The sequence below is a fragment of the Brevibacillus fortis genome (genome assembly GCF_003013395.1).
In the GTDB taxonomy this organism is placed as follows: Bacteria; Bacillota; Bacilli; order Brevibacillales; family Brevibacillaceae; genus Brevibacillus; species Brevibacillus fortis.
This window is the reverse complement of the sequence record NZ_PXZM01000012.1, coordinates 230,687-288,357: the sequence shown is the minus strand read 5'-3', so window position 1 is coordinate 288,357 and position 57,671 is coordinate 230,687. Positions and strand designations below refer to the sequence as shown.

Annotated in this window: 56 protein-coding genes and 3 pseudogenes (1 of these 59 cut by a window edge); 50 read left to right on the top strand and 9 right to left on the bottom strand. The window is 45.0% G+C overall.

All coding sequences use genetic code 11. The annotated features are described in order from the left end of the window. The 4 genes from recF to dnaA form a co-directional block, all read right to left on the bottom strand. A protein-coding gene (gene recF / locus C7R93_RS09700) for a DNA replication/repair protein RecF (RefSeq protein ID WP_106838629.1) crosses the window boundary here: on the bottom strand, positions 1-205 show its start. 914 nt of this gene lie to the left of the window's left edge; the window shows 205 of its 1,119 coding nt (coding positions 1-205); its start codon is at positions 203-205; the stop codon falls past the left edge of the window. 16 nt (positions 206-221) lie between these two features. Continuing rightward, the gene (yaaA, locus tag C7R93_RS09695) at positions 222-437 is read right to left on the bottom strand and encodes a S4 domain-containing protein YaaA (RefSeq protein ID WP_007720120.1); all 216 of its coding nucleotides are present in this window, start codon (positions 435-437) and stop codon (positions 222-224) included. Between the two features lie 32 nt (positions 438-469). Next, complete coding sequence (dnaN, locus tag C7R93_RS09690) at positions 470-1,609, bottom strand: DNA polymerase III subunit beta (RefSeq protein ID WP_106838628.1); 1,140 nt, start codon at positions 1,607-1,609, stop codon at positions 470-472. 207 nt (positions 1,610-1,816) lie between these two features. Continuing rightward, entirely contained in the window at positions 1,817-3,202 is a 1,386-nt protein-coding gene (gene dnaA / locus C7R93_RS09685; RefSeq protein WP_146142415.1) for a chromosomal replication initiator protein DnaA, read from the bottom strand. A 560-nt stretch (positions 3,203-3,762) separates the two neighbouring features. On the opposite strand from dnaA, the gene rpmH reads away from it, so the two are divergent. The 16 genes and pseudogenes from rpmH to C7R93_RS09600 all read left to right on the top strand — a co-directional run bounded on the left by rpmH (position 3,763) and on the right by C7R93_RS09600 (position 18,895). Then, a complete protein-coding gene (gene rpmH, locus C7R93_RS09680) occupies positions 3,763-3,897 on the top strand; it encodes a 50S ribosomal protein L34 (RefSeq protein ID WP_007720125.1) in 135 nt (44 codons plus the stop codon). Positions 3,898-4,059: 162 nt separating this feature from the next. After that, entirely contained in the window at positions 4,060-5,034 is a 975-nt protein-coding gene (locus tag C7R93_RS09675) for a hypothetical protein (protein ID WP_106838627.1), read from the top strand. Between the two features lie 142 nt (positions 5,035-5,176). Then, positions 5,177-5,557: a ribonuclease P protein component gene (gene rnpA, locus C7R93_RS09670; RefSeq protein ID WP_106838626.1), complete on the top strand. Its 381-nt coding sequence runs from the start codon at positions 5,177-5,179 to the stop codon at positions 5,555-5,557. Between the two features lie 4 nt (positions 5,558-5,561). Beyond that, positions 5,562-5,786 carry a membrane protein insertion efficiency factor YidD gene (gene yidD, locus C7R93_RS09665; RefSeq protein ID WP_208637804.1) on the top strand — a complete coding sequence of 75 codons (225 nt, stop codon included), beginning with the start codon at positions 5,562-5,564 and terminating at the stop codon, positions 5,784-5,786. 38 nt (positions 5,787-5,824) lie between these two features. Beyond that, entirely contained in the window at positions 5,825-6,583 is a 759-nt protein-coding gene (gene yidC / locus C7R93_RS09660; protein WP_106838624.1) for a membrane protein insertase YidC, read from the top strand. Next, positions 6,580-7,209 carry an RNA-binding cell elongation regulator Jag/EloR gene (jag, locus tag C7R93_RS09655; protein WP_106838623.1) on the top strand — a complete coding sequence of 210 codons (630 nt, stop codon included), beginning with the start codon at positions 6,580-6,582 and terminating at the stop codon, positions 7,207-7,209. The genes yidC and jag overlap by 4 nt, the downstream gene beginning before the upstream one ends. Positions 7,210-7,498: 289 nt before the next feature. Then, positions 7,499-8,875, top strand: a complete 1,377-nt coding sequence (gene mnmE / locus C7R93_RS09650; RefSeq protein WP_056495729.1) for a tRNA uridine-5-carboxymethylaminomethyl(34) synthesis GTPase MnmE — start codon at positions 7,499-7,501, stop codon at positions 8,873-8,875. Between the two features lie 16 nt (positions 8,876-8,891). Then, on the top strand, positions 8,892-10,790 hold the full coding sequence (gene mnmG, locus C7R93_RS09645) for a tRNA uridine-5-carboxymethylaminomethyl(34) synthesis enzyme MnmG (protein WP_106838622.1): 1,899 nt from the start codon (positions 8,892-8,894) through the stop codon (positions 10,788-10,790). An 11-nt stretch (positions 10,791-10,801) separates the two neighbouring features. After that, positions 10,802-11,518, top strand: a complete 717-nt coding sequence (gene rsmG, locus C7R93_RS09640) for a 16S rRNA (guanine(527)-N(7))-methyltransferase RsmG (RefSeq protein WP_106838621.1) — start codon at positions 10,802-10,804, stop codon at positions 11,516-11,518. Between the two features lie 173 nt (positions 11,519-11,691). After that, positions 11,692-12,351, top strand: a pseudogene (locus C7R93_RS30605) (MgtC/SapB family protein). A 609-nt stretch (positions 12,352-12,960) separates the two neighbouring features. Beyond that, complete coding sequence (noc, locus tag C7R93_RS09625; RefSeq protein ID WP_106838619.1) at positions 12,961-13,815, top strand: nucleoid occlusion protein; 855 nt, start codon at positions 12,961-12,963, stop codon at positions 13,813-13,815. Positions 13,816-14,319: 504 nt separating this feature from the next. Next, positions 14,320-15,078, top strand: coding sequence for a ParA family protein (locus tag C7R93_RS09620; protein WP_015894094.1), 759 nt, complete (start codon positions 14,320-14,322; stop codon positions 15,076-15,078). Next, positions 15,075-15,920 (top strand): ParB/RepB/Spo0J family partition protein, encoded by an 846-nt coding sequence (locus C7R93_RS09615; protein WP_106838618.1) that lies wholly within the window; start codon positions 15,075-15,077, stop codon positions 15,918-15,920. Before C7R93_RS09620 ends, C7R93_RS09615 begins: the two co-directional genes overlap by 4 nt. A 15-nt stretch (positions 15,921-15,935) precedes the next feature. After that, on the top strand, positions 15,936-17,090 hold the full coding sequence (locus C7R93_RS09610; protein WP_106838617.1) for an aminotransferase class V-fold PLP-dependent enzyme: 1,155 nt from the start codon (positions 15,936-15,938) through the stop codon (positions 17,088-17,090). Between the two features lie 24 nt (positions 17,091-17,114). Further along, complete coding sequence (locus C7R93_RS09605; RefSeq protein ID WP_106838616.1) at positions 17,115-17,828, top strand: DUF554 domain-containing protein; 714 nt, start codon at positions 17,115-17,117, stop codon at positions 17,826-17,828. Positions 17,829-17,995: 167 nt separating this feature from the next. Further along, positions 17,996-18,895, top strand: a complete 900-nt coding sequence (locus tag C7R93_RS09600) for a diacylglycerol/lipid kinase family protein (protein WP_106838615.1) — start codon at positions 17,996-17,998, stop codon at positions 18,893-18,895. Between the two features lie 90 nt (positions 18,896-18,985). Here the strand turns inward: C7R93_RS09600 and yyaC are convergent, their stop codons facing one another. Further along, the gene (gene yyaC, locus C7R93_RS09595; RefSeq protein ID WP_106838614.1) at positions 18,986-19,591 is read right to left on the bottom strand and encodes a spore protease YyaC; all 606 of its coding nucleotides are present in this window, start codon (positions 19,589-19,591) and stop codon (positions 18,986-18,988) included. Positions 19,592-19,805: 214 nt separating this feature from the next. On the opposite strand from yyaC, the gene C7R93_RS09590 reads away from it, so the two are divergent. From C7R93_RS09590 to C7R93_RS09575, 4 genes are all read left to right on the top strand, one after another. Next, positions 19,806-20,087, top strand: a complete 282-nt coding sequence (locus tag C7R93_RS09590) for a putative Se/S carrier protein (protein ID WP_106838613.1) — start codon at positions 19,806-19,808, stop codon at positions 20,085-20,087. Further along, a complete protein-coding gene (locus tag C7R93_RS09585) occupies positions 20,084-20,959 on the top strand; it encodes a mechanosensitive ion channel family protein (protein WP_106838612.1) in 876 nt (291 codons plus the stop codon). Before C7R93_RS09590 ends, C7R93_RS09585 begins: the two co-directional genes overlap by 4 nt. A gap of 15 nt (positions 20,960-20,974) precedes the next feature. Further along, positions 20,975-21,184 carry a DUF951 domain-containing protein gene (locus C7R93_RS09580; RefSeq protein WP_007720174.1) on the top strand — a complete coding sequence of 70 codons (210 nt, stop codon included), beginning with the start codon at positions 20,975-20,977 and terminating at the stop codon, positions 21,182-21,184. A gap of 114 nt (positions 21,185-21,298) precedes the next feature. Continuing rightward, positions 21,299-22,078: an Ig-like domain-containing domain gene (locus C7R93_RS09575; RefSeq protein WP_106838611.1), complete on the top strand. Its 780-nt coding sequence runs from the start codon at positions 21,299-21,301 to the stop codon at positions 22,076-22,078. Positions 22,079-22,294: 216 nt separating this feature from the next. Here C7R93_RS09575 and C7R93_RS09570 read toward each other — a convergent pair whose 3' ends face one another. Next, a complete protein-coding gene (locus C7R93_RS09570; protein ID WP_017246824.1) occupies positions 22,295-22,381 on the bottom strand; it encodes a YjcZ family sporulation protein in 87 nt (28 codons plus the stop codon). Positions 22,382-22,737: 356 nt separating this feature from the next. On the opposite strand from C7R93_RS09570, the gene pepF reads away from it, so the two are divergent. Then, a complete protein-coding gene (gene pepF / locus C7R93_RS09565; RefSeq protein ID WP_106838610.1) occupies positions 22,738-24,648 on the top strand; it encodes an oligoendopeptidase F in 1,911 nt (636 codons plus the stop codon). A 70-nt stretch (positions 24,649-24,718) separates the two neighbouring features. Here the strand turns inward: pepF and C7R93_RS09560 are convergent, their stop codons facing one another. Then, positions 24,719-25,342: an NAD(P)-dependent oxidoreductase gene (locus C7R93_RS09560; RefSeq protein ID WP_106838609.1), complete on the bottom strand. Its 624-nt coding sequence runs from the start codon at positions 25,340-25,342 to the stop codon at positions 24,719-24,721. Positions 25,343-25,556: 214 nt separating this feature from the next. On the opposite strand from C7R93_RS09560, the gene ychF reads away from it, so the two are divergent. From ychF to C7R93_RS09510, 10 genes are all read left to right on the top strand, one after another. Beyond that, on the top strand, positions 25,557-26,657 hold the full coding sequence (ychF, locus tag C7R93_RS09555; RefSeq protein ID WP_106838608.1) for a redox-regulated ATPase YchF: 1,101 nt from the start codon (positions 25,557-25,559) through the stop codon (positions 26,655-26,657). A 143-nt stretch (positions 26,658-26,800) separates the two neighbouring features. Further along, the gene (gene rpsF, locus C7R93_RS09550) at positions 26,801-27,088 is read left to right on the top strand and encodes a 30S ribosomal protein S6 (RefSeq protein WP_007720183.1); all 288 of its coding nucleotides are present in this window, start codon (positions 26,801-26,803) and stop codon (positions 27,086-27,088) included. Between the two features lie 29 nt (positions 27,089-27,117). Further along, positions 27,118-27,597, top strand: coding sequence for a single-stranded DNA-binding protein (locus C7R93_RS09545; RefSeq protein ID WP_007720185.1), 480 nt, complete (start codon positions 27,118-27,120; stop codon positions 27,595-27,597). Positions 27,598-27,637: 40 nt separating this feature from the next. Continuing rightward, on the top strand, positions 27,638-27,868 hold the full coding sequence (gene rpsR / locus C7R93_RS09540; protein WP_007720187.1) for a 30S ribosomal protein S18: 231 nt from the start codon (positions 27,638-27,640) through the stop codon (positions 27,866-27,868). A 101-nt stretch (positions 27,869-27,969) separates the two neighbouring features. Further along, a complete protein-coding gene (locus C7R93_RS09535) occupies positions 27,970-28,878 on the top strand; it encodes a DUF2232 domain-containing protein (protein ID WP_106838607.1) in 909 nt (302 codons plus the stop codon). A 4-nt stretch (positions 28,879-28,882) separates the two neighbouring features. After that, a complete protein-coding gene (locus C7R93_RS09530) occupies positions 28,883-30,820 on the top strand; it encodes a DHH family phosphoesterase (RefSeq protein ID WP_106838606.1) in 1,938 nt (645 codons plus the stop codon). A 26-nt stretch (positions 30,821-30,846) separates the two neighbouring features. Further along, positions 30,847-31,290, top strand: coding sequence for a 50S ribosomal protein L9 (gene rplI, locus C7R93_RS09525; RefSeq protein ID WP_106838605.1), 444 nt, complete (start codon positions 30,847-30,849; stop codon positions 31,288-31,290). A gap of 24 nt (positions 31,291-31,314) precedes the next feature. Continuing rightward, a complete protein-coding gene (gene dnaB, locus C7R93_RS09520; protein WP_106835577.1) occupies positions 31,315-32,664 on the top strand; it encodes a replicative DNA helicase in 1,350 nt (449 codons plus the stop codon). 181 nt (positions 32,665-32,845) lie between these two features. Further along, entirely contained in the window at positions 32,846-34,132 is a 1,287-nt protein-coding gene (locus C7R93_RS09515) for an adenylosuccinate synthase (protein WP_106838604.1), read from the top strand. Positions 34,133-34,264: 132 nt separating this feature from the next. Next, entirely contained in the window at positions 34,265-34,480 is a 216-nt protein-coding gene (locus C7R93_RS09510; protein WP_106838603.1) for a hypothetical protein, read from the top strand. Between the two features lie 68 nt (positions 34,481-34,548). On the opposite strand, the gene C7R93_RS09505 is transcribed toward C7R93_RS09510, so the two are convergent. Then, complete coding sequence (locus C7R93_RS09505; protein ID WP_425266729.1) at positions 34,549-34,920, bottom strand: hypothetical protein; 372 nt, start codon at positions 34,918-34,920, stop codon at positions 34,549-34,551. A gap of 257 nt (positions 34,921-35,177) precedes the next feature. Here C7R93_RS09505 and C7R93_RS09500 point away from each other — a divergent pair, with 257 nt between their 5' ends. From C7R93_RS09500 to C7R93_RS09475, 6 genes are all read left to right on the top strand, one after another. Next, the gene (locus tag C7R93_RS09500) at positions 35,178-36,674 is read left to right on the top strand and encodes a LysM peptidoglycan-binding domain-containing M23 family metallopeptidase (RefSeq protein ID WP_106838601.1); all 1,497 of its coding nucleotides are present in this window, start codon (positions 35,178-35,180) and stop codon (positions 36,672-36,674) included. 207 nt (positions 36,675-36,881) lie between these two features. Then, positions 36,882-37,592: a response regulator YycF gene (gene yycF, locus C7R93_RS09495; RefSeq protein ID WP_106838600.1), complete on the top strand. Its 711-nt coding sequence runs from the start codon at positions 36,882-36,884 to the stop codon at positions 37,590-37,592. Continuing rightward, positions 37,589-39,412: a cell wall metabolism sensor histidine kinase WalK gene (gene walK / locus C7R93_RS09490; RefSeq protein ID WP_106838599.1), complete on the top strand. Its 1,824-nt coding sequence runs from the start codon at positions 37,589-37,591 to the stop codon at positions 39,410-39,412. The genes yycF and walK overlap by 4 nt, the downstream gene beginning before the upstream one ends. Beyond that, entirely contained in the window at positions 39,409-40,791 is a 1,383-nt protein-coding gene (locus tag C7R93_RS09485; RefSeq protein ID WP_106838598.1) for a YycH family regulatory protein, read from the top strand. The genes walK and C7R93_RS09485 overlap by 4 nt, the downstream gene beginning before the upstream one ends. Continuing rightward, positions 40,778-41,551 carry a two-component system regulatory protein YycI gene (locus tag C7R93_RS09480; RefSeq protein WP_106838597.1) on the top strand — a complete coding sequence of 258 codons (774 nt, stop codon included), beginning with the start codon at positions 40,778-40,780 and terminating at the stop codon, positions 41,549-41,551. Before C7R93_RS09485 ends, C7R93_RS09480 begins: the two co-directional genes overlap by 14 nt. A gap of 43 nt (positions 41,552-41,594) precedes the next feature. Further along, positions 41,595-42,383, top strand: a complete 789-nt coding sequence (locus tag C7R93_RS09475) for an MBL fold metallo-hydrolase (protein WP_106838596.1) — start codon at positions 41,595-41,597, stop codon at positions 42,381-42,383. On the opposite strand, the gene C7R93_RS09470 is transcribed toward C7R93_RS09475, so the two are convergent. Further along, positions 42,378-42,614 (bottom strand): hypothetical protein, encoded by a 237-nt coding sequence (locus tag C7R93_RS09470; RefSeq protein ID WP_106838595.1) that lies wholly within the window; start codon positions 42,612-42,614, stop codon positions 42,378-42,380. The genes C7R93_RS09475 and C7R93_RS09470 overlap by 6 nt on opposite strands. 281 nt (positions 42,615-42,895) lie before the next feature. Between C7R93_RS09470 and C7R93_RS09465 the strand changes: the two genes are divergently transcribed. The 13 genes and pseudogenes from C7R93_RS09465 (at position 42,896) to C7R93_RS09410 (ending at position 57,413) form a co-directional block, all read left to right on the top strand. Continuing rightward, a complete protein-coding gene (locus C7R93_RS09465; protein WP_106838594.1) occupies positions 42,896-44,128 on the top strand; it encodes a S1C family serine protease in 1,233 nt (410 codons plus the stop codon). A gap of 574 nt (positions 44,129-44,702) precedes the next feature. After that, complete coding sequence (locus C7R93_RS09455) at positions 44,703-44,945, top strand: CxxH/CxxC protein (RefSeq protein WP_106838592.1); 243 nt, start codon at positions 44,703-44,705, stop codon at positions 44,943-44,945. 4 nt (positions 44,946-44,949) lie between these two features. Then, a complete protein-coding gene (gene rlmH, locus C7R93_RS09450; RefSeq protein WP_106838591.1) occupies positions 44,950-45,429 on the top strand; it encodes a 23S rRNA (pseudouridine(1915)-N(3))-methyltransferase RlmH in 480 nt (159 codons plus the stop codon). A gap of 721 nt (positions 45,430-46,150) precedes the next feature. Further along, positions 46,151-47,746: a site-specific DNA-methyltransferase gene (locus tag C7R93_RS09445; protein ID WP_106838590.1), complete on the top strand. Its 1,596-nt coding sequence runs from the start codon at positions 46,151-46,153 to the stop codon at positions 47,744-47,746. Between the two features lie 15 nt (positions 47,747-47,761). Next, positions 47,762-50,422: a DEAD/DEAH box helicase gene (locus C7R93_RS09440; RefSeq protein ID WP_106838589.1), complete on the top strand. Its 2,661-nt coding sequence runs from the start codon at positions 47,762-47,764 to the stop codon at positions 50,420-50,422. A gap of 191 nt (positions 50,423-50,613) precedes the next feature. Beyond that, positions 50,614-50,793: pseudogene (locus C7R93_RS31015) on the top strand (cupin domain-containing protein); the annotation flags it as partial. A 485-nt stretch (positions 50,794-51,278) separates the two neighbouring features. After that, positions 51,279-51,542, top strand: a complete 264-nt coding sequence (locus tag C7R93_RS30600) for a hypothetical protein (protein ID WP_244191491.1) — start codon at positions 51,279-51,281, stop codon at positions 51,540-51,542. Positions 51,543-52,127: 585 nt separating this feature from the next. Next, entirely contained in the window at positions 52,128-52,457 is a 330-nt protein-coding gene (locus tag C7R93_RS30595; RefSeq protein ID WP_244191490.1) for a hypothetical protein, read from the top strand. A 513-nt stretch (positions 52,458-52,970) separates the two neighbouring features. Continuing rightward, entirely contained in the window at positions 52,971-53,459 is a 489-nt protein-coding gene (locus C7R93_RS30590) for a helix-turn-helix transcriptional regulator (protein ID WP_244191489.1), read from the top strand. Next, positions 53,435-53,890, top strand: coding sequence for a WYL domain-containing protein (locus C7R93_RS30585; protein ID WP_244191488.1), 456 nt, complete (start codon positions 53,435-53,437; stop codon positions 53,888-53,890). The genes C7R93_RS30590 and C7R93_RS30585 overlap by 25 nt, the downstream gene beginning before the upstream one ends. A 79-nt stretch (positions 53,891-53,969) precedes the next feature. Next, positions 53,970-54,821: pseudogene (locus C7R93_RS09420) on the top strand (DUF2785 domain-containing protein). Positions 54,822-55,157: 336 nt separating this feature from the next. Beyond that, complete coding sequence (locus C7R93_RS09415) at positions 55,158-56,828, top strand: DUF6138 family protein (protein WP_106838588.1); 1,671 nt, start codon at positions 55,158-55,160, stop codon at positions 56,826-56,828. Positions 56,829-56,915: 87 nt separating this feature from the next. Continuing rightward, on the top strand, positions 56,916-57,413 hold the full coding sequence (locus C7R93_RS09410) for an imm68 putative immunity domain-containing protein (RefSeq protein WP_106838587.1): 498 nt from the start codon (positions 56,916-56,918) through the stop codon (positions 57,411-57,413). Positions 57,414-57,671 lie beyond the last annotated feature (258 nt).

The following is a 57,671-nucleotide window of genomic DNA, read 5'->3' as shown; positions in this document are numbered from 1 at the left end:
TGGCATAATCGGCATCCCAGGAAATAAGCTCCTTGTCGCGGGGCGTTCGGTGGGATTTGGCGAGTGCCAAAACATAGATCGATTCGAGAGCATTCGTTTTCCCTTGAGCGTTGTTGCCAATAAACAACTGGATGGGACCGTCAAACGACAGGGACATCGTTTCGTAGTTGCGATAATTGGTTAGCGACAGGTTCTTGAGAAACAAGAATCACGCTCTCCTCTCAGGGGCGTACCACTTGATAGCGACCAAAGCCTTCAATCGCCACTTCATCGCCAGGATATAGCTTGCGTCCACGTCTGTTGTCCAGCTCTCCATTGATCTGGATCGGAACCTCAGCCAAAAAAGCTTTGGCCATTCCCCCCGTGTCAATGATTTCAGCCAGCTTCAAAAATTGGCCGAGAGCAATATAGTCTGTGCTAATGGAAACCTCACGCATGGCTTGGCTCCTTTCTTTTACGTAAAAATAAATTAGTACGTACGAACCGGCAAAATCAGATGGAGCATCCAGTCATGATCAGTTGGACGGATCACAAATGGACTCATCGGGCCGCTAAAGCTCGCTTTGATTTCTGCGCTATCAATTGCACGCAGCGCATCGATCATGTATTTGGCGTTGAAGGAAATTTTCAATTCTTCGCCATTCATTGCTTTTGGCATCAACATATCCGTTACTTTCCCGATCTCAGGTGCATTGGACGTAATTTCGACAGTTCCATCAGGCATCGTAACAAGCTTGACTACGTTCGACTTGCCTTCACGGCTCAGCAAGGAAGCACGCTCGATGGATTGCAAAAATTCCTTAGTGCTGACGGTAATCTCCGTTTTGCTTCCTTGTGGAATGATTCTGGTCGTGTCCGGATATGTTCCTTCCAGGAGACGGGAATAGAACAGGATGTGCTTGGACTTCACCAAAATTTGATTGTCAGCAACAACGATATCCGCGAGATTTTGGTCGTCATCTAATATTTTTACCAATTCATTGCAGCTTTTACCCGGAACAACCACGTTATGGAAAGAAAGATCCTCTGGGCATTCGACCATAGCGGTACGGCTAGCCAAACGATGGCTGTCGGTTGCCACAAAACGCAATTTGCCTTGATCAAGCGACCACATCAAACCGGTCAAGATCGGACGCATTTCGGAAGTGGATACACCAAAAACAGTTTGACGAATCATCGCCTTCAGTAAATCACAGGGAACACTGAAGACTTTATCTTCTTCCAGATGCGGCAGCTGTGGATATTCGTTCGCATTCATCCCGTTAATGGTGAACTCAGCTTGCCCAGAACGAATTTGGGTTACGAGGCGATCATCAACTCGAATATCGATTTCATTGCTTGGCAGCTTGCGCACGATTTCGCTGAAAATACGTGCAGTCAACACGATGCTACCAGGTTGATGTACCGTTACTCCCCATTCTCCGGCTTCTTCCATCGGAATCTGAACTTCAATAGACACATCAGAATCGCTTGCTGTCAGTGTCAAACCTTCATCATCCGTTTTGATTTTAATCCCGGTCAAAATTGGAATCGTAGTTCTGCTAGAAACTGCTTTGCTAACATGCGATACGGCGTTCGACAGCTTTTCACGCTGAACGGTAATATGCATCGACGTGAGCCTCCCTCTCCGGCGCCATTATTTTTGGTTGGAATCTGCATAATGGCTGCGCCTTTATCATAACTTATTAGGATAGATCTTTTTAACAGAAGTAGTAATAGGGCCTGTGGATTTGTGGATATGTGGGTTCAGTACGTAAAAGAGAGCCTATACACATGTGGGTAAGTTGTGTATAGGCTTTTTGCGTTATGCACAGGTTTAATGGTTTGCTTTTAACTTTTCAATGAGCGACTGAATGGTTGTTTGCATATGAGGGTCATTCGCCAGTGCACGAGAGATTTTCTCATGGGCATGAATGACTGTCGTATGGTCACGGCCGCCAAATTCATCACCGATTTTCGGCAAGGAGGCATCCGTCAGCTCTCTGGAGAGATACATCGCAATTTGACGTGGGAAAGCGACGGTTTTTGTCCGTTTTTTCGCCTTGAAATCTTCTAGTTTCAGGCTGTACGCTTCTCCGACCGTTCGTTGGATGTCCATAATGGTAATCACGCGCGGGCGGGAGGAAGGAATAATGTCTTTCAGTGCTTCCGCTGCCAGTTGCGTGTCGATATCGCGATTAATCAAGGAGGAGTAGGCCACGACACGAATCAGTGCGCCTTCCAGCTCGCGAATGTTGCTGTCGATCTGGTTGGCAATGTACGCCATTACCTCATTAGGGATATCGAGATTTTCTGCTTTCGCCTTTTTGCGCAAAATCGCAATCCGCGTTTCGAGGTCTGGCGGCTGAATATCAGTAATCAGTCCCCATTCGAAGCGTGAGCGGAGGCGATCCTCCAGTGTCGGGATCTCCTTGGGAGGCCGGTCGGAGGAGATGATGATTTGTTTGCTTTCTTCATGCAAGGCATTGAACGTATGGAAAAACTCTTCTTGTGTCGATTCTTTGCCTGCTAAAAACTGAATGTCATCAATTAAAAGAACGTCAACACTCCGGTATTTATTGCGGAATTCGACGGCTTTGTTGTCACGAATAGAGTTGATGAATTCATTGGTGAATTTCTCAGACGACAAATAGACCACTTTCGCCGATGGGTTGTGCTGAATGACATAATGGCCAATTGCATGCATTAAGTGGGTTTTGCCAAGTCCGACTCCTCCGTAAATGAAGAGGGGATTGTAAGCTTTTGCAGGAGCTTCAGCAACCGCAAGCGATGCGGCGTGAGCGAATCGATTCCCTGAGCCGATGACAAACGTGTCAAAGGTATATTTGGGATTTAAGATACTGGGTGGCTGGTCATCCGCGACTGTTGGCGGTTCGCTCATTTTCACCCGTGGGGCAGGTTGTTCGTCGGCAAAAGCCGCATCGGGATTTTGCATCGCGACGAACTTTACTTTCATATTGATACCCGTCACTTCATATAGTGTATCGGTAATCAGTTGTGCGTACCTGGTTTCTAGCCAATCACGAGCAAAGTCGTTTGGCGCGACGACGATCAGTGCATCTTCTTCCAATGTAGTTGCCTTTGTCGCCTTCAGCCAGGTATCAAAACTGGGTTTGCTTAGCGATTTTTCTATCTTGGCGAGTACTTTGCGCCATAGTTCGCTAATCGCTGCATCCAACCAGAATCCCTCCTTCTGGGCCATCCGAAAAATTGATGAAGCACCGATCCATAATGATCGAGAAATAGTGCAAAAATCTGCTATGTTGTGACCTAATTGTCAACACCGCCGTCTGTAGCGACTGTGGATAAAAAAAGTCGAAATATAGGGATTCCGCTCGTAGAAGTGAAAAAAAGCAGACGGTTATCCTCAGTCCTGTGAGTAACGACATACACATAGGAAAGAATCTGTCCACAAACTTATCCACACCCTGTGGAAAAACCGATTCACGTATCGGAGTTATTCACGCTTCAAAACAAAAACATAATAACAGATATAAGGCATGGTATCAATGGTTTTTTCATACTTATCCACAAACACAACTTCTGGTACCTGCTACATATTCACATCCCTATATTTTGTGTACAAGCTGTAGATAAACTTGTCGAAAGTTGTTTTTGTGGATAAAATGATATCCACAGGTCCGGGAAATAGTTTTATGGGGATATTTGCCTTGGTAATGAAATTCCACTCTCGCTTGACTTTTTAGGCATATGTTCTTATAATGCAAAAGAATGTCTTTGCAAGACGGAGGTGTATACGTAATGAAACCATCTTTCAATCCTAACAACCGCAAGCGCAAAAAGGATCATGGATTCCGTAAGCGCATGAGCACAAAGAATGGCCGCAAAATTTTGGCTGCTCGTCGTCAAAGAGGTAGAAAAGTTCTTTCCGCTTAGGCCACACTTTCAGTGGCCTTTTTGTTTGTCTACATATGTCTGAAAATTCTTTGTTCTTATAAAAAGAGGAAGACCTTCTCCGATGTGGAAACCTTTTGAGGGATAATCGTTACCTAGCTACTGAAAATGTTTCTAATTTATTGAAGAGACTGGAGGAGGCTGATGGAGCAAAGCAAGGACGTAACCGACTTTTTTGTATCCTTGGCGCGCGAGTTTCTTGATGAATGTCCTCTAGCCAGCTTGGTATGTGCCTATGCGGGTGGATCTGTCGGGAGGGGAGAAGCGGACGCGTACAGCGACCTCGATTTACATATCTTTGTGGAGGGAGGAGATGATCCTTCCTGCGAAAATCGTCTGTTTAGAGGGCATGTGGTACAGCTGCACGTCCAATCTGCTCCTACTGATGAAGAAGTGTACGAAAATCCGTGGGCATGGCGTTACGTAAAGGAAGCAAAGGTTGTTCTGGACCCAGAGGATCGTTTCACTTCTTGGATGAAGGTCATGTGTGCCTATATGGATTCGCCGGCTGGAAAAGCGAAAATGTTCGCACAGGCAAAGGCGGAGGTAGTTGCATTCCACGAAGAGGCGCAGGCTGCCTTATCGGAAGGCTTTCCATATTCGGCTTACTTGACTGCATGGGCAGGATGGATTGGGGCGTTGCAAATGCGTGCCTTTTTCCAGAGGCATTCATTGAGTGATGCAGGGTTGTATCAGCTGGTACAGAAAGCAGGACGCTCGGACGGAATGGACGGTTTTTTTCAGGAGGCATACCAGAGTAATCAAGATGTACATGATGTACTCGTGCTATTGGCGGACTATCGAGCTCATCTACGGTCAAAAAATGAGGGGATCCAGTTTGCGTTTGCGCTGGCAGCTGAAAATGATTGGTTAGTAAAGAGGAAGGTTCAGAGATGGCAGGAGAGAAATCAGATTGATATGGCCGGGTTTCTATTATTTTCAGAGGCGATTTGGTTATATCACAGTGTGGATTCTGACAAGTGGCTGGAGGAGCATTGGGCGGAGCTGCCTTCCCGGATTCATGTGCCACTCAAGAAATTGGGCTTTTTCCAAGCAGATGAGCAATTGCTCTCTGACTTGCGCCATGCCAGTGCAGAAATCATCGCGGAAATTGGCTGATATCCAGTATTTTTTCCGCTGAATTTTTGATTTTGTTCTAAACCTAGTATACTTAGGGGAAAAAAGTGGACGAAACAAGGATATACTGGTAGATGCTGTTTACGTTTTCTACTATAATTGTGATGTTAGGGGTTGTTTACCTTTGCATCGTTCACACCGGCTCAAAAAAAATGAGCAATTCCAAGCTGTGTTTCAACGAGGAAGTTCTGCTGCTAATAAGCAGTTTGTCTTGTATTCAGCAAAGCAAGAGGGACAAACGGCTTTTCGCGCTGGAATTTCCGTCAGTAAAAAAATTGGCAATGCTGTTGTCCGCAATAGAGTCAAACGGCTTATACGCGAAGCAGTAGCTCGAATGGAGTCTGTTATTCCAGTCGGTCTCGATCTCGTCATCATCGCACGTCCGGGTGTGGATACGATGACGCTTGAAGCCATTGAGCAATCTCTGTTACATGTGATGAAGCGAGCCAAAGTGATCAAACCGACACCCGTACATAATGGAAAAAGAGATGGAAAAAGAGGGTGAAACGATGATGGTGAAGATCATGGTTTGGTTGATCCGGGGATATCAACTAATGATTTCTCCGTATAAACCACCTTCATGCAGATTCGCGCCCACCTGTTCTCACTACGCGATTGAGTCGATTCGTCGATTTGGTGCGTGGAAGGGAGGCTGGTTGGCCCTTCGTCGCATTTTGAAATGCCATCCGTTCCACCCGGGCGGGTATGATCCAGTCCCGGATCAGCACAAATAAGATTACCTCAATTGAAGCGGGGAAAAGGAGGATCACCCTTGAGTAGACGTACACTCAGCATTCTTATGCTGACTATGCTGGTTCTAGTTTTGTCGGGCTGTAACCCCCAAGCTGCTGCACCAATTGGCCCTGACGCAACCGGCATTTGGGACAAGTATTTTGTCTATCCACTGTCCTGGCTGATTAAAGAGAGCGCATTGTTACTCGGAAACAACTACGGTCTGGGTATTCTGATTGCAACGATCATCATTCGAATCATTGTGCTTCCATTGATGGTCAAGCAAATTAAGAGCTCCAAGAAAATGCAAGAGATTCAACCGGAGATGCAAAAGATCCGGGAGAAGCACAAGAATGATCCACAAAAAGCGCAAACGGAAACAATGGCTTTGTTCCAGAAGAGCGGTGTCAATCCGTTGGCTGGATGCTTGCCAATGTTGGTACAAATGCCGATTTTGATCGCGTTCTACCATGCGATCATCCGTACGACTGAGATTAACTCGCAAACGTTCTTGTGGCTGACGTTGGGAGAAAAAGACCCGTACTACATTTTGCCGATTGTTGCGGCGATTACGACGTACCTGCAGTCCAAGATGATGGGTCAGGCAACACAAGGAAATCCACAAATGCAAATGATGATCATCATGATGCCGCTGATGATTTTGGCGATTGCCGTCACATTGCCATCAGCGCTGTCTCTGTACTGGGTATACGGTAACCTGTTTACCATTGTACAAACCTACTTCCTGTATCGTGATAAAGGAAATATGCCTACTCCTAAGGGGGGAGCCTCCAAGTGAAAAAGGCGGTAGCTACGGCAAAAACGATCGACGATGCTGTGCAAAAAGCTTTGCTGGAATTGGGAGTACCGCGTGAGCGGGCAACGATCCAAGTTCTAGAAGAACCAAGCAGAGGTTTGTTTGGACTGATTGGGGCAAAGGACGCTAAAGTGCAAGTAGAATTTCACTTTGATCCGGTTGCACAGGGACGTGACTTTCTTCAAGACGTTTTGTCGAACATGAAGGTGAATGCCAAAGTGGAGACGCGTACAAATGAAGAGGGTATGCTGTTTGACATCCAGGGAACCAATCTGGGAATCATTATTGGCCGCAGGGGACAAACTCTTGATTCATTACAGTATCTCGTAAACGTCGTAGCGAACCGTCATGCGGACAAACATGTACGTATCACTCTGGATGCCGAAAATTACAGGCTGCGTCGCAAGGAAACATTGGAGCAGCTCGCAGATCGTGTGGCGAAAAAAGCGTTATCGACCAAACGGGATGTACGTCTGGAACCAATGTCTGCTGCTGAACGGAAAGTAATCCACGCCTTCTTGCAAAAGAGAGCGGATGTGGTTACCTTCAGTGAAGGAGACGAGCCAAATCGTTATATCGTGATTGCACCGAAAGAAGCCTCTCGCTAGGCTTCTTTTTTTTGCCTGAAATCAAGTGAGCAAGCGACGACATTTTGAACAATCTCTTCAAAAAGTTGTCCACTGTGGATAATTGACCAAATGGTTGAGGATTTGCGAAAATGATTATACTGTGGATAACCAAAACAGACGGCAACCTTGGCGGATAGGGTTGCTTTTTCCTATTGGGTGGTTAGTCATATGGATTGGCTACACTTTCTTTTGGAATTTTTCTAGACGATCTGTTATGCTAGTAAGTTAGTGGCTGACTTGTAAGAGTGGAAAGCTTGAGGTGAACAGCATGAAATTCGATACAATAGCGGCGGTCGCAACACCAATGGGTGAAGGCGGTATTGCCGTGATCCGGGTAAGCGGTACGGAAGCGATCGAAGTTGTGGATAAGATATATAAAGGAAAGCAGCGGTTGTCCACTGTGGACAGCCATACGATTCACTATGGGCACTTGTATGAGCCAAACACAGGTGAACGAGTGGAAGAGGTGCTGGTTTCTGTAATGAAGGCTCCCCGTACATTTACGAGGGAGGATGTAGTTGAGGTAAACTGTCACGGAGGAATCGTTTCCGTTGAAAAGGTTCTGGAGTTAATCTTGGATAATGGAGCAAGATTGGCGGAGCCAGGTGAGTTCACAAAGCGTGCGTTTTTAAACGGACGTGTCGATTTGTCTCAGGCTGAGGCCGTCATTGATTTGATCCGGGCGAAAACTGACAGAGCGATGAAGGTCGCATTGAATCAAGTAGAAGGGAAGCTGTCCAGGCTAATTCGGCAGCTGCGCCAAAATTTGATTGAAGCGATGGCCCATATAGAAGTAACGCTGGACTACCCAGAGCATGACGTTGAGGAGTTTACACAAAATTTCTTGCGAGGAAAGTGCTTGGAGGTTAAAGGTGAGATCCAACGACTGTTGCAGACCGCACAGCAAGGAAAAATTTTGCGTGAAGGCTTGTCGACCGCGATTATTGGACGTCCGAATGTAGGGAAATCGTCTCTATTAAATAGTCTGGTCCAAGAGGAAAAGGCGATTGTGACTGACGTTGCGGGAACGACACGCGATGTCATCGAAGAGTATGTCAATGTGCGCGGGGTTCCTTTGCGACTCATCGATACCGCAGGAATTCGCGATACAGAGGATATCGTGGAGAAAATCGGGGTGGAGAAGTCCAGACAGCTGCTGCAAAAGGCTGACCTCGTGTTGCTCGTGATCAATTACAACGAGCCTCTCTCCGCTGATGATTACGCGATTTTTGAAGCGGCAAAAGGTTTCCATGTGATTGTGATTGTCAATAAATTTGACCTACCGCAAAAAGTGGATTTGGAAGAGATCAAGCGTCATTTCCCTCAGCAGCCGTTAATTATGACGTCTGCGCGTGAGGAGACGGGGATCGATCTGCTGGAGCAGGCAATTGGGGAGATTTTCTTCAGTGGCCGTGTGCAGCAGGATGACTTGACCTACGTGAGCAACGCCAGACATATTCAACTGCTTCGTCAGGCAGAACGAGCCATAGATGAAGCGCTGGGTGGAATCGATGACTTTATGCCAGTGGATATGATTCAGATCGATATTAAAAAGTCGTGGGAGCTGCTTGGGGAAGTCATCGGAGAAAGTGTCGGCGAAGATTTGATTGACCAGATTTTCTCCCAGTTCTGTCTGGGTAAGTGATAGAGGAGGACAAAAAATGAACGTTGTACCTGCATATGAAGCGGGCTCGTTTGACGTCATCGTAATTGGTGCCGGTCATGCTGGTGCTGAAGCGGCGTTGGCGGCTGCACGTATGGGTTGCAGTACATTGCTGTTGACGATCAACCTGGATGCTGTGGCATACATGCCATGTAACCCTTCCGTAGGTGGTCCGGCAAAAGGCCATGTCGTACGCGAACTGGACGCGCTTGGTGGAGAGATGGGACGCAATACCGACAAAACCCATATCCAAATGCGTATGCTGAATACAGGTAAAGGACCGGCTGTGCATGCCTTGCGCGCACAAGCAGACAAATTTGCGTATCAGCATGAAATGAAGAAAACGATTGAAAATACTCCGAATTTGATCTTGCGTCAAGCGATGGTAGAAGAGCTGATCGTGAACGATGGAGTCTGTGAAGGGGTTATTACGCAAACTGGGGCGCGATACATGGCCAAATCCGTCGTGTTGACGACTGGAACTTATTTGCGCGGAAAGATCATCCTCGGAGATCTCCAATACGAAAGTGGACCGAACAACATGCGTCCGTCCATTCGTCTGGCACATCATTTGAAGGAACTCGGTTTTGAAATGACACGCTTCAAGACGGGAACGCCTCCACGTGTTCATAGCAGCAGTGTAGATTTCTCCAAAATGGAGATTCAGCCTGGTGATCCGGTACCGCGCGCTTTTTCGTATGAAACTACGGAATTTATTTTGGACCAGCTGCCTTGTTGGCTGACATATACAAATGAAGAAACACATGGACTCATCAATAGCAATCTGCATCGTGCACCTATGTATTCTGGAATGATCGAGGGAACGGGACCGCGTTATTGCCCTTCGATTGAGGATAAAGTCGTTCGTTTTAACGATAAACCGCGTCACCAAATTTTCTTGGAGCCAGAAGGACGCAATACCGAAGAAATGTATGTACAAGGCTTGTCGACCAGCTTGCCGGAGGATGTTCAGCTTTCCATGCTGCGTTCCATGGCTGGAATGGAAGAAGTCAAAATGATGCGCCCTGGTTATGCGATTGAGTATGATTCGGTCGTACCGACGCAGCTCTGGCCTTCTTTGGAAACAAAAATATTGCCGGGCTTGTTCACAGCAGGACAAATCAATGGTACCTCTGGTTATGAAGAAGCAGCGGGTCAAGGTCTTATGGCAGGGATTAACGCAGCACGCCGCGTTCAAGGGAAACCACCAGTTATTTTGGGGCGAGAAGAGGCGTACATCGGTGTCTTGATTGACGACCTTGTTACTAAGGGAACGCATGAGCCTTATCGTTTGCTTACTTCTCGTGCAGAATATCGTTTGCTGCTTCGCCACGACAATGCAGACTTGCGCCTGACGGATATCGGACGTGAAATCGGTCTGATCAGCGAAGAGCGCTACAACCGTTTTAACCAAAAACGCGAGCTGATCGAGCAAGAAAAAGAACGTGTGGCAAACACACGCGTACGTCCTGAAATGGCACATGTCCAAGAGGTTTTGCGCAACGCAGGTTCTCCTGAACTGACAGATGTCATCGAGCTGGCTCAACTGCTGCGTCGTCCTGAAATCAACTACGGCCACATTGCTCAAATGGTCCCGGCGCCAGAAGCACTGCCAGAGGATGTAACGGAACAGGTTGAAATTCAGATCAAATACGATGGCTACATCAAAAAATCATTGCAACTAGTAGAGCGGATGAAAAAAATGGAGGAGCGCCGCATCCCAACAAATATCGATTACCACCAAATCTCCGGTTTGTCTAAGGAATCCCGCGACAATATGACCAAAATTCGTCCGTTGAACATTGGGCAGGCGGCTCGTATCGCAGGGGTTACTCCAGCTGACATTTCCGTGTTGATGGTATATCTGGAATATAAACGCGTGGGAGTAGCCGAGTAAGGAGAAAAGCTATGACGAAAGAACAGTTTGCCGAGGTACTTGCAGCCCAAGGGATTTCCTTGACGGATCGTCAGAAGGAGCAGTTTGATCATTTTTTCCGCTTGTTGGTGGAATGGAATGAGAAGATGAACTTGACCGGAATTACCGAAGAGGGGCAAGTGTACAACAAGCATTTTTATGATTCGATTACGCCAGCTTTTTACTTCCCATTTGACCAGGTGCAATCAGTTGTAGATATCGGTGGGGGCGCAGGTTTTCCTAGCATTCCTTTGAAAATTTGTTTCCCACATCTGCACATGACGATCATTGATTCCTTGAATAAGCGCATGAGCTTTTTGCAGCATGTAGCAAAGGAACTGGGTCTGGAGAACCTGCATCCCGTCCATGGGCGTGCTGAGGATCGTGGGCAAGAAGCCATTTATCGGGAGAAATTTGATCTCGTCGTGGCACGTGCTGTTGCGAGACTCAATTTGTTATCGGAGTTCTGCCTTCCTTTTGCCAAAGTCGGAGGACACTTCGTCGCTCTCAAGGGAGCGGAGATTACTCCAGAGCTTGCTGAAGCGAAAAAGGCAATCAAAACGCTCGGTGGAAAGACGAGAAAGGTTGAGACTTTCCAGCTTCTAGAGGATGCGGGAGAGCGTAACATCGTCATCATGGAAAAAATAGAAGCGACACCGAAAAGCTATCCGCGCAAGGCAGGAGTTCCTGCGAAAAAGCCGCTAGTGTAGGAGTCAGTAATAAGAGAGGGTCGTAGCCGCGTGCTGCGGCCTTTTTTATTTTTGAAGTGATACGCTGGTTTACTTCTGAGATTTACTTCTGAGATCATGGAGTCTGTTGCTTGGCATATACATAGTACTAGCTCCTTCGAAAGAATGACATCGTATGAGAGGGTGGTTAGACTATGCAAGCAGCAGTACTTTCCTCCTTTTTTCCGCCAGAACTCCCTACCATATTACTTCGGCTTTTTCTTGCTTTTCTAGCAGGAGCGATCATGGGATGGCAGCGAGAGAGGTTTATAAAAGATGTGAGCAGGCAAAGAGGTGCTGGCTTTCGAACGTATAGTCTTGTGTGTTTTGGTTCGTGTCTACTTGGACTAGCTTCCATTTAACATGAAAGAAAGTTTAAACTTTCTGGAGCGCATAATAACTTTCCGCAAAAACGCGGTCGCTCCTCCATTAATAGGCTTCGATAGTAGTTTTTATACGGTTTTTCTTCGAGCGGCGTGAATCATGATCCAGGGAGGGTAGCTGCACAAGTTGTGACGGGCATAGGATTTTTGGGAGCGGGAGCTATTATTAAATTCAATGGCACGGTGAAAGGTTTGACGACGGCAGCAGGGATGTGGGTTGCTTCAGCCATTGGTCTGATGTTCAGTGCAGGCATGTATGTCGCAGCGATCATTGCCGCGATTTTTTCGAATCTGACGTTAGACTTCCATAGACTTTTTCCTCGATTGTTTTCTGTCACCAAGATTTCACATCCTACTGATGAGAGCATTGGAAGTGATGAGAGGCCAAAACACAGTGATAATCGCGATTTTTATGCCGAAGATCACGATTGATGTTTCACGTGAAACGTTTTTCGTTAGCAGGAATTGGACGAATCTTGCAGAATTACATATATATAAATGAACCTGAAGAAAGCGTGTAGGGAAAGAAGATTAGGTCAAAGGCAATTTTACAAACCGATCGGATGGGCAAGAAGAGTCTGTTAAGCAGTATGTACTATAGGGCTTGTGAAGCTATTTTAAATGTAGATGCATGCTGTCTCTAACGATGTAAGAGGAGGACCTATGTAGAACGAGTAGGACTGGACTCACTTACGACGCCAACACTCCATTTTTCCTTTGCAGCTACAATCAAAGTACATATTCAATCTGTCCTATCCGGGCAATGGATGGGCAAGGGATACAAAAATGTTTCGAGGAAGATTCTGTCGATGATTGGACAGGACCTTTTTCAGTTTCAAGGACGTATTCAAAAAGTCGTCTTGAAGAAGGAGGAGCAGATTGTAGGAGCCCTACATGAGCACTAAACTTCGAATGTGAACGATAGTTTCGATGTCGCCCAAGCTTTTAGGATTACTTCGTGATTAGTAGATGGCTTTTTGAACAACTCTTCAAGGAATGAAAATAGCACGGATGGAACGGGTAGAAGTGGGGGATTTTTCTATGGCAGTTAAAGATTCATTTTCTCGGATTTTTGGCTTGACGGACAAGACAGATAACGAAGAAATCAAACAAATACCAGTTGAGGAGATTGTACCGAATCCATATCAACCTCGAACTGTATTTGATGACGAGAAAATTGATGAGTTGTGTCAAACGATCCGAACTCATGGACTCATTCAACCGATTGTCGTGCGGGTTCGCGATGGTCGTTATGAATTGATTGCTGGGGAACGACGTTTGCGCGCAACTAGAAAATTGGGCATGGAGAGGATTCCTGCGATTGTCAAAGAGTTTAATGACTCGCAAACAGCCTCTATCGCATTGATTGAGAATTTGCAACGAGAAGGTTTGACAGCCATTGAAGAGGCAGTCGCTTATCAAAAGCTGATTGATTTGCACAATTTGACGCAAGAGAGTCTTGCTCAACGTTTGGGCAAAGGACAATCGACAATCGCAAACAAACTGCGCTTGCTCCATTTACCACAAGAAATTCAAGATGCATTGTTGTCCAGACGAGTAACAGAGCGTCATGCAAGGGCTCTGATTCCTTTAAAGGATCCAGAATTACAACATAAAGTCCTGCTGGAGATTTTGGAGCGGGAATGGAATGTGAAACAGACGGAAGTGCGCGTGAAGCAGCTTCTAGAATTGGCTGAGAACCCGAAATCGGAAAAAGATGCCAAGCCTCGCTGGAAAGCATTTTCAAGGGATACGCGGATTGCGATTAATACCGTTCGGCAATCGATCGATATGGTGGTCCAGACAGGTCTGCCTGTAGAGACGGCAGAAGAAGATCATGATGAATTTTATCAATTCACCATTCGTATTCCGAAAAACAAGGAAACAGGGAAATAAATGATGGTAACAAAAAGGGCGACAAGGTCGCCTTTCTTTTTGGGCAAATACTGATTATTTATAGAAAATTAGGCTATCCGCATTGTTCGATTTCCAGAAATAAGCAGTTTTTGTAAAAATGTTAGGAAAATCAGTATTCTTGGGACAAAAATCAGGCTTTTTTGTCCTACTATCTAAAAAAAACAGCGTACGACCAAGCTGCAAATCTGATAACATGGAGAGTATCCACCTGTGCATACTTGCAGGTTTACTCGTTTATGAATGAGGATAACTTTGCAGAGACTTTTTTCGTCTTATCATGTACAGGCCATGTAAAGGTTACTGAATGGCAACGAACGAAGAAATTTGCAAAAAGATCATCGTTTTACAAGAATACGAGCAAATCGTAAATAGACTCGAATGACTAACTAGATGAGGATACAGAAGATGACTTTGAAAGACGTACTGGAGAGTGTACTGGTCAAGCCACAAGCTTTCCTACACGACAAAAAAGAGGTGGAGAAGTTGGGAAAAATCATTGCGGTTGCGAACCAGAAAGGCGGCGTTGGGAAAACTACTACGTCCGTCAATCTAAGTGCTTGTTTGGCCGCATTGGGGAAAAAGGTGCTGCTGGTTGATATTGATCCGCAAGGAAATGCAACCAGTGGGATCGGGGTTAATAAGGCAGATGTTAAGTACTGCATTTATGATGTCCTGATCAATGATATCAACCCCGTCGATGCGACTTTGCCAACTGAAATTGAAGGATTAATGATCATTCCTGCTACCATTCAATTGGCAGGTGCGGAAATCGAGCTGGTCCCTACGATTTCTCGTGAGGTTCGTCTGAAAAAGGCGCTGGAGGTTGTTAAGGACAAGTACGATTACGTCATCATTGATTGCCCGCCATCCTTAGGGATTTTGACCGTTAATTCTTTGACAGCGTCTGATTCTGTCTTAATTCCAATCCAGTGTGAGTACTATGCGCTAGAGGGATTAAGCCAACTGTTGAACACCATTCGTTTGGTTCAAAAACACTTGAATTCACAGCTTGCCATCGAAGGTGTTGTGCTGACGATGCTTGATGCACGTACGAATCTTGGTTTGCAAGTGATTGAAGAAGTGAAAAAGTATTTTCAGGACAAAGTATACAAAACAATTATTCCTCGAAATGTTCGCTTGAGTGAAGCACCATCACACGGACAAGCCATCATTACGTACGATCCACGCTCACGAGGAGCGGAAGTCTATACTGATTTGGCGAAGGAAGTGGTAGGGGTATGAGTAGAGGATTGGGAAAAGGGCTGAATGCGCTTATTACTTCCAATCTCATCGAAGAAGGGGAACAGGTAAAAGAGGTTTCCATCAATGAGATTCGTCCTAACCCTTATCAGCCCCGGAAAGAATTCGAGCAATCAGCTATAGATGAACTGGCACAATCAATCAAAGAGCATGGGATCATCCAACCGCTGATTGTTCGGAAAAGCATCAAAGGTTATGAGTTGGTAGCTGGGGAAAGACGATTGCGCGCTGCAAAAGTAGCGGGGTTAAAAGAAGTTCCGGTAGTAGTAAAAGCATACACAGATCAGCAATTAATGGAGATTGCCCTAATTGAGAACTTGCAACGGGAAAATCTGAATCCTCTCGAAGAGGCGGAGGCCTATGACAAGCTGATCTCCCACCATGATTATACACAAGAACAGCTCGCACAAAAGATAGGGAAGAGTAGACCGCATGTAGCCAACATGCTGCGTTTGCTGCAACTGCCAGAGAAGATCCGAAAAATGGTCTCGGCAGCGGAACTATCTATGGGACATTCGCGTGCTTTGCTTGGGGTAACGGATAAGAAAGTACAACAACAGCTTGCAAATGACGTGGTGGAAAAAGGATTGAGTGTTCGCCAGTTGGAAGAGCTTGTGAAGCAGCTCAATGTTTCACGTGAAACAAAAAAGAAAAAGCCAGCGAAAAACGAGCCAGTATTGATCGAGATGGAGGAACGGCTACGTAGTCGTTTTGGAACATCGGTCAAGATTAAAAAAGGAACGAAGCGCGGCAAGATCGAAATTGACTTCTATTCACAGGAAGACTTGGAACGAATCATCGATATGTTGAATATAGAGAAGTAAGTCCAGGAGGTAGTCATGGCGATCATCTATTTGGATAATGCAGCTTCTACATGGCCGAAGCCACCAGCAGTCAAAGAAATGATGGCTGAGGTCATCGAGGATTTTGCTGCAAATCCTGGCCGAGGTGGACATGCACTGGCGATGAAAGCGAGTAAAGCTGTGTTTCGGACACGGGTGCAGGTGTCGCGGTTGTTTGGGATTCAAAACCCGAATAACCTCTTTTTTTATCTCAATGCTACTCAAGCGCTTAATCAGGCGATAAAAGGATTCTTACAAGCAGGCGATCATGTGATTTCTTCGTCTGTCGAGCATAATTCAGTAAGACGTCCCATCGAGTACATGCGTAAAAACAACCAAGTAGAAGCTACTTTTGTAGAGCCGAGAGAAGACCATCAATTCTATGTAGAGGATTTCGCAAAAGCGATTACGCCCGCGACGCGGTTAATCGTCGTGAGTCATGCTTCCAATCTGACAGGTGTTATCCTGCCTGTAGCTGAGCTGGGGAAACTGGCAAAAGAGCACGGCATTACGTTTTTGGTGGATGCTTCTCAGTCTGCTGGTGTTTTGCCTATAGATGTAGAGGCAATGAACATTGACATGCTTGCGTTTCCTGGACACAAAGGGCTGTATGGTCCACAAGGTACAGGTGGTCTGTACGTGAGTAGTGAGATTGATCTGGAGCCTTTGATTCATGGGGGGACAGGCAGTCAGTCTGAAGCGATCGATCAACCGACAACTCGTCCAGACCGATACGAAAGCGGGACACTCAATACGGTTGGTTTGGCAGGGCTGCAAGCAGGCGTTGATTTTGTCATGGAAAAAGGTGTAGACAACATTCGTCAGCACGAATGGGAATTGGTGAAGCAAACGATCATCGGCTTACAGCAGATTGAAGGTGTACATGTCTACGGACCGGGGATTGAGACCGAACGTGTAGGCGTGGTTGCTTTTAATATCGGCGACGTGGATGCAGCAGAGGTGTCGTTTATCCTGGATCAACAATACGGGATTGCGACCAGATCGGGTTTTCATTGCACGCCACTGGGACACCAGACTGCCGGTACCGAACAACGTGGAGCGGTTCGAGCCAGCTTTGGAATTTTCAACTCAGAGAAAGATGTAGAAGCGCTTCATAACGCTGTTCGGGAAATAGCAGCAGCGTTTGTGTAACGCATCTGTAGGGGGACAGCGCAAGTGATCTTGCTGGGAACATTGGTCAACGCCGGAGCAATCATCTTAGGGGCATTGTTAGGCAGAATGTTGAAGCGAATTCCGGAGTCGATGCGACAAACCGTCATGCAAGGAATTGCTCTGGCCGTATTCATATTGGGCATTAAAATGTGCCTGGGTTCGGATAATTTTTTACTCGTGATTATCAGTATTGTGCTAGGAACAGTACTAGGTGAATGGATTGGAATTGAAAAAGGCTTAAACAATCTGGGGCACTGGCTGGAGAGGAAAGTTGGGGGTAGCGAAGGCAGTATTGCTACTGGTTTTATCACGACGACGCTGGTGTACTGTATTGGAGCCATGGCTGTACTCGGTGCGTTAGACAGTGGTTTGCGTAACAACCATGATGTACTGTTTATGAAAGCATTGCTAGATGGATTCTCTGCGATCATTTTCACATCGACGCTAGGAATCGGTGTCATCTTTTCGGCAGTGCCTGTGTTTTTATATCAAGGCATGATTGCGTTATTGTCTACACGCATTTACAGTGTGGTTAGCGAAACGATGCTAGATGCGATCCTAGTAGAAGTAACGGCAGTAGGTGGCTTGATGATTATTGCCATTGGGTTAAACGTTTTGGAGATCAAAAAGATAAGGGTAGCCAACATGATGCCAGCATTAGTGATCGCAGCAATCGGAGTTCCCTTGCTTGATTGGATTTCAAAGCTGTTTTCATAGTTGGCACAGAGGCTCTTCCTTCGGGAGGAGTCTTTTTCTATGAAAAATCAACTATCATCGATAAAAATAGCATGCGATAATATGATACAAAAACTTGATTTGCGAGCAAGTATGGATAAGTGGGACAGTACAGTACAGTACGGCAGCATGTTGAGGAGAGAATTACTATGTTGGGTGTAATCGTCAATCCTGTATCAGGCAATGGCACAGGGTTGAAAGTATGGAGGCAAATTGAGCCGACGCTACGACGTCTAGAAACGCCTTTTCATGTCAGGTTGACATCAGGAGAGGGGGACGCCGAAAAATTATCAAAAGAGCTGATTCAAAAAGAGGGAGTAAATAAAATCATTGCTGTCGGTGGGGACGGAACTGTACGAGGAGTGGTGAACGGGATATACGAATCGAATCAAGACTGTCGATTTGGATTGGTGCCGGCTGGTTCCGGGAATGATTTCGCTCGCGGACATGGAATTCCGATGAAACCGTTACAGGCATTAGAGCGAATTCTGTCGGAACAAGAGGAAAAGCGAATCGATCTGATTTTATTGGACGGAAAAGTAGCTGTGAATTCAATCGGGGCCGGATTCGATGCACAGGTAGCAAAGGTCACGGATCAAGCCGTGTACAAAGCTTGGCTCAATCAGTACAAGCTAGGAGCACTAGCCTACATTTTATCGGTGATCCGCGTCGTATGTACATATCAGCCACGTGACATCGTACTGACTGTTGATGGTCATGAGGTTCGTTTAGAGGGTGTCTGGCTAGTGGTCGCTGCCAATATTCCGAATTACGGAGGCGGAATGCTGATCTGCCCCGATGCAATACCGGACGATGGCATTGCGGACATTTGCGTAGTAAGTGGTATGAGTCGACTTGGATTGTTAGCCGCTTTTCCGAAAATATTTACATGGGCTCACCGTCATCATCCGGGTGTCCACTTTTATAGGGGCAAGCAGGTAACGATAGATGCAGCAGGACCGCTGCCCGTCCATGCAGATGGAGAAAGCGTAGCGCCAACGCCGCTCAGCGCCCAAGTGATCGAAAAACGTCTGACGATTATTGTGTAAAAAAAAAATAGACCTGTCATCCGTTGAGGGAGAGAACAGATCGAAAAGCAAGTTTTCTAGAGGGATGGAACCTTTTGCAGAAAGAAACGGTCAATCATATAAGACACTATCGAATCGACTAGGCGTAGAAGCCAGTGTTACGGCTTTTGCTAGTCCGGAAGCTATGATATCTGCCATGTTCATGACGATGGAGAGGCGGGTATTTTGAAGGACAAAATACTCCATGAAGCCTCCTACGTTGACAATCCCGGTAATGTGGAAGGAACCGACAGGAGGTAGCTCTTTTTTTACACCAGCCCCTGGTTTTAGTGGACCATTAATCACATTGATGTTTCCGACGTGGCTAAATTGTCCTAAACAGGCATCGACCGCAATGAGCGTAGCAGTCGGATGATTCGCGTGGATGAGCTCCAATTTTTCCTTAAGATTCATGGCGTGTACTGGGTCTTCAAGCGTTCCGTATACTTGCAAAAAACGAGATGACTGTGCGAGGAGCTTGGTTCCCACTAACGGGCCTAGAGCATCACCAGTAGAACGGTCTGTCCCAATACATACAATGACAAGGTCGTCATCGAACTGATTTAAGCGAAAGCGCTGCGCAAGGTGACCGGCGAGATGCTCGTCTGCGTTTTCACTGCGGTATTCCACTTTAAAAGGTGGCAAAGAATAATCCTTGCGATTATCGGATGTACTCATGGAAACCTCCACTCTTGCGGACTTGGCTTAAACCAACCTGTAAAAGGTTATATAAAAGTATTCACAGTATCGTACCGATATGACATTTTTATACCTGCTAATGGGAAAGTTACGTAGGTTTTGAAAAATCAGCGAGGCTGGCAAGCATGAAAACGAACAGGTAAAATAAGAGGAGCCTATGGCAGTTTGCGTGAAAAAGATGAGGGGGAGTGAAATGGGAGGAGAGACAGTGCTGATCGCGTTTGATTCCACGCAGCAAGCTTTGCGGGCAGAAATGCTGCTGGAGTACGAGGATATTGAGATCGATACAAGACCAACGCCGAAAGAAATAACGGCTGGCTGTGCCCTTTCCATTGAGTTCCCACTGTCGGATTACTCACGAGCGAAAACGATCATGATGGAACAACAAGTGGTAATACGAGGATACTTCCGTCAGTTTTTTGGTCTGTATAGCGAGGTCGACGAAAACGGGGAGCAGAAGGAGCGGGAGGAATGAATCAAGGTGGTTTTTTTGAGAAAATTTATGCCCAAGTATACGCGTATGTGACAGATGCAGATATGTGGGTAAACATAGGTATGATCGTACTGAAGATCGCAGCGATCATACTGTTATCGCGAATCGTCGTATCTGTTGTGCAATCAGGCGTGAATAAAGTGTTCCAGCATCGGCATGGAAGCAAGATTCAAATGGATCAACGCCGAGTGGATACGATGCGGGTGCTCGTCAACAATGTCGTTCAGTACGGCATTTACTTTTTGTCGATTCTCATGATTTTGCAGCTGTTGGGCATTGATTTGCGCCCGGTTTTAGTAAGCGCAGGGGTACTGGGGCTGGCAGTCGGTTTCGGAGCGCAGAGTCTCGTGCGTGATATCATTACGGGATTCTTCATTATTTTTGAAGACCAATTTGCTGTCGGAGACGTCGTAACGATCAACAATTTGACAGGTACGGTACAGGAGATTGGTCTGCGCATTACAAAGGTGCGAAGCTGGACGGGTGAGGTGCACATCTTTCCAAACGGCACGATTAATCAAGTGACCAATTTTTCTTTGCAAAATACGTTAGCGGTTGTAGACGTATCTGTAGCGTATGAAGAAGATCTGAATCAAGTGGAGTCTGTGCTCAAAGAAGTATTGGCATCGGCTCAAACGGAATTGACGGATATCGTAGCTGAGCCACAGATTTTGGGAGTACATGCACTGGGACCTTCCGAAGTCATTATCCGGGTGACGGCGGAGTGCAAGCCGAACACGCATCACGGGGTCAATCGAAATTTGCGTGCGAAAATCAGAACGGAATTAACCAATCGAGGTATTCAAATTCCGTATCCAAAAATCGTCGCGGTGTCTGGAAAGGGAACAGTGTAGAGAGGAGAAAGAGAAATGGAACGTAAGCAATTTGGACTGGGGGATGTCGTACAGATGAAAAAGCCACATCCATGTGGCACGAATGCGTGGAAGGTCATACGCATGGGCATGGATGTGAGAATCAAATGTACGGGTTGTGATCATAGCGTGATGATTGGACGACTAGAATTTGAACGCAAACTGAAAAAAATATTGATTCGCGCGGAGGAAGAACCGCAAGCATAGTTCATATTTCTTTGATCAACCCATCTGTCTTTTTCTACAATGCCTGTAAACGATGAAGAGACACGTTTATTTGCTTCAGGAAGCGGCTTTGTCGTTTTAGACGGGAGGGGTTCGATGAAAAAGATGAGTGTTCGGTGGTTGCAATGGGTAGTAGTGCTTGCGCTTTTCCTAGTTCCATCACAGGGAGCGTGGGCAAAGTCGGCGAACGAATGGGGAGTGACAATATCCCCGGCTGACAAATCGGCGGAAATTGACCCGGATCAAATCATTACACTGACATTTTCGGGGCCGGTTTCGTTAAAAAATGGTCAAGAGCTCTCCGACAAATCTGGTCTCTCGATCATTTCGCTCACGGATGCGAAAAAAAAGAAGGTTCGTTTTACGGCAAAATGGAACAAAACCAATCGAAGCATAATGATTGATCCGGAAGGAAATCTGGAAGCAGGGGCGTCCTATCGAGTAAGCCTGATGGCTAAAAAAGTGAAGGATCAGCGAGGCAATTTGAATCCAGAGCTAACCAGCACGTTTCAAACGAAACAACCTGTGGATAACATCTCTCCGCAAGCGGTCATGTTGCCTGGTCACGGGGCTAAAAATGTAAGGCTCCAGGATAAAGTGACACTCCAGTTTGCGGAGGAGATTATTTTAGTTGGTGGCGGAGTACTCTCCAGCAAAACGGCCGGACCGTTAGTTCGTGTGACAGATGAAAAAGGGGCTATCGTTCCCCATACAGCTACCTGGAACAAAAGTAAGCGGATGTTGTCTGTGAAGCCAAAAGGAAAATGGCAGCCACATACGAGATATCAGGTAAGCCTCATTACGGGTTTGGTAAAGGACACAGCAGGTAATCACAATCAAGCGCAGTGGATAACTTTTCAGACCGGGTCTAAATAGTCCAAGCATGTGGGTAAAAAAAAGGATGCAGCCAATAAAGGCGCATCCTTTTTCCTTTTGTACGATCAAATGTATCTCCCGGTGATGGTACTTAGGTTATGACTGATCATTATCCCTGGGCTGCATCGCCTGGTTATGATCTATGTGCAATGGAGAAGGTAAGGCTGCTGAGGATGCAAGCTTACCTTCAGATAGGCTGGATGGCAGCGGAGTAGGTTAGTCGCAGTCGCAACCTACGATAACGAGAAGGATGAACAGAACCAAGATCAGCGCGAAATCGTCGAAGCCGTTAAAGATACCCACTTGCTAACACCTCCTACCGTAGTTTCAATACTCATGCTATGTAGGAACCCACTACGAGGTATAGGCGGATGCCCTGGTTCCAAGGAAAATAAGTTATTCACAGTATATCCACAGAAAATGTGGACAACTTTTTGCGAAGAAAAAGAGTGTCTGCAAACGATTTGGGGAAAAGAAAGTTGTTAATAAATACTTATCCACAGAGTTATCCACAAAAGGCGATTTTCTCTGGATAAATTGACGGTTGTTATTGAATATTTTAAAAATTTTTATTAATAAGAAGGAATTTGGTAGGTAAAAATATAATTACACACTTATAATTTGGCAAAAATAGATAGAAGAAAAGGGGCGATTGAGATTTGAAGAAGCAAGTATTTGCATCAGTTACGGCTTTAGCCATTGCATTATCGACAGTATCCGTACCATTCATTCCTTACAGCACGCAGGCGGTAGCTCTTGCTGCTGAGAAGCCTTCTTATCAAACTCGCGCTGAGATCCCGGATGCCTACAAGTGGAAGCTGGATCATATTTATCCGACTGTTAAGGAATGGGAAAAGGATGTTGCTAAGGTTGAATCTTTGGCAAACGCTTTCACGAAGCACCAAGGCAAGTTGGGTACATCTTCTGCTGCGATGCAGGCGGCATTCGACGACTACGTTGAGTTGATGCGCTTAAATGACAAAGCATACGTTTACGGAAACATGTCTCTCGATGTAAACTCCGCGAATCCTGATCTGCAAAAGCTGGGAGACCGCGGTGAGAAAATGTACACGCTTGTCACAGAAAAAACCTCGTGGGTACAGCCTGAAATCGTTGCGATTCCCGATGACAAACTAAAGAGCTTGCTGTCCGAAAAGGAACTAGAGCCTTACAAGCTGTTTATCGAAGACATGCTGAGAACGAAGCCGTACTCACTCTCTGCTGATATGGAGCAGCTCTTGGCGAAATCGTCTCCGTTGGGCGGTGCACCGACCAACATTTACAGCATGCTGTCAAAAGACGTGAGGTTCCCTAAAATCAAAGACGAGACAGGCAAAGAAGTACAGTTGACTCGTGCTAATTTTATTTCCTATCTGGAAAGCAAGGATCAAAATGTGCGCAGAGAAGCGTTCAAGGCGTACTATAGTGCACTGATCAATTTCCAAGATTCGTTTGCATCGACGTTGGCTGCAAAAGTGAAGGGCGATAATTTCTACGCAGCTGTACGTAATTACGATTCTGCGCTGGAAGCAAGCCTGACACCGAACAACGTACCGACGAAGGTGTATGATGAGCTGATTGACACAGTGAATGACAATCTGCCATTGCTGCATCGCTACATTTCCTTGAAAAAGAAAATGCTTGGCGTGAAGGAATTGCACATGTACGACATTTACGTGCCGATCGTTCCATCTGATGACAAATATATTTCCTTCGACGAAGGAAAGAAAATCGTGGTTGATGGGTTACAGGTAATGGGTGATGACTATGTGAAGGCAATGTCTGAAGGTCTCGATGGCGGCTGGGTAGATGTCTATTCCACCGATGACAAGCGCACGGGTGCTTACCAATGGGGTGCTTATGATACACATCCGTATGTACTGTTGAATCACCAAGGTACGCTTGATGATGTGTATACCATCGCACATGAAATGGGACACGCCATGCAGTCGTATTACACGAATAAAAACCAGCCGTACATTTCGTCCAACTACCCAATTTTCACGGCAGAAGTGGCTTCTACCATGAATGAAACACTGCTGTTCAAGAGCATGTACGCGAAGGCGAAGACGAAAGAAGAGAAGATGTATCTCTTGAATCACTATCTGGAAAACTTCCGTTCCACGCTGTTCCGTCAGACGCAATTCGCGGAGTTTGAGAGAGCGATTCACGAAAAGGAGCAAGCAGGGGAATCTCTGAATGCGGAAGCGATTAAGAAGATATACCTCGATATCAACAAAAAGTACTACGGAAAAGACATGGTTTCTGATGAGGAAATCGGTATGGAATGGGCACGTGTGAGCCATTTCTACAACTATAAATACTACGTCTATCAGTACTCGACGAGCTTTGCCGCTGCACAAGCATTAGCGAAGCAAATCATGGATGAAGGTCAGCCAGCAGTGGACCGTGTTCGCAAAAACTTCCTCGAAGCGGGTAACTCTGCTCCGCCTATCGAGGTGCTAAAAGCAGCAGGTGTGGACATGTCGACGTCCCAGCCAATCGAGCAAGCAATGGAAATTTTCGAAGAGACATTGAATGAGCTGGAAAAGCTGGTGAACGAGAAGTAAAGAAACGCATAGAAGCAAAACAGGCTCCCTTCCATTACGGATAGGGGGCCTGTATTTTTCCTGTATCTATTTAATAGGCAATGCCGACTCGCGCTTGCATGTATTCGGAAGAAGAAAGCTGCTGATACGTAAACTCGGCTGTATCCGGCACGGATATTTGCATCCCATCCACAGGCAATTGGTGAACTTCGACCCGGTAAGTGCCCGTATACACGCCATCGGGCAAATAGGTCGGACATACAATGGTCCAATCGAGCTCGGACTGTTCCAAGAGCGAGTATGCCTTGTGATGTTCCTCAGCAGCACGCGTCAATTTTTGTCTGGACTCACTGGATTGATAGCGGAGCAGGTCAGGAGAAACCCTGCTTTGCAAGATGCCGGCGGTGCCCACCGTAATAATCCGTGAAACGCCTTCTCGCTTCATTGCTTCAATAATATAGGGAATCCCCTCGGATAACGTCGTTGCTTTATCTGTCCCGAGGGCGCTAATGACCGCGTTAACTCCACGCATGGCTGATTCAACATCCTTTTGATCGAGAACATTTCCGGTCAGGACACGCACATTTTCAGAAGCCAAATGAAGGAGCTTGTCTGCTGAGCGAACGAGAACGGTTATTTCATGCCCATCTTTTAATGCATAGTCTAGGATATGACTCCCTACGCGACCAGTTGCACCGAGAAGTAAGAGCTTCATTTTTGTAGTCACCTCGTTACCTTTCATTTTACCGTAGCAAATAGATTCTGTTTGTCTAGTCTAGCATTTCTTTTTTTGTCCCACCACCTGAAGCTATGATGAGCACAGGAGGAGACAAGTGAAACAAAGCTTCCACAAGGAGACAATTGTAATCTGAAAACCAAATCTATATACTTAAAAGGATATCAGGATGATGATAAAGGAGTGTATATAGATGGGTGCTTCTTGCGGGATCGTCGGTCTTCCAAACGTAGGGAAATCGACATTGTTTAATGCCATTACACAAGCGGGTGCTGAATCGGCGAACTATCCGTTCTGTACGATTGACCCTAACGTAGGTATTGTGGAGGTGCCAGACGAGCGTCTGGAAAAGCTGACACAGATCGTCGTTCCGAACAAGGTAGTTCCGACAGCGTTTGAATTCGTGGACATTGCTGGCTTGGTAAAAGGTGCGAGCAGAGGCGAGGGTCTTGGTAACCAGTTCCTCGGACACATCCGTGAAGTGGACGCGATTGCACATGTTGTACGTTGTTTTGAAGATGAGAACATCACGCACGTAGCTGGTCGCGTAGATCCTCTGAGTGATATTGAGACAATCAATCTGGAGCTGATCTTTGCTGATCTGGACTCTGTTGATCGTCGCATTGACCGTATTGCACGTAAGGTGAAATCCGGTGACAAAGAATCCAAGCAAGAGCTGGACGTGCTGGAGAAATTGAAGGCTGCATTTGAAGAGGGCCAATCCGCTCGCAGTGTTGAACTCGATGACGAGGAGCGCAAATGGATTCGCGATCTGCATCTTCTGACAATCAAGCCAATGCTGTACGTGTGCAACGTAGCAGAAGACGGCATTAACGATGCTGACACCAACCCGCATGTGCAGACGGTTCGTGAACACGCAGCGAGTGAAGGCGCAGAAGTGGTTGTCATCAGCGCGAAGGTAGAGGCGGAAATCGCTGAACTCGAGGGTGAAGACAAAGAGATGTTCTTGGAAGAACTCGGTCTTACTGAGTCTGGTCTTGATCGCTTGATTCGTGCTGCTTACAAACTGTTGGGATTAGTTACTTATTTCACAGCAGGTGTACAAGAAGTACGCGCTTGGACCATCCGTCAGGGTACAAAGGCTCCAGGTGCGGCAGGCGTGATTCATACCGATTTCGAGCGCGGATTCATTCGTGCCGAAGTGATTGCTTATGAACATCTGGTAGATGCTGGTTCCGTAGCAGTAGCGAGAGAACGTGGGAAGTACCGTCTTGAAGGGAAAGAGTACGTAGTGGCAGATGGAGATGTTATGCATTTCCGCTTCAATGTTTAGTACGAAATTCTTGATTCGAGCTAGGCGGTTTGCTATAATACGATAATGCGAGTATTTATGGAGTGCATGTTTTGTGCGTTTCGTTTTAGCACTCGCTCCTTGCCCGAATAGGGCCGCTAAAGTCCATAAGGAGGTGAAAAGGTATGCGCCAATACGAAGTAATGTATGTATTGCGTCCAGACCTTGAAGAAGAGAAAGTAAAATCCAATGTAGCTCGTTACAGCGATGTTGTAACTAACTATGGTGGCGAAATCTCTAAGCTTCAAGAAATGGGTAAACGTCGTCTTGCGTACGAGATCAACAAGTTCCGTGAAGGTTACTACGTTTTGATGAACTTCAAAGCGAACTCCGATGCTGTTGCGGAAGCTGAGCGTCTGATGAAAATCAATGACGACGTAATCCGCTTTATGTTTGTTCGTGATGAGAAGTAATCATTGTCGCGATCAGAGGGGGAACCAAGATGAATAAAGTCATTCTCATCGGCAACCTGACGAAAGATCCTGAACTTCGCTACACGCCAAATGGCGTTGCCGTTGCTACTTTTACTGTGGCCGTCAATCGTCCCCGCACCAATCAAGCGGGTGAGAAAGAAACGGACTTCATTAACATTGTCGCTTGGCAAAAACTTGCCGACCTGTGCGCAAGCTATTTGCGTAAAGGTAGACAAGCAGCCATCGAAGGACGTATGCAAACACGTTCCTATGATAATAAAGAAGGTAAAAAGGTATACGTGACGGAAGTCGTTGCGGAGAACGTTCAATTTTTGGGCGGTCGAGGCAATGAATCCGGCGGAGACAATTCGGGATACGATCCAGGACCGGGCATGGGTGGCGGTAACAAACCATCCGGTCAACGAAATAATGACTATGATCCGTTTGGTGATCCTTTCGCGAGTGCAGGCAAGCCGATCAACATTTCAGATGATGACTTGCCGTTCTAGTATCGTATAACTTTCACATTCCTAAGAGGGAGGGACTATCATGGCACGCAAAGGACGTCCTAATAAGCGTCGTAAAGTATGCTTCTTTAAAGTGAACAAAATCAAGCACATCGATTATAAAGATATTGATTTGCTGAAAAAGTTCATCAGCGAACGCGGCAAAATCTTGCCACGTCGTGTAACTGGTACTTCTGCGAAGTATCAACGTGCATTGACAATCGCAATCAAGCGATCCCGTCAAGTAGCACTGTTGCCTTACACTGCTGAATAATTTTCAAAAGCTATACAAAGAGGGGCACAATTGCGTGGCCCTCTTTTTTCCATAGTTTTCTATGGAAAGTGTACATGAGATATGAATAATGAGGTGCTGACATGCCGTCCAAAACGAAACACTTGGCTGAAAATGCCCTTATGTTGGGTATCGCACTGGTGCTGCTGTTTCTTAGTACATATACCGTACTGGGAATGTTCGTCACCTTCTTGATACCTCTGCCGTTTATTCTTTTGGCTGTAAATCGAACAGTACCTAACATGGTGTGGGCCACGTTGGCCTTTACGGTTCTAGGATGGATCATTACCGGTCCACTCGAAGCCACACTCGCTTTTTACAGTGCCGCTTGGGGTTCAGTAATGGGGATTGTTTACGCGAAAAAGAAGGCGGCTTTACCAGCCATTGTGGCGGGTGCTGGTGTCTCTTTTCTGGGTGTGGTTTCTTATCTTGGATTCTTGTCATTCGGAATGAACGTGGATTTTAATGCGGTCTTGCAAGAGGTTTCTAAAATACGTCCTCCGATGATGCCAAAAGAACAGTTTGATCAGCTCATTGCACTGGGTAAAATGGTATTGCCTACGAGTCTCGTCTTGTTCAGCTTTTTATCTAGCGCTATTAATCATGGATTGGCGAGTCTGTTTGGAAGGCGTCTGCACAGACCGATTCCATCATTGAAGCCGATTCGGGAATGGAGCTTCCCGCGATCATTGCTTTATTATTACTTCATTGCGATGATCAGTCTTTTGTTGTTTGCTGAAAGCATGCAGGGTACATTTTGGGAAATCGCCCTGATGAACCTGAAAGTCATGCTAGATGTTATTTTTGTCTTGCAGGGCTTGAGTTTTTGTCTATTTGCTGCCTTTTTGTACGGGTGGAAGAGATTGACTCCTGTGCTCGTTGTCTGTCTATTTATTTTTCCCCCCCTAAGTACTATACTTAGTCTAGTAGGGATATTTGACCTAGGAATTCGTTTGCGTGAAAAACTGGAAACAAGAGTGAAGAGGGGCTGAGGAAATGCCCAAGTTCCTGTTAAAGCGTTGGTACGGGATGCACATGGTCCTGGCACTCAGCTTTAGCTTGCTGTTGTTGGGGATTTTGACCTTGTTCCATTGGATGTACGGGGCGATCGGCATGATTTGCTTGATTGGCTTGGTTCTTTACGCTCTTCAAGCAGAAAAGGGGTTCCAACGAGACTTGCGCCTGTACTTGGCGACGGTCACCCATCGCGTGAAGAAGGCGGGAGAAGGCGTTATCCAGGAACTGCCGATCGGAATTCTTTTATACAACGAGGAAAAGGCAATTGAGTGGGTAAACCCGTATATGACGCATATGTCCGGGGATGAATCCATGATCGGGAAAAGCCTTCAAGAGGTATTCCCCCAACTGGCTTGGAAGCCGGAGCAAAAACGGCTGGAGTTTACTTATAACGAGCGGGTATACGAGGTCATTGTGCGGTCCGATGAGCGTCTTTTGTATTTCAAGGACATTACGGACTTTAAAGAATTGACGACTCGTTACCATCGAGAAAAGGCTGCACTTGCCATCATTCACCTCGACAATTTGGACGAGGTTGGACAAGTCATGGATGATCAGAGCCGTACGCTGCTCTCTACAAGCGTGGCTGGTGTGATTACAGAGTGGGCCAACAAACATGGCATATATCTTCGCCGAATCACGGCCGACAAGTTTTTGGCTCTGATGGAACGGGAAGCACTTGATAAATTAGAAGAAACGCGATTTGACATTCTCGATGTGGTACGGGAGATGACGGCTGACAACAAGATTCCGATTACGCTCAGTATCGGGGTTGGAGCGGCCGCTACCACTTACATTGAGTTGGGACAAATGGCACAATCAAGCTTGGATATCGCATTGGGGCGCGGTGGCGACCAGTGCGCTGTCAAAATTGGCAACAAGCTCACCTTCTACGGTGGGAAATCGAATGCGGTGGAAAAGCGGACACGCGTCCGGGCTCGTGTCATTGCACATGCTTTGCGTGATCTCATTCATGAGGCGGAGCACGTCATCGTCATGGGGCATAAACAGCCTGACATGGATTCCATCGGGGCATCACTTGGTGTATTGAAGGCTGTGCAGCTGCACAACAAAACAGCTTATATCGTCATGGACGAGGGCAATCATTCTGTCGATCGTTTGATGAAAGAGATTTATGCCAATGAAGAATTGGCAGAGACCTTTATCACGCCAGAACAGGCGATTCGACTCATCTCCGGTCGCACATTGCTGGTAGTCGTCGATACGCATCGACCATCGCTGGTGATTGAGCCGAAGCTGTTGACGGAAACGAGCCGAATTGTGGTGATTGACCACCATCGACGTTCGGAGGAGTTCATCGAGCCAGTACTCTTGTATCTGGAACCGTATGCTTCTTCGACGGCCGAGCTTGTCACAGAGCTGCTGCAATATCAGAGCGAGCGCTTGAATATCGACAATCTGATTGCAACGGCACTGTTAGCAGGGATTGTGGTGGATACCAAAAGCTTTGCCTTCCGCACAGGTTCACGTACCTTTGAAGCGGCGTCGTTCCTTCGTCGTAACGGGGCCGATACTGCGGCTGTCCAGCGCCTGTTGAAGGAAGATCTGGGGCAGTATGTGAAGCGGGCAAAAATCATCATGAATACGGAAACGTACCGTGACAACATGGCGATTGCCATAGGCGATCCGTCTGAGGATTACACGCAGGTACAGGTGGCTCAAGCTGCTGAGCAGCTACTCACTTTGTCAGGTATCCAGGCGTCGTTTGTTGTTGCAGAGCGATCCGACGATACGATCTTGATCAGTGGACGTTCTCTGGGCGACATCAATGTTCAGTCCATCATGGAACTGCTTGGTGGAGGCGGTCACCTCACTGGTGCTGCGACACAAATTCAAGGCATATCAATTAAAGAAGCTACGCGTCGTTTGAAAGAAGCGATTGACTCGGTCTTATAGGCCAAAATATAAAGGGGGAAACGATGATGAAAGTCATTTTTCTTCAAGATGTAAAAGGCCAAGGGAAAAAAGGCGAAGTTAAGGATTTGTCAGAGGGCTATGTACGCAACTTCTTGTTGCCAAAGAAGCTGGTAAAAGAAGCGACAGATAGCAACGTGAAAACGCTTGACGCTCAAAAGCGCAGCGAAGATAAGCGCAAGGAGCAAGAAAAGCTGGATGCTCAAGAGCTGGGCAAAAAGCTGGAAGAGCTGACAGTGAAAGTAGTAGGAAAAGCAGGCGAAGGTGGTCGCTTGTTCGGTGCAATTTCCAGCAAACAAGTAGCGCAAGGGCTGGAAGATCAGTATAAAATCAAAGTAGACAAGCGTAAGCTCGAAATGGATGCAATCCGAGCTTTGGGCGTGACGCAAATCAAAGTGAAATTGCACAACGAAGTAACCGTGACTCTGAAAGTACACGTTGTGGAAGAATAATGTCTCAATTGTGGGGGGTGTGACGTGAGCGACCTGTTTTTGGATCGTGTGCCGCCACAGAACAAGGAAGCGGAACAATCGGTACTGGGTGCCGTGTTCTTGTCTAAGGAAGCTTTAATCACGGCCATTGAGATTCTCCGTCCGGAGGATTTTTACAAGACAGCGCATCAGCGCATCTTTCAAACGATGGTGGACCTGTATGAAAAAGGCGAACCTGTCGATCTGGTTACGGTTACAGCGGATTTACAGGACCACAAGCTGCTGGATGAAGTTGGCGGCGTTACGTATATCACGGAAATCGCCAGCTCAGTTCCAACGGCTGCCAACATCGAATACTACGCAAAAATTGTAGAAGAGAAATCGCTGCTACGGCGATTGATTCATACAGCTACCAAGATTGCCAATGACGGATACTCCCGTGAGGATGATGTCACGCAGATCATCGCGGATGCGGAGAAGTACATCATGGAGATCGGTCAAAATCGCAACAGTGGCGGTTTTACACCGATTCGTGATGCCCTTCTGGAAACATACGAGCGGATTGAGTTTTTGAGTCAGCGACGCGGTGATATTACGGGGATTTCTACGGGATATACAGATTTGGACAAGATGACAGCAGGATTGCAGCGCAGTGACCTGATTATCTTGGCAGCTCGTCCTTCCGTAGGGAAAACGGCTTTTGCCTTGAATCTCGCGCAAAACGTAGCGGCCCGTGCAGGTGAGACTGTAGCCATCTTCTCCTTGGAGATGGGTGCTCCTCAGCTGGTACAGCGTATGATTTGTGCGGAGGGCAATCTGGATGCGTCCCGGATGCGTTCAGGGTCACTGGAGGAAGATGATTGGCAGAAGCTGACGATGGCAATTGGTACGCTGGCAAAAGCGCCGATTTACATTGACGATTCACCCGGGGTTACTGTACAGGACATCCGGGCGAAATGCCGTCGCCTTCAGACCGAGAAGGGATTGGGTTTAATCCTGATCGATTACCTTCAGCTGATTCATGGACGAGGCAAAGGAGATAACCGTCAGCAGGAAGTATCTGAGATCTCTCGTACGCTAAAAGGGATCGCGCGTGAGCTGAACGTGCCGGTTATTGCCCTGTCGCAGTTGAGCCGTGGTGTAGAGCAACGGCAGGACAAGCGACCGATGATGTCCGATATCCGTGAATCGGGATCGATTGAGCAGGACGCCGATATCGTTGCCTTCTTGTACCGTGATGACTACTATGACAAGGAATCAGAAAACAAGAATGTCATCGAAGTCATTATCGCCAAACAGCGTAACGGCCCGACCGGAACGGTGGAGTTGGCGTTCCTGAAAGAATTTAACAAGTTCGTCAACCTGGATCATCGCTTTCGAAATCAAGCAGGTTAATAGTTGGAATGGAAGAAAAGTCGGAGAAATTCCGGCTTTTTTTTCTATATTGAATTGCCGAACATATTAAGAACTAACTATATGAATGTTCGTATTTAGCGTTGACATGGGGAGTCTCGTTTAGTAAACTTAGATTGTTTCAGGCCCGAAAAGACATGATAATATCAGGAGGTGTTTTTCGATGTCAACAGTCGTTGTCGTCGGAACCCAGTGGGGCGATGAAGGTAAAGGTAAAATTACAGACTATCTAGCTGAAAGTGCAGAGGTAGTGGCTCGTTACCAAGGCGGTAACAACGCAGGCCATACCATTATTTTTGATGGTAACAAATATAAGTTGCATTTGATTCCATCCGGAATTTTTTATAGTGACAAGACCTGCGTAATCGGAAACGGTATGGTAATCGATCCGAAAGCATTGGTAAAAGAGCTGGAGTACATTCACAGCTTCGGTTTTTCTACAAGCAATTTGAAAATCAGTGATCGCGCGCATGTGATTCTGCCGTACCACATCAAGCTGGATGGCGTAGAAGAAGATAGCCGCGGTGCTAACAAAATCGGTACGACTCGTAAAGGTATCGGACCTGCTTACATGGATAAAGCAGCACGTATCGGTATTCGTATCGCTGATTTGTTGGATCGCGAAGAGTTTGCTCGCAAGCTCGAGCGCAACCTGGCAGAGAAAAACATGCTGCTGGAGAAAATGTACAACACAACTGGCTTTGAGCTTCAAGAAATTCTGGATGAATACTTGGCTCTGGCAGAAATCATTCGTCCTTACGTGACTGATACATCTGTTGTCCTCAATGATTCCATTGATAGCGGCAACCGCGTATTGTTTGAAGGCGCGCAAGGCGTATTGCTCGATATTGACCAAGGTACGTATCCATACGTAACGTCCTCCAACCCAATTGCGGGTGGTGTGACTATCGGTTCTGGTGTTGGACCAACTAAGATCCACCAAGTAATCGGGGTTGCAAAAGCTTACACGACGCGTGTAGGTGACGGTCCGTTCCTGACTGAGCTGACTGATGCAACTGGCGACCATATCCGTGAGGTTGGCTTCGAATATGGTACGACAACAGGTCGTCCTCGTCGCGTAGGCTGGTTCGACAGCGTAGTCGTTCGTCATGCTCGTCGTGTCAGTGGTCTCACTGGTTTGGCGATCACCAAGCTGGATACATTGTCTGGCATTGAGACTCTACGTATTTGCACAGCGTACAAATACAATGGAGAAATCATCGATTCATTCCCAGCAAACCTCAACCTGTTGGCGAAATGCGAGCCAGTTTATGAGGAGCTCCCAGGTTGGACAGAGGATATCACTGGCATTCGCAATCTGAACGACTTGCCAGAAAACGCTCGTCACTACATTGAGCGCATCACGCAACTGACTGGTATTCCAATGTCGATCTTCTCTGTAGGACCGGATCGTGAACAAACCGTCATTGTTCGTGGCATTTACGGATAAGCTGTAGACAATATATATAGAAGAAAGCTGTCGATCATTCGGCAGCTTTTCTTTTTTTACAAGGGACAGACACGAAACGACACCCTCTGGGCATATGGATAGACATAAGGAGAAATGGAGAGGTGAAAAGTGATGATGGGTTTTGGATTTGACCAAAAGGCCATGAAGCTGCTGGGCAAAAATGTACAGGTGAAGATGATCAATGGCGTCGTCATCAAGGGAACCATGACTCATTTCAACAATGGCTACCTATGCTTTATCACCACATACAAACAACAAGATGACGCCGAGAAAACGAAAATACGCAGACTTGCGTTAAAAGACGTTACCTCGATGCAAGAGGTGTGAATCTTCGATGCCGATAACGAAATAAGCCATCTTTCCTAGTTAGTTAAGGGAAGATGGCTATATTTATTTTAGATCAGGCCTCCAAATGATTCAATGATCCTAGTCGCTTCATCGGCCTGTTCCTCTGGGACGACTGCTGTTAATAGGACAGTGCGGTTGTAATAGCTGTCGTCTCGATCCGTGTAACCACTGGCATCGGGGTCTGCGGCTGCCAGAATGCTGGCATCCCGTCCACTTGGAAAATTTCCCGACAGTGTCAGGGAACCTAAGCCTGGAAAGCTACCAGTAAGTGGATTCATGATCCGTTCAATCCCCTCATCCGGGATTTGCCCGATCCTGTCGATTTGAATGATGGAAAAACCGGCTTGTCGAAGCGCATTTTCCGCCTTTTGTGCATCGTCCTCGGTGAGGAATCCTGCCAAGATGTTGCGTTCCTTCACGCATATCAGCTCCCATTTATGATAAATACTACCAATTATTTGTACATATAGTGACTCTACGTCTATTTTTTTATTCGACAGCAATTTACACTTGATGTTGTCGTTAATCTTATGGTAAAGTCGACATAGTTGGTTTCTTTAGGCAATTTGGCAGATTAATGGAAACTAAATTATGGGATATACGACCTAGTCAATATATTAAAAATTTTCAGGAAATGGAACGAGCAAGTTGTATCTGTTTTCAGGAGGGACAAGTTATGCATTGGTCGGAATGGAAGGCCAAGCTGCAGGAACGGTCATCACGAATCGTTCGGGATTGCAGTGATCTGGCGAAACGTACATTGAAACGTACAAGCTCTTACATCCAGTCGCATAAAAAACAATCGCTTTCAGTTGCGGCAGGTCTAGTATTGACGATTGCTGCTGGAGCATCTGCACAATACTATTACACAAGCAATGTCAATTCTGTCTACCATGTCAGTGTGAATGGCAAAGAGATCGGCGTGGTAAACGATCCAAATGTGATACATAACTGGACAGCAGCCAAGCTGGAAGAGGAAAAGGCAAAAACAGGCCTTAACTTGCAAGTGGCTAACTATATCGCATTTGAAGAAGAGCGTGAATTCAAGGCACCGTTCAATAATGATGCCGCTGTACAAGCTCTAGCATCCGTAGCGGATCTCAAGGTTCAGGGCGTTAAGCTGATGATTGATGGCAAAGTGGTAGGTTACCTGCCAGACCAGCAATCAGCTGATGAAGTACTGGCTGATGTGAAGCAAAAATATTCCGGAGTTCCTGCAACGACAGGGAAAAAGGCTGTTGTAGCAGCAGCATCAGCAGTCCCAGTCAAACCAAATCCGGTAAAAGAAGTCGCATTTAAAGAAAACGTAGAGATGCAAACCGAAACAGTCGATGCATCTCAAATTTTGTCTGCCGATAAACTCGAGGAGTTGCTGGTAAAAGGCACCTTCAAGGATATGAAGCACACGGTTGTAGAAGGCGATTGCATCGGTTGCATCGCGAAGAAATACGACATTACATCAAAAGATATTTACGCGAACAACCCAGGCGTCACGGAAAATACTGTCCTTAAATTGGGACAAGAAATTAATGTAACCGCAGTGCGTCCACTGGTTACTGTACAAGTTAAAGAAGAAGTAGATCAGCAAGAGGTTATTGCTTTTAATACGCAAATTAATAACAATGACAAGGTTCCTAAAGGCGAAACAAAAGTCGTACAAGAAGGTAAAAACGGCAGTAAAACAGTTAAGTACGAAGTTGTGAAAGAAAATGGACAAGTAGTCAATCGCAAAGTCATCAAACAAGATGTAACTGTGCAGCCTGTAACCAAAATTATGGAGCGCGGTACAAAAGTTATCCCATCGCGCGGAACAGGCCGTTTGAGCTGGCCTGCTAGCGGGTATATCAGCAGCGGCTTTGGCCAACGCTGGGGCAGCATGCACAAAGGAATTGATATTGCCGGTTCTGGTTCTGTCATGGCGGCAGACAATGGACGTGTCACATTCGCTGGTTGGAATGGTGACTATGGAAAATCGGTTATCATCGACCACGGCAATGGAATGAAGACGTTGTACGGTCACATGAGCAGCATTAATGTGAAAGTCGGCGACGTTGTTAGCCAAGGAAAGAAAATCGGCGTAAAGGGTTCTACTGGACAATCGACCGGCGTCCACCTGCATTTTGAGGTTATACAGAATGGACGAAACCAAAACCCGATTCGTTACTTAAAATAGACATGTAATTTCTGGATAAGAAAGGGCAACTCTTAGGAGGGGCCCTTTTTTTGTTGGCAGGGATTGAATGCCAAGCCCTTCTTTACACGGCGTACATGGTGTATTGTAGAGGAATAGTGATGGTCGAAGTGGAATCCTTGAAGAGGCAGTTTAAGAGGAAACAGACGACTGTATGAACACGTACTTACAGAAATAGGAGGGCGCAGGATGGCAAAACTCCTCGTAGTAGATGATGAAAAACCGATTGCAGATATTTTGAAATTCACGTTTGAAAAAGAAGGATATCAGGTCGTATGCGCCTACGATGGTGATGAGGCGCTTGTCGTGGTCAAGAATGAGCGACCGGATCTGATTTTATTGGATGTTATGCTTCCAGGCAGAGACGGAATGGACGTATGCCGAACGGTTCGCCAAACATATGATGTTCCGATCATCATGCTGACTGCCAAAGACTCTGAACTGGATAAAGTACTCGGGCTGGAATTGGGCGCGGATGATTACGTGACGAAGCCATTTAGTACGCGTGAGCTGGTAGCCCGTGTAAAGGCCCATTTGCGCCGTAACCGCTCGAAAGTGGAAGAGAAGGATAGCCAGCATCTACTGCGCGTGCATGAGTTAGAAATCGATTTGAACTCGTATACCGTCGAAAAGGTGGGAGAAGCATTAGAGCTGACGCACCGTGAGTTTGAGCTGCTGGTGTACCTCGCTCGCCATCAGGGACAAGTATTGACGCGAGAGCATCTATTGCAGTCGGTCTGGGGATTTGACTATTTTGGCGATGTACGGACGGTAGATGTGACTATCCGTCGTTTACGGGAAAAAATCGAGGATGATCCGAGCCAGCCGAAGTACATTATCACACGGCGTGGTTTGGGCTATACATTACGCAATCCCGGCATAGGAGGCCAGCCTGGATGAGGCGGCTGTTCAAAACCGTTCAGTGGAAAATGGTCATCATTTACATGCTGTTGATTTTGCTTGCAATGCAATTTATTAGCGCCTATTTTGCGAGGGAAGTCGAGAGCTACTACATCAACAACTTTTCCGAGGCATTGAATGGACAAGCTAGTTTGTTGGCGAGTTTGCTGGAAAGCGATTTGCGCCCGCATGACGGGAAGGAATCAAACGCCGAACAAAATCGCCAGGACATCGACAACCTGATCAACAACCTAGTAAAAATCAATGGAGCGAATGTGCAGGTCATCGATCAGACAAGAACGGTGGTTGCGACGACGGAGGACAAAAGTACAATTGGTCAGCGGACCTCGCAGCCTGAAGTGACGGTTGCCTTGCTCGGGACGCGCAGTGAATCGATGCGGATCGATCCGAAGACGGGAGCGCGGGTAAAAGTATTGGCTCTCCCTGTAAAGGGCGACCAGATCGTATATGGTGCAGTCTACATGATTGCGTCGATGGAGGGTACTTACGCGACGATTGGCAAAATGAACGGCATCTTGTCGACAGGTACGATGATCGCACTGGTCATTACGGCAGTGCTCGGGGTCGTATTGGCCCGCACCATCACCAAGCCTGTGAAGGAGATGACCCGTCAGGCAAGATTGGTGGCAGACGGGGATTTTAACAGTAGTGTACGTGTCTATAGCGATGATGAAATTGGCCAACTTGGTATGGCTTTTAATCATATGACCTTGCGATTGCAGGAAGCGATCTTGCAGCAAGAAGAAGAGCGTGAGAAGCTCGCGGGAATCTTGAGCAACATGACGGACGGTGTCATTGCTGCTAATCGCAATGGGCAAATCATTCTGTTTAATCGAGCAGCAGAAGATATGTTGCAAGTGACGATGGCTGACGTCCTTCTCAAGAGACGCACCTTGTATGATCTGTTGGGCCTGCCGCCAGAGGATGAGATGTCGCTCTATGCGCAGGAAGAACCGCTTTTTATTGAGATGACGTTGCCGAATAAGGAAGAAGTGATCCTGCGTGTGACGTTTACGCCCTTGCAGCAGGATAGCAAAAAAATGGGCGGGATTATTGCTGTCGTAGCGGATGTGACGGAGCAGCAGCGACTGGAGCAGCAACGCCGCGAATTCGTTGCGAACGTGTCGCATGAGCTGCGGACACCGCTGACGACCATTAAAAGCTATGTAGAAGCCCTGCTGGACGGCGCAGTGGAAGAGCCGGAGCTGTCCCAGCGTTTCTTGAAAGTCACGTCGTCGGAGACTGAGCGCATGATTCGCTTGGTGAACGATTTGTTGCAGCTATCGCGTTTTGATTCGCAGGGAGTTCGTCTGCATTGTAAGGAAGCGGACATCAATCGATTGCTTCGCTATGCTGCCGATCGTTTTTCCATGTTCAGTGAGCAACAGGAGGTTCAGCTCAGCTTGGATATGCCGAGCAAGCTTCCGCCGGTCTATATTGATCTGGATGCGATCAATCAAGTATTGGACAATCTTTTGTCCAATGCAATCAAGTATACGCCTCAAGGAGGCTCCGTGGTTCTCAAGGCAAGAGAGAACCATAAGCAAAAGCGGGTACAAATCTCCATCACCGACACAGGAATCGGTATTCCCAGCCGCGATTTGAAGCGAATCTTTGAGCGGTTCTACCGTGTAGACAAGGCGCGTTCGCGCGGTCAGGGTGGAACTGGCTTGGGATTGGCGATTGCCCGCGAATTAGTACAGGCACACGGTGCAGATATCGAGATTACGAGCGAATGGAACGAGGGAACGACAGTAACGTTCTGGGTGCCATTTGCCCAAGGAGGAAAAACGGGATGAAGCGGATGCTAGAGCCTGCCAAGACCGTCTTACTCAATCTGCTAGTGCTAGCCAGCTTTGTTTTGACAGCGATGTTGTGGTCGAATCAACCTAACCTGCAATTTATTGAACCGGCAGAGTACACGCAGTCAAAGCCAGTTCAGGAAAAACAACTCGAACAGCTCGTTACGCCGGAATCCGTTGTTTTTCACTATGGGGAAGATCGCCACACGAAAGCATCCGCAACCGACGCTCCTTACAGTTTGATCGTGCGAGAAATGTCGAAATGGATCTTCCTTGATTTTTCTCCGCTCACCATCTCCAATGAGAAATGGGAAGATATTGCCCGGGAAAAGATGGGATTGGAAGTGCGCTTTCGGAGCACGGTTCCCTTGTCAATTGTAGGTCGGCTGGTAACCTTTCGGGATGAGTTTGACAACCAAATGAAAGGGATTGACCGATTGTGGTTGTACTACGAGAAGGAAGAAGATGTCGTCTACGCGTTATTTTTGTCGACTGAGGAAGGGCGAATGATGCGTTCTCGAACGTCGATCAGCCCCAAGGATTTGCGAGAGTCGTATTTGGCTTCTGGTGATTTAATGCCTGAGCAAATCATGAAAATCGTCAAACCAGAGCGGAGCTTCGTAGATTTGGAAGGGCATGTGCCGATATGGAACACCTATTATTTGCCCAAAAATCAGTTGCGCATGCAGCAATTCCGCTACAGCTATGTACCTGTTACGAATGAAAGACTGATCGAGTCCTACTTTATCGATCAATCGCTGGTCAGACAGATCATGGAGCGGGACAAAACGGTTATTTTTACAGATGGCAGCAGATCGATTCAATTGAGATCGGAGCAGCAGGCGTTCACGTTTACCGATCCGGCATACCAACAGCGGGATCAGGAGCTGTCTGATGAAGAAAAAGTGCAGAGTGCAGTTACCTTCATGAATAAGCACTTAGGCTGGCTTGATGAGTATCATTTTGAACAAATCAAGAAGAGCTACAATGAAAAAGACTTGATCACGTTCCGTCAGTACTTGGGGGCGTATCCCTTAATCAGTGAAGGGGAGGTCAAGCAAATCGATACGATCCAAATTACCTCTGAAGCAGGCCAGGTTGTGACGATGAGTCGTTCACTGCTGGATTTGGACAAGTATATCGATAACAAAGAGTGGACGGTCATGTCTGGTCCGGAGCTGTATCAGTATATCCGTGACAAAAAACTGGCGGATACAGAAAAGATCACCGACGCTTATTTGGCTTACCATACCAAAGTAGGCGAAGGATACGTAGATCTGATGCCAATCTGGGTTGTGGAATTGGCGAATCAGGCGAACCTGTATATTTCTGCGCACACCAAACAGGGAGGAGGGAAGGCGCATGGATTGGAGTAGGACCAAGACGATCCTGATCTGGGCCTTTCTTCTCCTCGATTTGTTTCTCTTGTATCAGGTGTATGTGACGCGCATTAGTTTGTGGAATGACAAGGAAGTCGCGCAGAGTGAGAAATGGAATACAGAGCTGTACTTGAATCAGCAAAATATCACATTGGATACAGAAGTGCCGCAGGATACACCAGAAATGTCCAATTTGGATGCGGAGTATATCGGAATTAATCCGATTTCCTTGCATGAGATATCAGGACTTCAGGCAACGGTAGAAAAGATGGCGCTGGCTGCCAAGCTGGACCCACCGATGCAGATTCGTGGCCAGCTGAATCCTCAGGAGCTCTTGCGTCAAATTGGTCCGAGGCTGATTAATTCCGATCAATACGTAGCCGATCCTTATCAATCGAATCAAGCGCGCCTCTTGTATTGGCAGGTCTATGATAAAATGCCAGTATTCGTCGCTCCGTTGGAAATGTATCTGGATAACGGAACGATACTCGGCTACAGGCAGACCTTTTTCCACCTTCGTAAGCAGCAGGGGGAACGACAGGTGATCTCTGGTTATGCGGCACTACGCTCTCTGGTGGACAAGCAAATCATTTCACCAGGGGAACGGATTGAGAATGTGAGCTTGGGTTATTACGGTTCTTACGATGCGGATATTCAGACGCTGGTGCCTGTCTGGCGTGTAGTTCACGATGGCAAATGGCATTTTGTCAACGCGATTACAGGAGCTCTGGAACGTCCGATGGTAACGCAGCGCTGAATAGATAGACAGCCTGGGAAAGATACGGGAAGAGGGATGTTCGGTGAGATTTAGTGTGTTGGCAAGCGGGAGTACGGGAAACGCCATTTACGTGGCGACAGACCGTATTTCCGTATTGATCGATGTAGGCATTACAGGAAAGCAAGCAGAAGCGGCACTGGAGACCATTGGCGTCAATCCAGCGGAGCTCGGCGCCATTCTCGTCACCCATGAGCACGTCGACCATATTAAAGGGGTCGGCGTCATGGCGCGGCGCTATGGATTACCGATTTACGCCAATGAAAAGACATGGTCGGAGCTGGATGGGCAAATCGGGACGATCAAGGAAGACCAGCGGCGCTTCTTTTCTGTAGGGGAGAAGAAAGAGTTGGAGGATTTGGGCATCGAGTCTTTCGGAATCTCGCACGATGCCGCCGAGCCGATGGGATTCTGTTTTTATCAAGGCAAGAAAAAGCTCAGTGTTGCGACTGACCTGGGGTATGTTAGTGATCGGATCAAGGAGACGATTCGTGGAGCAGATGCGTATGTGTTCGAGTCCAATCATGATGTTGAGCTGTTGCGTATGTCCCAGTATCCTTGGAGTATCAAGCGACGTATCTTGAGTGATGTCGGGCACTTGTCCAATGAAGCGGCGGGCGATGCCTTGCTCGATTGTTTGACAGGTGGGGCAGAACGCGTATACCTCGCTCACTTGAGTAAGGAAAACAACATGATTGATTTGGCCAGACTGACGGTCAAAAATATCTTGGAGGAGCGGGGCCTGTCTGTTGGTAACGATGTGCATTTGCGTGACACGTACCCGGATCGACCTACCAAGCTGGAAGAGCTATAGGATTGGTTTGATTCCAGCCTGGCGACTGGCAATGCGCTCTGTGAGCTTCGCATACGTATCGATTTGGAACGTTAATTGTGTATCGAGCGCATTCATTTTGGCAGTCAGCTCGTCATGTGTCAGGAGTCCTTTGGCTACTAGCAGCTCGATAAGAGCCTGTAGGACAAGCGTATTATGATAGTCTACTTCCTGAAGGTCGGCCAGCTTGGCGATAAGGTGGACTTCTTTCAAGTCTATCAATCCTTTCTATTTGGTCTGGCAGGGAAAAGCTTTTAATCTATCATATCCGTGCTCTCGGAGAAATATTCCGAGAGCTTTTTTCTATTCCACAACCTTTCCATAATTCTCACGCCATTTTGCCGAAAGCAGGTCGTATACTAAGGGTGTCAAAAGGAAACAGACATCAACGAAATCAATCATGCAAACCAATTACGACGCATGTCATTGTGTATACGAGCATCAAAAATCTGCAAAGCTAGTAATGGTAGAAAGTAGAAAGGGGAGTAAGAATCATGGGTTTTTATGATGATTTAACTCATGTGGAGCGAAAAAAACAACGCGGTTCTGGCATTGGACGTATGGTCGTGACGTCAGTAACATCCGCGGTAATTGGGGGGATGGTCGTCCTGCTCACGCTGCCGACTCTCTCCAATGCCGGATATATTAATATGGTTAAGCCTGGAACAGAAAATGCGCTAAGTAGTAATGCCTCTTCTTCTAACCCATTTGTCAAGCCAGTATCTGTAAGTGTGGGCTCTGGTACAGTAGATGCGGTGAAAAAAGTCGAGAATGCGATCGTTGGTGTAATCAACATCGGTCAGCGCAGAAACAGCTGGATGCAGAATTCGATGGATGTAGAGCAAGGCCAAGGCTCTGGTGTCATCTTTGAGAAAAAGGGCGGAAAAGCCTACATCGTGACCAACTATCACGTAATCGACAAGGCGCAAAAGCTGGAGGTCGCCTTGCCAACAGGTGAAAAAGTATCGGCGAAAGTGGTCGGCGCCGATGGATACACGGATCTGGCCGTACTGGAAATCGACGGTTCCAAGGTTACGGACGTTGCTGAATTTGGTGACTCTTCTACCTTGCAGGTGGGCGAACCAGCGATTGCCATCGGGAACCCACTGGGCATGCAGTTCTCCCGGACCGTCACACAAGGCATTATCAGTTCCAAGGAACGCTCTATGCCAATGGACATTAACGAAGATGGTCAGGATGACTGGGAACTGGACGTCATTCAAACAGACGCAGCGATCAACCCTGGCAACAGTGGTGGCGCTCTTGTTAACATAGAAGGTCAGGTTATCGGGATTAACACCTTGAAAATTTCCAAAGCAGGTGTCGAAGGGCTAGGATTTGCCCTCCCGATCAATGATGTCAAAATGATCGTGGACCAGCTGATGGAAAAAGGCACGCTGGAACGTTCTTACCTCGGTGTGCAGCCACTCGACTTGGCCAATGTGCCGCGCTACGAATGGAAAGAAACTTTGAATCTGCCAGACAATGTGAATGCTGGCGTCGTCGTGCAAACAGAGGTAGGCAAATTCTCTCCTGCGGGTGAAGCAGGCTTGAGACAGTTCGATGTCATCGTCAAGCTAGATGACAAGAACATTTCCAACAGTGCTCAGCTGCGTAAGTACTTGACGATGAGCAAAAAGCCGGGCGATACGATGGACGTTACGTACTATCGTGACGGTATTCAGAAGACTGCCAAAGTGAAGCTGACGGCACCGCCACAGCAGTAAGAAGCACTGACCAAGCGGTTTGGCGGGCAGGCATGTGCAGGAAACAAACCTTGACGGGCAACTCCGGGATGCATTTTATCCCGTTTGCATAAATGCAGTATCTGAAGTTCCCCCCCTCTATCTATTTTAAAATAGATAATTCTTAAGAGCGCCGAGCTGATACGGCGCTCTCTTTTTTTGTTGGTCGGTCGAGCTTTCGTGGAAGAGAGAAAAAAGAAGAAAACGCTCAAGTTCTTGGGATACCTGCCGTGAGGCGGTTCTGCCCAGCTCCATGAAAAAAAAGAAACCCGCGTCCAAAGTCGCGCAGCTCCGTAGTGTCTCAGAGGTGGACGCTAAAGGCAGGTTTCCCTTTTTCCATTGCGCTTCGGTTGGTATCCCAAAGACTTTCGCTGTTTTCTTCTTTTTTCTCTCTACAGCTTTAACTGTTCGTCGAAGGTTAAAAAACAAACCTTTAAAATGCAGAGGCTTATGTTTGCAAACTCATCGTTGTCTTTTTGGTGGATTCATTTGTTTTGTTGCGGTTCTGGGGTAGAATAGGAAGCGACATCATACGTACGGAAAAGAGGCATTCGATATGGACATGAAGATGAAAAGCATACAAATAGAAGGTAAGGAAGTTGAGCTGTTGGTGGAATATCCGGTGCGGTTTGCTTGCATGGAGCATTTGGAGCAGGAGCTGGATGATTACGTAAATGATTTTGAGACGGCGCCGGATACGTATGCAGCGCAGGCGATTGATGGTGTTGGAGTAGACAAGCGTTGCCGGGAATGTGGGGAGCCTGGGCAGATTGCGCTTTTGAAAGAGAAGGGAATGTAGGATCATGCAGATATCGATTATTACGGTAGGGAAGCTGAAGGAGAAATATTTGCGTGAGGGTATTGATGAATACATTAAGCGTCTGTCTGCTTACTGCAAGCTGCAAGTGATCGAGGTCAATGATGAAAAGGCTCCGGAAGAGATGAGTGCGGCGGAGATGGAGCAGGTGAAGCGTAAGGAAGGCGAGCGTATCCTGGCGCAGATCAAGCAGGATCAGTATGTGATTGCGCTGGCGATTGATGGGCAAATGTGGTCATCGGAGAAGCTGTCTGCGGAGATGGACAAGCTGGCTTTGCATGGGCGCAGTCAGGTGGCGTTTGTGATTGGCGGGTCGTTGGGGTTGGCGGATCAGGTGTTGAAGCGGGCGGATGCGTTGCTGTCGTTTTCGAAGATGACGTTTCCGCATCAGTTGGTGCGGTTGGTGCTACTTGAGCAGGTTTATCGGGCGTTTCGGATTAGTCGGGGGGAGCCTTATCATAAGTGATGGTAAACAGAAAAATTAAATTTACAGTACATATGGATAAACTAAGGAAATTTAGGCATAAATATTCTAGTTAAGCTGTATTGAGAAGACAAGTTCAAAGAGAGCTTGTCTTTAGCACCGATTCTTTTAGACTCTATAGCTTATACTTCTCTAACAAATCCAGAAGTTGAATGATTCAAAACTTGCTCTAGAGTGTGTAATCTATCAGGTAGTTTGTTTTTCTTATGGTCTAGAAAAATCCAGTATTCTTCCCAGTCACTAATCCAGTGTTTAAGTAATTGGAGAAAAATTTATAGAAGCCTAATGCAGAATCTGAATCATGGTATGTTTCAGATCTATGCTGTGACTATCAACTACAGTACACCTAAAACGAAACTCTGGATTGTTAAAAACATATCTACTAGTTCCATGTAAAATTCAATTTTAGAAGGGGATATATTCCTCCCCTTTATTTCACCGTAGAGGCGATGTTTCTCTTTTAATTTTTTATATTTTTACAACCATCAATATAATAGTTTCACCTCATTTTGATTAATCCATTTTTCATTTCTGAAGTCCATTTATTTGGTAATTGATTGTGATAAAATAAATAATGTGTTAATAGGACAAGTTCTGATACTGTAGCACTGTATCGATTAGTGCAAAAAAATTTTTGAAGAAAAATTTAGCTATATAATAAAAAACATGTTGAATATAAAGAAGAGATTAGGAGATTTTTAATATGCCAATACTTGAATGGATAGGAAAAGATAAAGTCATAAACCATCATCAGGAAGTAACTTTTAAAGTACTTGAGAATGAATATAGCTACAGTGAAGATGGCGTTAAAGATGGGGAGAGCACTAGTGGAAATAAAATAATACGTGGGGATAACTTAGAGGCATTAAAGTCATTACTGCCACTTTATATGGGGAAGATCAAATGTATTTACATTGATCCACCATACAATACTGGTAATGAAAAATGGGTTTATAATGACAACGTGAACCATCCTAAGATTAAAAAGTGGTTAGGAGATGTTGTTGGTAAAGAAGGAGAAGATTTATCTCGGCACGACAAATGGCTATGTATGATTTATCCTAGATTAAAGTTGCTCAATAAACTACTTCACCCAAAAAATGGAGTAATTTTTATTTCAATAGATGACAATGAATATTCAAATCTGAAGCTAATTTGTGACGAAATTTTTGGTCCGAACTGCTACGTTTCTACAATTGCTTGGCAAAAACGATATTCCCGAGAAAATAGAGAGGCAATTGGAGATGTGCATGAATATATTCTTGTTTATGCAAAAGATAAAAAGGTTTTTAAAGAAACTAGAAATTTAATAGAAATGAATGAAAAACAGGCAAAAGTTTATAAAAATCCTAATAATGATCCAAAAGGGCGATGGAGACCTATACCAATGACTGCTCAAGCTGGACATGCAACAAAAGATCAATTTTACCCTATTACTGCTCCGGGAGGGAAAGTCTTTTACCCACCTGAGGGAAGATGTTGGAGTATTGTTGAAAGTACCTTTAAAGACTTATTAAAAGAAGGAAGAATTTATTTTGGTAAGAACAATAATTCTCAACCTAATACAATTAGGTACTTATCCGAAGTAGATGGGGTAGTACCATGGACATGGTGGCCTCATGAGGAAGTAGGAAACACTGATTCTGCAAAAAAAGAAATTTATTCAATACTAGGAAAAGGTACAAAGTTTGAAACTCCAAAACCAACGCAATTAATTGAAAGAATAATAAGAATTACAACTTCAAAGGATAATAACGATATTATACTAGATTCTTTCTCTGGAACGGGCACAACAGCTCATGCAGTATTAAATTTAAATAAAAAAGATGGTGGTAATCGTAAATTTATTCTTGTAGAAATGGAAGACTATGCTGATACGATTACTGCTGAAAGGGTAAAACGTGTTATAGACGGATACTCCAATGTAGAAGCTACGGGTGGAGACTTTAATTTTTATAGTTTAGGTGAGCCTCTTTTAATTGAAAATCAATATTTAAACGAAAATGTAGAAGTTGAGAAAATACGAGAGTATGTTTTTTACACTGAAACTAATGAGACATTAAATTTAAGTGAAGACATGGGAAATGAATATTATTTAGGTGAAAAAAGTGGTAGGGCTTATTATTTTTATTATAAAAAGGATGAATCTACAACATTAGATTATAAGTTCCTTTCAACTATTACTGTTTCAGCAGAAAGTTATGTCATTTATGCGGATACCAATTTATTAAGTAAAGATGAATTAGAGAAGTTTAATATTGTATTCAAAAAGATACCGCGCGATATTGCAAGGATATAAAGGGGGATTGATATAATGGAACTTAAGTCATATCAAAAAAAGGTAATAAAACAGCTAACCCGTTTTTTAGAGTTAATGAATGAAACGAATAGCACACAATTAGCTTATAACGCTTTTTGGAATGAACAAGATGTTCCTGTAGGTCATGGCGGTGTAGAACCTTATAAAAATAATATAAAATACACTCCTCATATCTGTTTTAAAGTACCTACAGGTGGAGGGAAGACTTTTATAGCTAGTAGCTCAATAAAGCCTATTTTTGAAGCTATGGCTTTTACAAAAACAAAGGCTGTAGTATGGCTAGTACCCTCTAATTCAATATTGGAACAAACAATCAAAAATCTCAGTGATCCGGAACACCCATATAGACAAAAGTTAGATGTTGACTTTAATGGTAGGGTAGAGGTTTATACTAAAGAGCAGCTATTAAATGGACAAAATTTTAATCCTACTGCTGTTAGTGAACAGCTTAGCATCTTTATCTTGAGTTATGATACATTAAGAAGTCGTAAAAAAGAAGACAGGAAAATTTATCAAGAGAATGGGAATCTAAATCAATTTACTAAATTTTATAGTTCACCTGAAACTTTAGTTAAGGGAATTGATGATACAGCTCTTATCCAAGTAATTAATCAATTATCTCCAGTCATCATAGTTGATGAAAGTCACAATGCGACTACAGACCTAAGTATAGAGATGCTTGTTAATTTAAACCCTTCATTTGTTCTAGACTTGACAGCAACTCCTAAAAAAGATAGTAATATTATTTCATATGTGGATGCCATCGAACTTAAAAAAGAGAACATGGTTAAATTACCAGTAATTGTTTACAACAGAAATAACCATAGAGATGTAATATTGGATGCAATTGATCTTAGAAATAAATTAGAAGTACAGGCATTAGAGCAACAACCCAAGACAGGAAAATATATACGACCAATTGTATTATTTCAAGCTCAACCTAAAGGAAATGAAAATAATGAGACTTTTGAAAAGTTAAAAGAAGAACTTATTAACATTGGAATTCCATCAGAGTATGTTGCAATAAAGACCTCAGAGATCAACGAATTAAAAGGTGTTGATCTATTAAGTCCAGACTGCTCAATAAGATATATTATTACTGTAAATGCACTAAAAGAGGGCTGGGATTGTCCTTTTGCCTATGTATTGGCTACTTTAGCTAATAAAAGCTCCCAAGTTGATGTTGAACAGATTTTAGGAAGAATTTTAAGACAACCATATGCAAAAAAGACTGAGAATCCTTTTCTGAATATGTCTTATGTACTATCTTCCTCAAATAATTTCAGAGATACCTTGGATAATATAGTTACTGGATTAAACAGAGCTGGATTTAGTAAAAATGATTATAGGGCTCCTGAAAGTGAGTATAAAGATATTAATCAAGAAGAAAAGTCTATCCAAACAGATATTTTTAATAGCAAAGTTGTTAAAGAAAGTAAGTTGTCCCAAGTTCAAGAAAAACAAGAAAAGGATCCTGGTGATTTTTTTGATATTGATTTTAATGAAGTTAGGAAAATGCTAGAGGATAGAAAGACAAACGATAGAGATTCATTAGAAGATGAGATTAGCAGTATGTTTGCTTCTGCAATGGTAGAAAGCAAAGAATATTCTAAAAGGATAGATGAATCTGAGACAAATGATAATTTTATTCAACCACCGGAAATTAGGAATAAAATGAAATATTTTACTATCGAAGAAAAGTATAAAAAAGATATAAAGAATATTAGTCTTCCTCAATTCTTTATCCAATCAGAGCCAAGTCTGTTTATAGAAGATGGATTATCACTTCTTACAAAAGAAAGACTTGCTGATGGATTTTCGCTAAAAGATAAAGATACCGCTATTGATTTTGATACATTGGAAAATTATTTGGTTAAAGTAGATATTGAAGGTTCAGGAGAAACTACACCTAAATATTCTAAGTTATCAAAAGCTGACACCTTTTACTTTAAGGAGTATTTTTCAAAATTACCTCTGGAAAGTAAAGTGAGAAACTGCGAAGATATAATCTATAAACAGATAAACAAATTAGATACTGTTGATGATAAGGAATTAAGAGCATATATCAATAGAGTGATTGAAAATATGACGAAGGATCAAATCGATAACTTAGAAAACTTTGTCCACTCATATGCTGATAAGATTAAAAAGAAGATAAAAAAATTCGAAGAAGACTATCTGGAACAAAATTTTGATCAACTTATTGAACAAGGTAGTATAGTTTGTGAAGATAATTACATATTTAAGGAAGAAATTTCTCCGATAAAGACTATTTCTACAATACCCAAATCTTTATATAAAGAAGAAGAAAATGTGAATAATTTTGAATACAAGGTAATAAATGAATTAGTTGCTCTAGATAATGTAAAATGGTGGCACCGTAATATTGATAGAAGAGGCTTTAATATCAACGGTTACCTAAATCACTATCCAGATTTTATTTTAATGACTAAAAGTGGAAAACTAATATTAGTTGAAACTAAAGGGGACCATTTAGAAAATGCCGAGAGTAAGAGAAAAGTTAAACTAGGACGATCATGGCAACATCAAGCAGGTAACCTATATCGTTACTATATGGTGTTTGAACATAAAGATCTAAAACTTGAAGGTGCTTATCATTTTGATAAATTTATAGAGATATTTAAAGGATTATAAAAATAGATATTTAGAAAATATTGCTTTTTGTTAGAAAGAACTTCCATAGTGAAGTTCTTTTTTTACTAGGTGGTAAATATGAATAAGAATATAGCGGCTATTTATATTATAATTAGTACAGATGAACAAAAAATGAGGAGTGTTCCCAAGAAGCACAAGAGGAAGAGTTGCGAGAATTTGCTACGACAAAAATTGTGCTCGAAGGGGAGATGATCATTGATTTTTCGTGATAGTCAGGTGAAAATTTCCAAGGGTGAGAAGTTTATTGTCCCGGGGGAATCGAGCACAAGCCTTCCGCCGAAAAGGAATGCCATATCATGTTGGTGGAGCCTAGAAGCGTAGTAAACACTGGCGGTACTGAGTCCGATTGAACAGCAGCCAATGATACTTGGATCTAGTGTTTGTTACTAGTACAGCTCTCAGCTCCGCATTTATTACGTTCAATATCATTTCATTCCTTTTCCAGCCGCTGCAACTCTTGCTCCAGCGGCTTTTTATGCTTATTAAATCTGATCTTCCCGACATAGAGAGGGTTGAGAGGATGGTTTTAATAGTCGAGACGCTGAATTCTAATTATTATGGAGAATTATCTGTTTTTGCTTACAATATAGGGGGAAGTTGGAAGCTGGGTGAGAGAAACGATGAGCAACTCATTTCAGTTCGTACTCCTTAGTCAATTAAAAGATGAGTTTCCCGAGGACTCCTGGTGGGCACGATTCCATCAAGATTTTACCGAAAATCGTATTGCGGCTTATTATAACGGGGATCTAATATTGTCTTCCCTCGATCTAGATTGGGAGAAGCCGTTTCCGCAGCATCAGGAGACGACGCTTATTTTCATTGATGGGATCTTACGGTGGACAGCCTCTACAATGCAGATACGGATGGCGCCACAGGGCTTATGGTGATGGGGGATCTGACTGCTAAAAACATGGCGGTTGGCGGTCTGGAAATCTACATCGAGGGAAATCTGTTAGTAGAAGAAATTTTATGCGGCTCCTACAACCACGGAGAAACCATTGTTAAAGGCAATCTAAATGCAACGGCGTTAATCGAAGATGACGAATACCGGTGCAAGACGACCGGACAAAAATGGACTGCATGTACAGTAAACGCCTAGGATGGGAACGGCGTTTGTCAGGAGCTTCCTGTGGACATTCGGGAAGTCCTCGTCGACGATGTTTTCCTGGATATAGAGGAGGAAGATGACGAAGAGGTTGGTTTTTTTCGGCATGCTTATTTCCATTCTTAGAGAAGGCCGTTCCGCATTAAAAAATTTGAATGAGGTTCTCCAGAGAAAAAGGCCTGTTCAGCTATACGTTACCGATAACACGCTCAATGAAGACAATATAATGAAACTGACCCGGTCTATTTTTATGCTGGATGACAAGCACTATTTTGATTTTAAGGAGCAAGGTGTCTACTTCAAAGTTAATCGAGAGCATGTTGATGCGGAGAAGGGCAAACTAAACCCTAGCATTTACATTAAGGATGACCATAACCACTATTTTATATATCTTAAAGAAGACAATTGCGTTAGTCTGCAAAGAAAAACAGCGGATGAAGAGCGGTATTGGAGGACATTACCAAAGAGCCACAGGAGCAATTGTCGGATATTACTTACTACTAGATTATGCTACTAACCTGCGTCAATGTAGCTGAGCTGTATTTGCCGGGCGTTGACAGGCGTTACTTGGAGGGAATTTTGCAGCACCCCATGATTCTGGCATTGGATCTGGCAGGAGAGGAAAACGCTGGGTTCTGGGATGGCTGCAAGTATTATCGTTTTCGGCAGGCACATACGGACGAGGTTGGAGACAAACTGGATGCCCGAATTGAAATGCAGACTCCCGATGGTGCCTTATATTTCTATACTTTAGGCAATGAAAAATATGTTTCCCGGCATTATCAGCCTCCTGACCAGTACGGAGGCAAGAACAATTCTTATTTAGACTCTAAACGCTGGGAGGCATCCGAACGCTACTTCACGAAGTTCATGCAGTTTATATCGTGGGTAATAGCGGAGGGCGTTTGAAGGTAGCAGCGAGTAATTATGCTAACGGTTTTGGTATGTAAAATGTTTGAGATCATGATGTGGTCACAAAATAACAGGGACGTTTTCGTTTATGAAATCGTCCCTGAATACTTTGGACTTGGTATGAGTGGAATGGAAAGAGTAACTGTTTTAACCTAAACGGGGAACGATAGTTGAATCACCGACAACCAGGCCCTCGATTATCATCGAACGATTGCCGAACGATTACAAACGGCGGGTGTAAATAATGCTCTGAGGCAAGCTCCTTCTTACTTTTCCCGTTAGACCCGTTAAGCTGAACCTTATCACAAATAGTAGTAAAACAGCGGATCGAGCTAGAAGTACAGTTGAATCAGATAAGAAAGTAGTATTTACTTGAGAAAAGAACAAAATGACCGGAGGGGGCAGGGAAGACTCCGGTCGGTCATTTGAATACATAATATGAATTGGCCATTTAACACCATTGTAAAAAAGAATAAGAGAGGATACGTTGCAAATCAACGTAATATATAAATGCGCGTAGATCGATTACTATCCATGTTACTCATTATCTCAAAAAAAGGTACGGTTACAGGCAAAGAGCTTGCGGAACTTTTTAAGGTGTCCATACGAACAATTTACAGAGATATAGAAAAGTTAGGTGAAGCAGGTATCCCAATCGCATCCATTGGTGGTAAAGGTGGGGGCTATTACATTATGGAAGACTATAATGTGGACAATCTTTTTTTAAACAAAGATGAAGCTTCTACTTTCATGGCGATAATGAATAATCTAAGTTTTCTATTTGGGAGAAACACAACGTTTCATGATATTGTTTTAAAGATCGAGAATACGCTTAAACAAGAAAAGAATACAAGCAAGTTAGACATTAATCTGTCTCATTTCAGTATGGAAAATGAATTAAAGGAATACCTGCTTCTATTAAACAATGCTATTGAAAAAATAAGCTTGTGGTATTCGAATATATCAACAGAAGTATGGAATACTTCGAAAGAACAATAGAACCGTTTCAAATTACATTTTCCGCCGGTCAATGGTATTTGGTGGGCTTTTGCAAAGAAAGAAATGACTACAGAAGGTTCGAGCTAGTACGGATCAAGAATTTGAAAATGGGTGAGAACTTCGAAAAAAAGGATATCTCAAATGAAGAAATCCAGGAAATAATTAGGAATAGCTATCTTACGCGAGGCATAACCGTTACCTTAAAGTTTGCTCATAAAATGGGAGAGCAATTAACTGAGTATTTTAAAAAAGAGAAAATAACTAAAACACATAACAATCAATATATCGTTGTGGATCAATTTCCATATGAGGAGGGATTACTGAAATTTATTTTAAGCTTTGGGAAGGAATGCGAGATATTGGAGCCCTGTTATTTGAGAAATGAATTACAAAAATATATAAAAACATTATTGCTACCATACAATGACTGACATACAGGTGTCAGTTATTTTGTTTTATAGTAGGGGTGTAAGTAGTCCGGAAATATCGTATATTCAAGGGGATGAGATAGTGAGCAATACAAGGATGAAGCTCATGATAGACCTGCAAAGAATTGAGAAGGAAAATTACCAGCTTCGTGAAGGTGAGCGGACACAGGATTTTTTAAATCCAATGCTGCAATTTATCGGGGATCCTCAACCGGAATTACGGGATGAACTGATCTATCCGACACTGTATAAATGGATTTATGAAGAGGATCGGTTTACGGAAACGGAATTGAGCACTCTTCTGGCAATTCTAACCGATTAGCATCATTTGTTCTATCATATTGGTAGCGAAGGTGACCAGTCTGTATTTACAAGAACGTTCTCTGTTCTGCCAGTAGCTTTAATAGTACGGCGTCACAGCAAGAAGCCTTTTCTGGATTATGCAGAATTCCAGAATCTTAAGCATTCACTGCTCCGCTATTATAAGGAGGAAAAGGATTTGCGCGGCTATCTGCCTGAAGGAGGCTGGGCTCATAGTGCGTCACACGGTGTGGATGCTTTGCTGGAGCTGATCAAGTGCCAGGAGAGCGATACAGCGGTACAGCTTGAAGTACTTGCTGCTATTGAGGGGATGCTCCATAATGGGAAACAAATTTTTAGCGATGAGGATGATGAACGGATCGCCAATATCGTGGATACCATGATTGAAAAGGGTCTGCTTCCACAGCAGGAGATCGCTGACTGGAAAAGCGGTTTGACACAATGCGTCGACTGGCCGAGAAGCTACGTTCAGATGATCGCCCGTGTGAACAGTAAAAATTTTCTGCGTAGTCTATATTTCAGAAGAGGACAGGGCAGCCGCGGAAATGTTCTTGCCAGTGTCATACTTGCTGCAGAGACGAAATTGAACAAGTTTGCGACTGGAAGATATTGAATTCATCCTTTCCGAAAGAAAGGTTAAGTCCGATTTCGCCTGTCTAAACCCATATCCTCAACAAAAAATTGGATGAGAGTGGATTAACGGTAGCCTAGTTTTACTATCTGGTATCGAAAGGTCAATATTTCAATGAAAGTGCCGTTAATATATATTTTGATCGATATGTTGCATATCTCAGATAAACAAAAGGGAGAACGGCCTCTATGGCGTTCTCCCTTTTGCTATTGATCTTTAGCCAATCCCAGGGAGAGGTATACAGTTGCAACAAGGTTTCCCATTTTCATAGTATGATTATGTTGAAAAAAGATGGAACACGCGAAAAGGCGGGAGATAATGAACGAATTGCAAAAAGAAGCGCTGGAAGAGATGAAAACGGCGATTCATAAATGGTTTGACGAACAGGAGAATAGAAAGGACGCAGAGGAAGTGGTCTTACGCACCACGCTGCAAGTAGGCATTTTTAACTTTGCCATGCTGGATTATCGGCCGGGCAGGACTAGGGTTGATAGTTCGAAATCTGTGGGGAGTGCGGCAGGCAAAAAGTCGATGAAAGCTTCACCGTTTACGCGGGAGCAGATATTGCATGAGGTTCAGCCCTTGCTGGTGGAAATCGTAAGGGAGAGGCTGGACAAGCTGGAAACGTCGCCGTTGATCAACTACCGTTTTACCTTCCAAGGAACCTTCGCAACGATGGACGGGCTTGTGGAATTAACAGTGCTGGAAACTGTATATGAAGAGAAAAAGCGGCAGCTTCTGGAGCGAATTCAGTCCTATATGGAGGAAAAACTGGAGAAGGGCTCTAACCCCACAAACAGGCTGGAAACCTTCTTTTTGGCGCGTCATCTGCTGGATCCGTATTTGTTCCCCGAACCGGAAGCCGCAAAGACGATAGCTTTATTTGACCGGATTCAGGAGTTGAATAAAGAACAGGTGGAGGCTCTCGCGGAGCATCGAAGAGATATCATTAGGGCTTTGACCGACTGGGTCGAGAATGTATTTTTGCCGCGTTACTATGATGTCACCCGTTCCGAATACAGGACCAATGAGTATGTGATCAAGCCGGATGCTGTTTTTGAGAATAAGGATGAGCCGAATCAGCCTATCGACCTACTGTTGTACGGAGCGGTGATGACTATTCGTTACGAGCCGGAATTCAGCAAATTCAAGGGCCAGACTTTTCTGGAGCTGGCGAAGCAGCTTGGAAGCGGTAAAGCCGCACGTATGCTGAAGGAGGGCAGCGACAGCTTCTCGCAAGAAGACGTCCATATGCGTCATGAATTGGTCGAATGCAAGGCTAACGATGTTTTTTCCCTCTTCACAATCGTTATTCGCAAGGAAGAAGCCGGGGCGTACGAGCGGGCGATTTCGTTTATTCTCTCCCTGCTCCGAAAAGACTTCCCGAAAAGCTACAAAATCAAGTTAAAATCCAGCTTGAGAGAGTTTTTGCCCATCAAGGGGCTAGCCAAATCGGACACGCACCGTTTTTTTGCGAATGCTCTGGCTTATTCCGAGCTGCATCCTTTATTGGAGGAATACGCTCGTGAGGCGATGGAAGAGTATGAATGGTACGAGGATACGGAAAGCGAAAAAAGCGTAATGCCGGGCAGTTATGCTGTGTTCGGGCTGGGGCTTTCGTCCGAGCGGTATTTTCCGCTTGTTGAAGCTTACATGGACCTTGTGGATGATGAGCATCAGCTGGTGCATGACAAGTTCACAGCCGTTTTTGCCGAAACCTATGGCATAACGGAACGCTCGACTCCCACCTTAATCGCCTGCCTGCTGCGCTCCCACGATTCGCTAAAACTGAAGGTTCAGCCGGAGCTGGAAAGCGAAGACAAGCTGTCGCTATTCGTACAGCAAATAGAGACTCTGTCGGATGACGAGGCAGAGCGGGTACTGTACCCGATCTGGGGCAAGACGGAGAAGCTGGCTGCATTGGCTCGCAAGGAGCGAGGACCGCGCAAGGAGCTTATCATTCGTCTGCTAAAGGCGGCGGGAGCCTGACGGTGGCTCGGTTAAAGAGGCATTCTTATATAAGGAAACTATCTTATTTGGATTATTACAATGCGTAAAAGAAAGTGGGAGAAGAACATGTACATAAGCAAATGGTGGGGAGATTTAATTGGCGGTTCCGATGATTCGCTAGCATTAATAGACTATTTGGAACAATTGGACTCAACGGATGTGACGCTCAATCAGATTTTAAAGGACTTGGGTCTGGATGTTCTGCTTTCCGAGGGAGACTTGAAAAACGGCGGAAGTATTGGGTTTGATATAAAAAATGCTAACGGTACGTTTCGAGCAGAACTTGATATTGCCTGCTCAGCTCTAATCGATCTTTCAGCCATTGTGTTGGAGTCTCTTAAATCAGGCTATGTCGATTTGCATGATTTGGATGAGGATAGGCAACCGTGCAAACTTTATATAGATGTCTCCGAAGAAAAAAAGAACCTGCTTCGGGATGAATTGTACAAGTTTTCCCGTAATCCGCTGGCTTACGAATTAGCCGAGCTTGTTCCGGCCGATGATATGAGAGAGCTTGCGGAAAAGGCAAAAATGATCGCAGATGAGCTGGCACCGTTAAGCTGAACCATACCACAAATGATGGTAAAGGAAAAAGTTGAAATCACGATCCCATGTAGGACGATTTCGGCAAAAAAACATAGAATACAACAAAAGTCAGAACAAGGAACCGATTTCTGTTTAGTTTTATTCAGGATGAACAGATTGTATGTATTGAAAAGAGATAGTCCTTCAAACTTTTAGCCATTTCCACTTGCGGAAATGGCTTTTCTATTTTCTTAGAAATGGTGCAGATATTATGGCGAAGAAGGGAGCTAGTGAAAT

Bases quoted from the DNA above. Each gene is read 5' to 3' on its own strand.
- C7R93_RS09610 (WP_106838617.1), top strand. From the start codon at position 15,936: ATGGCGATCATCTATTTGGATAATGCAGCTTCTACATGGCCGAAGCCA.
- rpsF (WP_007720183.1), top strand. From the start codon at position 26,801: ATGCGCCAATACGAAGTAATGTATGTATTGCGTCCAGACCTTGAAGAA.
- C7R93_RS09530 (WP_106838606.1), top strand. From the start codon at position 28,883: ATGCCCAAGTTCCTGTTAAAGCGTTGGTACGGGATGCACATGGTCCTG.
- C7R93_RS09515 (WP_106838604.1), top strand. From the start codon at position 32,846: ATGTCAACAGTCGTTGTCGTCGGAACCCAGTGGGGCGATGAAGGTAAA.
- C7R93_RS09575 (WP_106838611.1), top strand. From the start codon at position 21,299: ATGAAAAAGATGAGTGTTCGGTGGTTGCAATGGGTAGTAGTGCTTGCG.
- C7R93_RS09455 (WP_106838592.1), top strand. From the start codon at position 44,703: ATGGACATGAAGATGAAAAGCATACAAATAGAAGGTAAGGAAGTTGAG.
- rpsR (WP_007720187.1), top strand. From the start codon at position 27,638: ATGGCACGCAAAGGACGTCCTAATAAGCGTCGTAAAGTATGCTTCTTT.
- ychF (WP_106838608.1), top strand. From the start codon at position 25,557: ATGGGTGCTTCTTGCGGGATCGTCGGTCTTCCAAACGTAGGGAAATCG.
- rplI (WP_106838605.1), top strand. From the start codon at position 30,847: ATGAAAGTCATTTTTCTTCAAGATGTAAAAGGCCAAGGGAAAAAAGGC.
- C7R93_RS09560 (WP_106838609.1), bottom strand. From the start codon at position 25,342: ATGAAGCTCTTACTTCTCGGTGCAACTGGTCGCGTAGGGAGTCATATC.
- rlmH (WP_106838591.1), top strand. From the start codon at position 44,950: ATGCAGATATCGATTATTACGGTAGGGAAGCTGAAGGAGAAATATTTG.
- yaaA (WP_007720120.1), bottom strand. From the start codon at position 437: ATGCGTGAGGTTTCCATTAGCACAGACTATATTGCTCTCGGCCAATTT.
- mnmE (WP_056495729.1), top strand. From the start codon at position 7,499: ATGAAATTCGATACAATAGCGGCGGTCGCAACACCAATGGGTGAAGGC.
- C7R93_RS09675 (WP_106838627.1), top strand. From the start codon at position 4,060: ATGGAGCAAAGCAAGGACGTAACCGACTTTTTTGTATCCTTGGCGCGC.
- C7R93_RS09480 (WP_106838597.1), top strand. From the start codon at position 40,778: ATGGATTGGAGTAGGACCAAGACGATCCTGATCTGGGCCTTTCTTCTC.
- C7R93_RS09590 (WP_106838613.1), top strand. From the start codon at position 19,806: ATGGGAGGAGAGACAGTGCTGATCGCGTTTGATTCCACGCAGCAAGCT.
- C7R93_RS09485 (WP_106838598.1), top strand. From the start codon at position 39,409: ATGAAGCGGATGCTAGAGCCTGCCAAGACCGTCTTACTCAATCTGCTA.
- C7R93_RS30585 (WP_244191488.1), top strand. From the start codon at position 53,435: ATGGAATACTTCGAAAGAACAATAGAACCGTTTCAAATTACATTTTCC.
- C7R93_RS09535 (WP_106838607.1), top strand. From the start codon at position 27,970: ATGCCGTCCAAAACGAAACACTTGGCTGAAAATGCCCTTATGTTGGGT.
- C7R93_RS09585 (WP_106838612.1), top strand. From the start codon at position 20,084: ATGAATCAAGGTGGTTTTTTTGAGAAAATTTATGCCCAAGTATACGCG.
- C7R93_RS09600 (WP_106838615.1), top strand. From the start codon at position 17,996: ATGTTGGGTGTAATCGTCAATCCTGTATCAGGCAATGGCACAGGGTTG.
- rpmH (WP_007720125.1), top strand. From the start codon at position 3,763: ATGAAACCATCTTTCAATCCTAACAACCGCAAGCGCAAAAAGGATCAT.
- C7R93_RS30590 (WP_244191489.1), top strand. From the start codon at position 52,971: ATGCGCGTAGATCGATTACTATCCATGTTACTCATTATCTCAAAAAAA.
- C7R93_RS09465 (WP_106838594.1), top strand. From the start codon at position 42,896: ATGGGTTTTTATGATGATTTAACTCATGTGGAGCGAAAAAAACAACGC.
- C7R93_RS09500 (WP_106838601.1), top strand. From the start codon at position 35,178: ATGCATTGGTCGGAATGGAAGGCCAAGCTGCAGGAACGGTCATCACGA.
- walK (WP_106838599.1), top strand. From the start codon at position 37,589: ATGAGGCGGCTGTTCAAAACCGTTCAGTGGAAAATGGTCATCATTTAC.
- C7R93_RS09440 (WP_106838589.1), top strand. From the start codon at position 47,762: ATGGAACTTAAGTCATATCAAAAAAAGGTAATAAAACAGCTAACCCGT.
- yyaC (WP_106838614.1), bottom strand. From the start codon at position 19,591: ATGAGTACATCCGATAATCGCAAGGATTATTCTTTGCCACCTTTTAAA.
- C7R93_RS09615 (WP_106838618.1), top strand. From the start codon at position 15,075: ATGAGTAGAGGATTGGGAAAAGGGCTGAATGCGCTTATTACTTCCAAT.
- C7R93_RS09410 (WP_106838587.1), top strand. From the start codon at position 56,916: ATGTACATAAGCAAATGGTGGGGAGATTTAATTGGCGGTTCCGATGAT.
- C7R93_RS09445 (WP_106838590.1), top strand. From the start codon at position 46,151: ATGCCAATACTTGAATGGATAGGAAAAGATAAAGTCATAAACCATCAT.
- C7R93_RS09545 (WP_007720185.1), top strand. From the start codon at position 27,118: ATGAATAAAGTCATTCTCATCGGCAACCTGACGAAAGATCCTGAACTT.
- yidD (WP_208637804.1), top strand. From the start codon at position 5,562: ATGATGGTGAAGATCATGGTTTGGTTGATCCGGGGATATCAACTAATG.
- noc (WP_106838619.1), top strand. From the start codon at position 12,961: ATGGCAGTTAAAGATTCATTTTCTCGGATTTTTGGCTTGACGGACAAG.
- dnaA (WP_146142415.1), bottom strand. From the start codon at position 3,202: ATGGCCCAGAAGGAGGGATTCTGGTTGGATGCAGCGATTAGCGAACTA.
- yycF (WP_106838600.1), top strand. From the start codon at position 36,882: ATGGCAAAACTCCTCGTAGTAGATGATGAAAAACCGATTGCAGATATT.
- C7R93_RS09415 (WP_106838588.1), top strand. From the start codon at position 55,158: ATGAACGAATTGCAAAAAGAAGCGCTGGAAGAGATGAAAACGGCGATT.
- C7R93_RS09510 (WP_106838603.1), top strand. From the start codon at position 34,265: ATGATGGGTTTTGGATTTGACCAAAAGGCCATGAAGCTGCTGGGCAAA.
- dnaN (WP_106838628.1), bottom strand. From the start codon at position 1,609: ATGCATATTACCGTTCAGCGTGAAAAGCTGTCGAACGCCGTATCGCAT.
- mnmG (WP_106838622.1), top strand. From the start codon at position 8,892: ATGAACGTTGTACCTGCATATGAAGCGGGCTCGTTTGACGTCATCGTA.
- rsmG (WP_106838621.1), top strand. From the start codon at position 10,802: ATGACGAAAGAACAGTTTGCCGAGGTACTTGCAGCCCAAGGGATTTCC.
- C7R93_RS09580 (WP_007720174.1), top strand. From the start codon at position 20,975: ATGGAACGTAAGCAATTTGGACTGGGGGATGTCGTACAGATGAAAAAG.